At 58.2% G+C, this 57,671-nt stretch carries 50 protein-coding genes (1 of these 50 running past the window's edge); 19 read left to right on the forward strand and 31 right to left on the reverse strand.

The features are described from left to right. Positions 1-326: 326 nt before the first annotated feature. The 5 genes from LAP85_05420 to LAP85_05440 are packed head-to-tail and all read right to left on the reverse strand — an operon-like array spanning position 327 to position 5,423. Complete coding sequence (locus LAP85_05420) at positions 327-1,340, reverse strand: MoxR family ATPase (protein MBZ5495821.1); 1,014 nt, start codon at positions 1,338-1,340, stop codon at positions 327-329. A 2-nt stretch (positions 1,341-1,342) separates the two neighbouring features. Continuing rightward, a complete protein-coding gene (locus LAP85_05425; protein ID MBZ5495822.1) occupies positions 1,343-2,074 on the reverse strand; it encodes an ATP-binding protein in 732 nt (243 codons plus the stop codon). Further along, entirely contained in the window at positions 2,071-3,156 is a 1,086-nt protein-coding gene (locus tag LAP85_05430; protein ID MBZ5495823.1) for an MBL fold metallo-hydrolase, read from the reverse strand. The genes LAP85_05425 and LAP85_05430 overlap by 4 nt, the downstream gene beginning before the upstream one ends. Further along, positions 3,156-4,325 carry a trypsin-like peptidase domain-containing protein gene (locus tag LAP85_05435; protein MBZ5495824.1) on the reverse strand — a complete coding sequence of 390 codons (1,170 nt, stop codon included), beginning with the start codon at positions 4,323-4,325 and terminating at the stop codon, positions 3,156-3,158. Before LAP85_05435 ends, LAP85_05430 begins: the two co-directional genes overlap by 1 nt. Positions 4,326-4,370: 45 nt before the next feature. Continuing rightward, the gene (locus tag LAP85_05440; protein MBZ5495825.1) at positions 4,371-5,423 is read right to left on the reverse strand and encodes a transporter substrate-binding domain-containing protein; all 1,053 of its coding nucleotides are present in this window, start codon (positions 5,421-5,423) and stop codon (positions 4,371-4,373) included. Between the two features lie 389 nt (positions 5,424-5,812). On the opposite strand from LAP85_05440, the gene LAP85_05445 reads away from it, so the two are divergent. Beyond that, a complete protein-coding gene (locus tag LAP85_05445) occupies positions 5,813-6,427 on the forward strand; it encodes an SDR family oxidoreductase (GenBank protein MBZ5495826.1) in 615 nt (204 codons plus the stop codon). Here LAP85_05445 and rimI read toward each other — a convergent pair. Both rimI and tsaB read right to left on the reverse strand, forming a co-directional pair. Further along, positions 6,379-6,846, reverse strand: a complete 468-nt coding sequence (gene rimI / locus LAP85_05450) for a ribosomal protein S18-alanine N-acetyltransferase (protein MBZ5495827.1) — start codon at positions 6,844-6,846, stop codon at positions 6,379-6,381. The genes LAP85_05445 and rimI overlap by 49 nt on opposite strands. Continuing rightward, on the reverse strand, positions 6,843-7,529 hold the full coding sequence (gene tsaB, locus LAP85_05455) for a tRNA (adenosine(37)-N6)-threonylcarbamoyltransferase complex dimerization subunit type 1 TsaB (GenBank protein MBZ5495828.1): 687 nt from the start codon (positions 7,527-7,529) through the stop codon (positions 6,843-6,845). The genes rimI and tsaB overlap by 4 nt, the downstream gene beginning before the upstream one ends. A gap of 294 nt (positions 7,530-7,823) precedes the next feature. Between tsaB and mutS the strand changes: the two genes are divergently transcribed. The 7 genes from mutS to LAP85_05490 all read left to right on the forward strand — a co-directional run bounded on the left by mutS (position 7,824) and on the right by LAP85_05490 (position 17,290). Next, positions 7,824-10,349 (forward strand): DNA mismatch repair protein MutS, encoded by a 2,526-nt coding sequence (gene mutS, locus LAP85_05460; protein ID MBZ5495829.1) that lies wholly within the window; start codon positions 7,824-7,826, stop codon positions 10,347-10,349. A 185-nt stretch (positions 10,350-10,534) separates the two neighbouring features. After that, complete coding sequence (locus LAP85_05465) at positions 10,535-12,259, forward strand: glycosyltransferase family 39 protein (GenBank protein MBZ5495830.1); 1,725 nt, start codon at positions 10,535-10,537, stop codon at positions 12,257-12,259. Then, on the forward strand, positions 12,256-13,236 hold the full coding sequence (locus LAP85_05470; protein ID MBZ5495831.1) for a flippase-like domain-containing protein: 981 nt from the start codon (positions 12,256-12,258) through the stop codon (positions 13,234-13,236). The genes LAP85_05465 and LAP85_05470 overlap by 4 nt, the downstream gene beginning before the upstream one ends. Further along, positions 13,233-14,228 (forward strand): glycosyltransferase family 2 protein, encoded by a 996-nt coding sequence (locus LAP85_05475; protein ID MBZ5495832.1) that lies wholly within the window; start codon positions 13,233-13,235, stop codon positions 14,226-14,228. Before LAP85_05470 ends, LAP85_05475 begins: the two co-directional genes overlap by 4 nt. A 12-nt stretch (positions 14,229-14,240) precedes the next feature. Next, positions 14,241-15,023, forward strand: coding sequence for a putative selenium-dependent hydroxylase accessory protein YqeC (gene yqeC / locus LAP85_05480; protein ID MBZ5495833.1), 783 nt, complete (start codon positions 14,241-14,243; stop codon positions 15,021-15,023). Between the two features lie 94 nt (positions 15,024-15,117). After that, positions 15,118-15,954, forward strand: a complete 837-nt coding sequence (locus LAP85_05485; GenBank protein ID MBZ5495834.1) for an RNA methyltransferase — start codon at positions 15,118-15,120, stop codon at positions 15,952-15,954. Further along, on the forward strand, positions 15,947-17,290 hold the full coding sequence (locus LAP85_05490) for a replication-associated recombination protein A (protein MBZ5495835.1): 1,344 nt from the start codon (positions 15,947-15,949) through the stop codon (positions 17,288-17,290). Before LAP85_05485 ends, LAP85_05490 begins: the two co-directional genes overlap by 8 nt. Positions 17,291-17,346: 56 nt before the next feature. Here LAP85_05490 and uppP read toward each other — a convergent pair whose 3' ends face one another. From uppP to LAP85_05510, 4 genes are all read right to left on the reverse strand, one after another. Further along, a complete protein-coding gene (gene uppP / locus LAP85_05495) occupies positions 17,347-18,201 on the reverse strand; it encodes an undecaprenyl-diphosphatase UppP (GenBank protein MBZ5495836.1) in 855 nt (284 codons plus the stop codon). A gap of 100 nt (positions 18,202-18,301) precedes the next feature. Further along, the gene (locus LAP85_05500; protein MBZ5495837.1) at positions 18,302-19,627 is read right to left on the reverse strand and encodes a hypothetical protein; all 1,326 of its coding nucleotides are present in this window, start codon (positions 19,625-19,627) and stop codon (positions 18,302-18,304) included. A 1-nt stretch (position 19,628) separates the two neighbouring features. After that, positions 19,629-20,492, reverse strand: coding sequence for a hypothetical protein (locus LAP85_05505; protein ID MBZ5495838.1), 864 nt, complete (start codon positions 20,490-20,492; stop codon positions 19,629-19,631). Between the two features lie 71 nt (positions 20,493-20,563). After that, on the reverse strand, positions 20,564-21,565 hold the full coding sequence (locus LAP85_05510; protein MBZ5495839.1) for a VWA domain-containing protein: 1,002 nt from the start codon (positions 21,563-21,565) through the stop codon (positions 20,564-20,566). A gap of 160 nt (positions 21,566-21,725) precedes the next feature. Here LAP85_05510 and guaA point away from each other — a divergent pair, with 160 nt between their 5' ends. Genes guaA through LAP85_05525 form a run of 3 tightly spaced genes read left to right on the forward strand, consistent with a single transcriptional unit; the run spans position 21,726 to position 27,626 of the window. Next, positions 21,726-23,261: a glutamine-hydrolyzing GMP synthase gene (guaA, locus tag LAP85_05515; GenBank protein ID MBZ5495840.1), complete on the forward strand. Its 1,536-nt coding sequence runs from the start codon at positions 21,726-21,728 to the stop codon at positions 23,259-23,261. Between the two features lie 3 nt (positions 23,262-23,264). Then, complete coding sequence (locus tag LAP85_05520) at positions 23,265-26,723, forward strand: DNA polymerase III subunit alpha (protein MBZ5495841.1); 3,459 nt, start codon at positions 23,265-23,267, stop codon at positions 26,721-26,723. A 21-nt stretch (positions 26,724-26,744) separates the two neighbouring features. Further along, on the forward strand, positions 26,745-27,626 hold the full coding sequence (locus LAP85_05525; GenBank protein ID MBZ5495842.1) for an acetyl-CoA carboxylase carboxyltransferase subunit alpha: 882 nt from the start codon (positions 26,745-26,747) through the stop codon (positions 27,624-27,626). A gap of 90 nt (positions 27,627-27,716) precedes the next feature. Here LAP85_05525 and mutL read toward each other — a convergent pair whose 3' ends face one another. Both mutL and hisS read right to left on the reverse strand, forming a co-directional pair. Continuing rightward, entirely contained in the window at positions 27,717-29,576 is a 1,860-nt protein-coding gene (gene mutL / locus LAP85_05530) for a DNA mismatch repair endonuclease MutL (GenBank protein MBZ5495843.1), read from the reverse strand. A gap of 42 nt (positions 29,577-29,618) precedes the next feature. Next, entirely contained in the window at positions 29,619-30,893 is a 1,275-nt protein-coding gene (gene hisS / locus LAP85_05535; GenBank protein ID MBZ5495844.1) for a histidine--tRNA ligase, read from the reverse strand. A gap of 248 nt (positions 30,894-31,141) precedes the next feature. Between hisS and LAP85_05540 the strand changes: the two genes are divergently transcribed. Beyond that, a complete protein-coding gene (locus tag LAP85_05540; protein MBZ5495845.1) occupies positions 31,142-32,137 on the forward strand; it encodes an AAA family ATPase in 996 nt (331 codons plus the stop codon). Here LAP85_05540 and LAP85_05545 read toward each other — a convergent pair. The 4 genes from LAP85_05545 to LAP85_05560 form a co-directional block, all read right to left on the reverse strand. Next, on the reverse strand, positions 32,098-32,730 hold the full coding sequence (locus LAP85_05545) for a hypothetical protein (GenBank protein MBZ5495846.1): 633 nt from the start codon (positions 32,728-32,730) through the stop codon (positions 32,098-32,100). The genes LAP85_05540 and LAP85_05545 overlap by 40 nt on opposite strands. 143 nt (positions 32,731-32,873) lie before the next feature. Next, positions 32,874-34,304: a hypothetical protein gene (locus tag LAP85_05550; GenBank protein MBZ5495847.1), complete on the reverse strand. Its 1,431-nt coding sequence runs from the start codon at positions 34,302-34,304 to the stop codon at positions 32,874-32,876. A gap of 24 nt (positions 34,305-34,328) precedes the next feature. After that, entirely contained in the window at positions 34,329-34,691 is a 363-nt protein-coding gene (locus tag LAP85_05555; protein ID MBZ5495848.1) for a hypothetical protein, read from the reverse strand. After that, positions 34,688-35,356 carry a hypothetical protein gene (locus tag LAP85_05560; protein ID MBZ5495849.1) on the reverse strand — a complete coding sequence of 223 codons (669 nt, stop codon included), beginning with the start codon at positions 35,354-35,356 and terminating at the stop codon, positions 34,688-34,690. Before LAP85_05560 ends, LAP85_05555 begins: the two co-directional genes overlap by 4 nt. A 95-nt stretch (positions 35,357-35,451) precedes the next feature. On the opposite strand from LAP85_05560, the gene LAP85_05565 reads away from it, so the two are divergent. Beyond that, the gene (locus tag LAP85_05565; protein MBZ5495850.1) at positions 35,452-36,414 is read left to right on the forward strand and encodes a lysophospholipid acyltransferase family protein; all 963 of its coding nucleotides are present in this window, start codon (positions 35,452-35,454) and stop codon (positions 36,412-36,414) included. A 52-nt stretch (positions 36,415-36,466) separates the two neighbouring features. On the opposite strand, the gene LAP85_05570 is transcribed toward LAP85_05565, so the two are convergent. The 14 genes from LAP85_05570 to LAP85_05635 all read right to left on the reverse strand — a co-directional run bounded on the left by LAP85_05570 (position 36,467) and on the right by LAP85_05635 (position 48,874). Beyond that, positions 36,467-37,981, reverse strand: a complete 1,515-nt coding sequence (locus LAP85_05570; protein MBZ5495851.1) for a tetratricopeptide repeat protein — start codon at positions 37,979-37,981, stop codon at positions 36,467-36,469. Further along, the gene (locus LAP85_05575) at positions 37,978-38,886 is read right to left on the reverse strand and encodes a sugar kinase (GenBank protein ID MBZ5495852.1); all 909 of its coding nucleotides are present in this window, start codon (positions 38,884-38,886) and stop codon (positions 37,978-37,980) included. The genes LAP85_05570 and LAP85_05575 overlap by 4 nt, the downstream gene beginning before the upstream one ends. Before the next feature lie 71 nt (positions 38,887-38,957). After that, positions 38,958-39,821: an S-methyl-5'-thioadenosine phosphorylase gene (gene mtnP, locus LAP85_05580; protein MBZ5495853.1), complete on the reverse strand. Its 864-nt coding sequence runs from the start codon at positions 39,819-39,821 to the stop codon at positions 38,958-38,960. A 6-nt stretch (positions 39,822-39,827) separates the two neighbouring features. Beyond that, positions 39,828-40,259 carry a methylmalonyl-CoA epimerase gene (gene mce / locus LAP85_05585; protein MBZ5495854.1) on the reverse strand — a complete coding sequence of 144 codons (432 nt, stop codon included), beginning with the start codon at positions 40,257-40,259 and terminating at the stop codon, positions 39,828-39,830. Positions 40,260-40,333: 74 nt separating this feature from the next. Beyond that, positions 40,334-41,296 (reverse strand): methylmalonyl Co-A mutase-associated GTPase MeaB, encoded by a 963-nt coding sequence (gene meaB / locus LAP85_05590; protein MBZ5495855.1) that lies wholly within the window; start codon positions 41,294-41,296, stop codon positions 40,334-40,336. A 51-nt stretch (positions 41,297-41,347) separates the two neighbouring features. Continuing rightward, positions 41,348-42,487: an acyl-CoA dehydrogenase gene (locus tag LAP85_05595; GenBank protein ID MBZ5495856.1), complete on the reverse strand. Its 1,140-nt coding sequence runs from the start codon at positions 42,485-42,487 to the stop codon at positions 41,348-41,350. Between the two features lie 5 nt (positions 42,488-42,492). Then, positions 42,493-43,533, reverse strand: a complete 1,041-nt coding sequence (locus LAP85_05600) for an aminotransferase class I/II-fold pyridoxal phosphate-dependent enzyme (protein MBZ5495857.1) — start codon at positions 43,531-43,533, stop codon at positions 42,493-42,495. A gap of 15 nt (positions 43,534-43,548) precedes the next feature. Further along, positions 43,549-44,706, reverse strand: coding sequence for a radical SAM family heme chaperone HemW (hemW, locus tag LAP85_05605; GenBank protein ID MBZ5495858.1), 1,158 nt, complete (start codon positions 44,704-44,706; stop codon positions 43,549-43,551). A 36-nt stretch (positions 44,707-44,742) separates the two neighbouring features. Then, complete coding sequence (locus tag LAP85_05610) at positions 44,743-45,351, reverse strand: isochorismatase family protein (protein ID MBZ5495859.1); 609 nt, start codon at positions 45,349-45,351, stop codon at positions 44,743-44,745. A gap of 117 nt (positions 45,352-45,468) precedes the next feature. Next, positions 45,469-46,158, reverse strand: coding sequence for a DNA repair protein RadC (gene radC, locus LAP85_05615; protein MBZ5495860.1), 690 nt, complete (start codon positions 46,156-46,158; stop codon positions 45,469-45,471). Between the two features lie 76 nt (positions 46,159-46,234). Further along, on the reverse strand, positions 46,235-46,978 hold the full coding sequence (fabG, locus tag LAP85_05620; GenBank protein ID MBZ5495861.1) for a 3-oxoacyl-[acyl-carrier-protein] reductase: 744 nt from the start codon (positions 46,976-46,978) through the stop codon (positions 46,235-46,237). Positions 46,979-47,104: 126 nt separating this feature from the next. Continuing rightward, positions 47,105-48,163, reverse strand: a complete 1,059-nt coding sequence (locus LAP85_05625) for a 3-isopropylmalate dehydrogenase (GenBank protein MBZ5495862.1) — start codon at positions 48,161-48,163, stop codon at positions 47,105-47,107. Between the two features lie 127 nt (positions 48,164-48,290). Further along, on the reverse strand, positions 48,291-48,464 hold the full coding sequence (locus LAP85_05630; GenBank protein ID MBZ5495863.1) for a hypothetical protein: 174 nt from the start codon (positions 48,462-48,464) through the stop codon (positions 48,291-48,293). Next, positions 48,461-48,874: a hypothetical protein gene (locus tag LAP85_05635; GenBank protein ID MBZ5495864.1), complete on the reverse strand. Its 414-nt coding sequence runs from the start codon at positions 48,872-48,874 to the stop codon at positions 48,461-48,463. The genes LAP85_05630 and LAP85_05635 overlap by 4 nt, the downstream gene beginning before the upstream one ends. A gap of 146 nt (positions 48,875-49,020) precedes the next feature. Here LAP85_05635 and LAP85_05640 point away from each other — a divergent pair, with 146 nt between their 5' ends. From LAP85_05640 to LAP85_05665, 6 genes are all read left to right on the forward strand, one after another. Beyond that, the gene (locus LAP85_05640) at positions 49,021-50,148 is read left to right on the forward strand and encodes a PilT/PilU family type 4a pilus ATPase (GenBank protein MBZ5495865.1); all 1,128 of its coding nucleotides are present in this window, start codon (positions 49,021-49,023) and stop codon (positions 50,146-50,148) included. A gap of 26 nt (positions 50,149-50,174) precedes the next feature. Next, the gene (locus tag LAP85_05645) at positions 50,175-50,645 is read left to right on the forward strand and encodes a recombination regulator RecX (GenBank protein ID MBZ5495866.1); all 471 of its coding nucleotides are present in this window, start codon (positions 50,175-50,177) and stop codon (positions 50,643-50,645) included. Position 50,646: 1 nt separating this feature from the next. Next, positions 50,647-53,289: an alanine--tRNA ligase gene (alaS, locus tag LAP85_05650; GenBank protein ID MBZ5495867.1), complete on the forward strand. Its 2,643-nt coding sequence runs from the start codon at positions 50,647-50,649 to the stop codon at positions 53,287-53,289. Positions 53,290-53,418: 129 nt separating this feature from the next. Then, positions 53,419-54,321, forward strand: a complete 903-nt coding sequence (locus LAP85_05655; GenBank protein MBZ5495868.1) for a lytic transglycosylase domain-containing protein — start codon at positions 53,419-53,421, stop codon at positions 54,319-54,321. A gap of 95 nt (positions 54,322-54,416) precedes the next feature. Continuing rightward, positions 54,417-56,651, forward strand: a complete 2,235-nt coding sequence (locus LAP85_05660) for an N-acetylmuramoyl-L-alanine amidase (GenBank protein ID MBZ5495869.1) — start codon at positions 54,417-54,419, stop codon at positions 56,649-56,651. A gap of 15 nt (positions 56,652-56,666) precedes the next feature. Beyond that, a protein-coding gene (locus tag LAP85_05665; protein MBZ5495870.1) for a hypothetical protein crosses the window boundary here: on the forward strand, positions 56,667-57,671 show its 5' portion. Its footprint extends 78 nt past the window's final position; 1,005 of the gene's 1,083 nt are visible here — the first part of the coding sequence; it begins with the start codon at positions 56,667-56,669; the stop codon falls past the right edge of the window.

A 57,671-nucleotide genomic window follows, 5' to 3' on the forward strand; every position in this document is an offset into this window, starting at 1 on the left:
GTGTCGAGTCGATCGCGGCGTAATCCGCGCGGCATCAAGCGAAAGATGAGTAATTACAAACTCAGGCCACGGAAGCGGTCTGGCACGGAAAGGCTGAGGATCGAGGATCATATCCAAATCATTAAGTGAACAGTATTGCCCATAGCCCGGATTATTCATGAATGTGCGACCCAAATGCATTTTTTGGATGCGGAAAAATGCCGACCGCCGCCGACCAATCGGTCTCGGTCGGCAAGCAGGGCGGCAAAGGCTCCTGCCAGCGTTTATCCGCGTCCAATTTTGTTGCCTTTCACCGGCGTTTGGTTCTGCTTCACGAAGAATTCGAATTAGGGAGCCGGAACCTTTTGCAGAATGCGCTCTACCAGGTCTTCCGCCCGGATGCCCTCGGCTTCGGCTTCGTAGGTGAGCAGGATCCGGTGACGCAAGACGTCCGGAGCGATCTTCTTGACATCGTCGGGAATGACGAAGCCGCGCCCCTTCAGGAACGCCTGAGCGCGCGCAGCACACAGGATGCCGATGCTGGCGCGAGGCGACGCGCCAAAACGGATCAGCCGGCTGAGATCAAGGTGATACTCTTCAGGACTACGGGTCGCAAATACGATGTCGAGGATGTAGGTCTTTATGCGCTCATCGACATAAATCTGCGACGCAATCTGGCGCATCCGGAGGATCCGCTCGGGCACCAGCACCTTTTTCAAGGGAATGCTCTCGCCCGCCGCCAGATGCGAACCGCCGTCGGTTGACCCGACCCGGTTCATGATCTCACGTTCATCTTTGCGGTTCGGATAGCTGAGGATGATCTTCATCAGAAAGCGATCCATCTGGGCTTCCGGCAGCGGATAGGTCCCTTCCTGTTCGATGGGATTCTGAGTCGCCAGCACCATGAAGGGCTCCGTGAGCTGGAAGCTCTGCTTTCCCAGCGTCACCTGCTTTTCCTGCATGCACTCGAGCAGGGCGCTCTGGACTTTGGCCGGAGCCCGATTCACCTCGTCGGCGAGCAGCAGGTTGCTGAAGATAGGGCCCTGGCGCGCGACGAAATCACCGCTGCGTTGATCGAAGACCATCGTTCCGATCAGATCCGCCGGCAGCAGGTCAGGAGTAAACTGGATGCGCCGGAAAGTGACGTCGATCGCTTCCGCGAGACTCTTGACGGCGAGGGTCTTGGCAAGGCCCGGCACCCCTTCCAGGAGCAGATGGCCTCCCGTAAGCAACGCGATCATGAGCGAGTCCAGCAGGTGCGTCTGCCCTACGATTCTTTTTTGAATTTCCTGCTGCACCCGCTCCAGATAAAAGGTTTCTTCCTTGACCAGCGGTGTCAGATTGTCGGCCGGGGATGTCATATTCAGAACCGATAGTTGGCTTGTTTGATTACGCGCCGGAAGTCCTCGCCTCTGATCTCAACCACCTTGCACATCTCATACAGCCGGGAGCGAAGGCGGGCGCCGATGCGGTCGGTGAGCGTCTCCTCACCTGGACGCTCCGCAGTGTCCGGATAATTCGAGGTGAAGATCGTCAGTTTTTTATCGTTGTAGCGGCAGTTAATGATGTGTGCGATGGTATCGCGTACCCACTCGGTCGGTTTGTTGGCGCCCAACTCGTCCAGGACCAGTACATCGGCCGAGAGCACCGGGCGCAGGACTTCGAGCTCCGAGGCCTGGGATACGGAATTCCAACTTCCCTGGATTTCCCGCAACAGATCGCGGAAGTCATAAAACAGGCCGCAGTCCCGCTTTTCCAGGATGATCTGTTTCAGCAGAGAGACCGCCAGGTGGGTCTTCCCTACCCCGCAGTTTCCGATAAACAGCAACCCGATGTCGATCGAAGGATACTTTTCCAGAAACTTGCTGACGTCGTTCTTGGCGCGGAGCTGGGTGAGATTGTTCGGTTGCGGTTTGTACGAGTCGAGATCGCAGTGCTCATACCGCTTGGGGATGCGTGCCTCTACGAGCATCCGCTCGACGCGCACGGAGTCGAAGCAGCCGCAGCGGCGGACGCTCCCGGTGCCTTCGATCGGCTCCCAGCCCGATCCCCCGCAGCGGGGACAGACATCTTGAGTGGGCCCCGTTGGAATCATGGGTGCAGTCCTTGCTTTTTCACGCCTTCCTGCGGTTGTGTCGAGGATTGGACGGCCTTCAGCTCAGCGTACATCTTCTGCAGGTTGGCGGGAAAGAAATCTTGAAAGCTGTATGAGGCATACTTAGATGGGAGGCGCAGATCGCGGATTACCCGCTCCAGCGTATCGCCTCTTGTGACAGCGGGTTCGACCAGCGCCTTCAGGTCTTCCAGATAGCTCAGGAATTCTTCCACATCGGACTTGGTGCCGACCTGGCCATGCCCGGGAACGAACGTTTTCGCGTCGAGTTTCAATGCTTCCCGCAGCGATTTCATCCATTCGAGCATGTTTGCGTCCTCTGCATTGGGAAGCGCGTCGTTGAAAAACAGGTCCCCGAGAAAAGCGATTTTTTCCTGGGGCAGAAAAAGTACGACGTCCCCGTCCGTATGCCCGGCTCCCAGGCAGAGCAAGTCGACTTCACGCCCGCCATCAATAATGATCAGGCTGTCATCGAGGGTCACCACGGGAGCGAGGATTTTCAAAGTGGACATGCGCCGCATGAAAGCCAGCCGCTGGTTCAGCTGGACACGGAGCGCCTCCTGTTTCCTGGCATCCTGCTCCTGGCCGACTTCCTTGCTCAGTTGCTCGACCTGGCTTTGTGCGATGGCCTGCGCCTGGTTCAAGGCGGGGAGGTCTTTCTGCAGCATATCGCGCCGCGCGTTAGTGCTGCCGATGATCTGGCGCACCGCCGGAAAGGCCTGATTGCCATGGGTGTGATCCGGGTGGAAGTGGCTGTTCACTAGGTAGCGCACCGGGCGCGGACTTGCCGCCTTGATCTTCTCCAGCAGCGCTTCACCCGCCTCCGGAGTAAAGTGCGTGTCGAAAACCAGGACGCCGCTGTCAAGAACTACCACGCCGGAGTTGCTGACTGCGTCACTATCGGGGCTTACCACCTGTGCGAACACACCGTCGGCAAGTCTGCTCAGTTCACCCTGCGCTGCAGCTGCGGGAGTCCCTGGGCTCGCCGGCCGTTGGACCGATCCAGCGGTTCCTGCAAGAGCGAGAGCCAGCAAGCTCAGTACGGCATTCCTTAAACACGGCATTAGCGGTATCTTTTCGGCTGCTCCATCAAGACGATTGACTTCTGATTCCTTGTCTGTCCCCGGTAGTAGGTAATGCGGACCGTCTCGCCCGGTCTCTTGCTTTCGAGCGCAAGATCGATCTCAGCCTGGCTGGTAACAGGCTTGCCATCGATCTCGGTGATGATGTCTCCGCCCACGGGGATCTTGGTATAGCGGAGCATCGCATATTCCCTGGAGCCCTGAATCCCCGCGGCTTCGGCCGTGGTTCCGCGGTAAACCCGCACCACGAGCACTCCCTGATCGACCGGCAGCCGCAGTGCCTTTGCCAGGGTGGGACTCAGTTCCATCCCTTCTACTCCCATCCAGGGCCGCACCACCCTTCCTTCTTTGATCAAGTCGGCCGCAACGCGCCGGGCAGTATTTACGGGGACAGCGAACCCGATCCCGACATTGCCGCCGTTGGCACCGCTGGGTGAAATGATCATGGTATTGATTCCGATCATCTCGCCGGCGGAATTGAGAAGAGGGCCGCCGGAGTTACCGGGATTAATGGCCGCATCCGTCTGGATGACGTTGTCGATGATGCTGGTATCAGTCTCGATTTTCCGCCCCAGCGAGCTGATGATCCCGACCGTGAGGGTATTCTGCATGCGGAAGGGATTGCCGATAGCGAGGACTTTCTGCCCCACTTTCAATGTTGCTGAGTCTCCCAGAGGCACCGGGCGCAGCCGCTCCTTGGGAGCACCAACCAGGCGAATCACCGCGAGATCGTTCTGTGGATCGGTTCCCACGACGTTTGCCTGATAGGTGGTGTGGTCCGGCAGGGCGACCTCGAGATTCTGCGCAGATTCGATCACGTGGTTGTTGGTAAGGATATTGCCGTTGAGATCCAACACCACACCACTCCCCGTCGCTTCGTTCGCGTAAGGAGCGAAAAAGAAACTGTACTCAACAACGGTTGAAGTGATGTTGACCACGCCCGGGCTGACCTTGCTGTAAACCTCGACATTGACCTGTTCATCGGGGCTCAACGGGGGCTGCTTTGCCTCCGCCGCCTTCGCAGATTCGAAACGAGGTGCGGCCCCGGGTTGCCCGTACTCCGGCAGGATTCCCCAGCGCAGCAGCATGATGGTTGCTGCGCCGGTGATGAGTGCGGTGATCAGGATGGTTCGGACCAAAGGATGTTTCATAAGCCTCATGCCGGGCGGGCAGATCCTCCTCGGAAGCCCGACGAGCTATTTGATTGCCATATCGAGTTTGTTGTCGCTAACAGTCACGGTGAGGGTCAACGATGTGGCGGTCGTCTTCGCGATCGCAACCTGCGCACTTGCGTTGAGACGCTCCAGAATCAGCTTGTAGTCCCCCGGGGGAATCGGCTTTGGAAACGTAGTTTTGCCTGTAGCATTAGCATCATCCGTGAGAATCGGCGCCGACTTGAAGGTGCCGTTGGGACCAGTCAGCGTCACGCTGAAGCCATCGAGCCGCTCCAGCTTGACAGTACTGCCGGGAGCTTTGACGAATCTGACCGCGAGGTTCTTGGGCGCCGCTTCGAGCTCCCGTTTTTTCTGGATATCGGCGATCGTCTTGGACGTTTCCGCCAGGACTTTCCCCATCCATTTCTGGTCCCAGGCCACCAGCTCGTTGCTGCGTTTGAGGCGCGCGATCGTCTCATTGATCTTTGCCAGCAGCTTGATCTCGTTAAGGCGTACGACGACAGCAAATTGATTGCGCGTAAGTTCGACATCCGTGGGGAGCAGGTTGGTTGAGTAGTTCTTGGCAATGCTGTACGTCATGATCGGCTTGTCGCCGATAACGGCATCGATCTCGCCACGGTTGAGTGCGCCCAGCGCATCGTCGAGCGTCTTATACCTGGTCAGGATGACGTTAGCCGCCGTCTTTTGGCTGGTCATGAACCGGTCGCCGGTACGGCCGGTCTGTACGCCCACACGCTTTCCGGCCAGCGAGGGCAGGTCCTTGATTTCATTGTTGTCGAGCCGGCGGGCAATCGTATTGCTGCTGACGAAGTACGGATCCGAGAAGGCAAACTCCTTCTTGCGCTCTTCCGTGATCGCGACGGTCGAAATAATCATCTCCACCTGGCCGGTCTTTAGATATTCGAAAACTTTTTCGAACTCTGTAGGCTGGATCCATTTGGTCGGGTATCCAAGATCCTTAGCGATCGCCTCGCCGAGGTCGACATCGAAGCCCTCAACGTTGACGCCGATAGAGGTCTCAAACGGCACATTGAAAGGATTCGTGGCTATGCGTACCACCTTATTCTTCACCATTGAAGCCCATGCATCGGGGGTCGGCTTCGAATTGCCGCAGTGGACAAAGAAAAGAGCGAGACTCGCGATTAAGAGGCTAAACTTAACGGTCCGCAAGAGAGTCCTCCTTTTGGGGGTATCGGAGTTTGCTGTCTTCATATTTGCATGCCGGGCTATTCTAGCCAAATCCCGAGTACTTCCAAAGCAATTTCCGGTGCACGACCACTTCCGACGCACGCCCCAGGGGCAATCGTTGTCCGACCCATCCGATGTTTTTCATCATCAAGCACTTGAGTGCCGGGCGCGGTCCGCTTGGATGGACGCCGGGCGGGAGGCGGTTACATATAAAACCTGCTGAATCTGTCCGGAACTGGAGCCACAATCTTCGAGGCTCGCTGGAATGAGCAAACATCAGCAAAGCCAAGACTTATAGTACCGCAAAGCGTGGCGCACCTCAAGCAGAGGCGTGTTTAGCACAGCACGGCGGAGGCCCTCCCAGCGGTCCATTCGAGGCTCATGATGCAGAGGGATGGCAGCGGGCGGTCGATCTTAACTTCCTGAGCGCCGTGCGCTTGTGCCGGCGGGTCGTACCCATTATGAAACAGCAGCGCTGGGGCAGAATCATTCACATCACCTCGATTACGGTCAAGCAGCCTGTGGACGGCCTCATTCTGTCCAACGCCGTTCGGAGCGCCGTCGCCGGCCTGGCCAAATTACTGGCGAACGAACTTGCCCCCTTTAATATCCTCGTCAATACTGTCTGTCCGGGTGATACGCGCACCGACCGTGTTGTTGAACTCGCCGGAATACAGGCGGCAAGATCCGGCAAGGCTCCGGATGAAATCCTCCAGAAGTGGACCAGCGCCATTCCCCTTGGGCGCCTGGGGGAACCTGCAGAATTCGCCGCGGTGGTGACTTTCCTTGCCTCCGAGCGCGCCGGCTATGTGACGGGCACAACCATTCAAATCGGATGGGTTCAAAGCCAACGCTCCATGATCCAGGCATCTTCCACGGGTTCGGTGTAGTAGTTGATGCGCTCGCCTGCAATTTTGAACAGGTGGTTGTGATAGAAATGAATGGCGCTCTCGTTTGACTTTCTCACCTCGAGGAAGCAGCGCAGGCAGCCGCGCTTTGCGCCTTCGGCAAACGCAGCATTCAGAAGACGAGTGCCGATCCCTCCGTTCTGAAATTCGGGATAGACGCCGATCTTCAGCAACTCCAGGTTCTCGAGGATAGAACGGGCCAGAAAAAAGCCCACCAACCTGGTCAGGCCGGGCTCGACGGTTATGACCGCTTTGCGGGCAAAATACTCCTGCTGCTCCAGAAACCTCGTGTAATGCTCGGTTCCCCAATAGCAAAGATGAGTCACTTCCTCCAACGGCTCCAGAGCTGGAATATCGAGTGCCGTAAGAACCGCTACCTGGATAGCGCAGGCTTGCTTCACCGTCTGCTCACCTTTCGTTTCATGGCATCAGGCGGCCTTATATAGAGCGGCTCGGAACAGAGGTACTCTCCCGACCGCCAGGTTCGTTTGCGAACCAAGGCCAGGCGTCCCAAGGCCGTCGCCAAGAAGAGATCCACCTCCACAAGGCGGGGCCAGCCCGTCCTGGTCAGCTGCAACTCTTGGGCATAACGCACGGCCCCGTCTCCAAGCAGATATCGATGCGCGCCCTGCAGCCGCGGTTTGAGCTCAGCAGGATTCAGAAGCAGGGATTTGCCAACCTTTGCCACCTTCCCATGATAGCTGCGATATTCGGCGTAGTACACCTGTGAACGCTGGGCGTCCATGACGACATCGATGCGGCCGTCGATTCCCGGAAGTTGGTGGGCCAGGGCGTCGAGTCCGGAGACTCCCGCGAAAGGGATCGCGCCGGTTTGGGCCAGACCAAGGGCGGTCGCGACACCGATGCGTATACCGGTAAAGGATCCCGGGCCGATGCCGGCTACGATGAGACCCAAGTCGCGGAGATTCCAGCCCGTCATCTTGAGCAAGAACTCGATGCTTCCAAGCAGGCGGGCGGAATGCGTTTCCACGGAGAGCAGCCGCAGCTCCGCCGCCAATTTACGCCCTTCCAGGAGCGCTACACTGCCCTTGGGTGTCGAGGTATCGAGTGAAAGTATCTTCAACGGTTTTTGTGTCTTCCGCGTATTTCGTGGTCGCTGCTATGGCTGCGGCCGCCAGGCGGCGCTGCTGTCTATGCGGTAGTGTTGCGACAATCGCCGAAACGCAAAGGCATTGCGATTGACAACCACAGCCTCAGGATTATATACTGCCGATTCTTTAACTACAAGGATTAGAGATATTTCCAGGCAGTTGCAGCAATCCTTCATGGTCGGCGCGCTGACCCTCCAATATCGGTTCAATACCGGCGGGTACCATCGCCTGGCAGCGCAGTTGAAAGCTGAGCAGCCTGGTCATTCATGTCGGCAAATACGGCGGTGATTGTGGAAGACCTCACACCTATGATGAAGCAGTACCACGAAGTGAAGCGCCGCTTTCCGGGCAAGTTGGTCTTCTACCGATTGGGTGACTTTTACGAGATGTTTTACGAAGACGCTGTGGTCGCATCCCGGGAACTCGAAATCACGCTGACGGCACGCAACAAGGACAAGAGCGGCGCGCCGATTCCGATGTGCGGTGTTCCCTATCACTCTGTCGACGGCTACATTGCCCGGCTGCTCAAGAAGGGCTACAAGCTCGCAATCTGCGAGCAGGTGGAAGATCCTCGGACAGCCAAAAAACTGGTCCATCGAGAAGTTACCCGGGTCATGACCCCGGGTACGGTTGTCGAGGAGATGCTGCTTGAGTCAAAGGAGCATAACTTTCTGGCCAGTCTGATCCTTACCCCCGAAGGGGCGGGCCTGGCCTTTATTGATCTTTCCACGGCAGATTTCCTGGCCACCGATTTCACCGGGGAACTGGCGTGGCAAAAGGCGGTCGATGAACTGAGCCTGTTCCGCCCACGCGAGTTGGTTTTGCCCGAGGAGAATGCTGACGAGCTTTGCCGGCGTCTGGGGCGGGATTGGTCCAGCGATTGGGTGGCCAGTCCGCAGCAGGATTGGGCGTTCAATTTCGACTACGCCCACCGCCTGCTCCTGGAGCATTTCGGCGTGGCCAGCCTCGATGGCTTCGGCTGCGAAGCGAGACCGCTTTCCGTATCCGCCGCGGGTGCGCTTATCCACTACCTTCGTTCCACGCAGATCGACTCACTCGCAAAAGTTGCCCGTCTTCGTTTCCTTGACGCTGCGGAGTTTTTGCGGCTGGACTCATCGACCGTTATGAATCTGGAGCTGGTTGAGTCCCTGGATGGCACCAGAAAAGGATGCCTGCTGTCGCTTTTAGACCACACGAAAACCGGGATGGGCGGCCGCATGCTGAAATCATGGCTTTTGACGCCGCTCCTTGACCGCAGTTTGATCGAGAGCCGTCTGGATGCGGTCGAAGCCCTCACAAAGGATGTAGCCGCCCAGGACCGGCTTATGCGCCGGTTGGGGGAGATCCATGACATGGAACGGCTGACAAGCCGGATCTCGGTCGGCGTTGCCCATCCGAGGGAACTGCTTGCCTTGCGTGATTCCCTTGAGACGATCCCCTTGGTTCGCACCCTGCTGGAAAGCTTCGCCGCGGCGCGTCTGGCCGAAGTGCGGGGTTTGCTTGACGACCTCACGGAGGTGGTTCAGCTCGTGCAATCGGCGATCGCCGATGACCCGCCCACTTCCGTCAATGAGCCCGGCATCATCAGGCCCGGCTATTCGGCCGAGCTCGACGAGTTGCGCGCCGTCCGTTCCAGCGGTAAAGAATATATCGCTTCTCTGGAAGCCCGCGAACGGCGCCGCTCGGGCATCAACTCCCTCAAAGTGAAATACAATCAGGTCTTCGGCTATTTCATTGAAGTGACCAAGCCGAATCTGCCTCAGGTTCCCGCCGATTATGTTCGAAAACAGACTCTGGTAAGCTGCGAACGGTTCGTGACCGAAGAGCTGCAGACTTACGAAGAAAAGGTCCTGCACGCGGAAGAGCGCATTGCAGTGCTGGAGAAAGAACTTTTTGTGCAGGTTCGAACAGCGATTGCTGCGCAAGCCACTCGAATCCAGACGACCGCCCGGCTCCTTGCCGAGGTGGACGTTTATGCCTCGCTTGCAGAAGTGGCTCTGAAGAATGACTACTCCAGGCCGGAACTCGTCGACAGCGACGAGGTTTACATTCAGCAGGGCCGGCACCCAATGGTCGAGTATCAGAGTAGACCGTTTATTCCCAATGACCTGTACATGAATACGACGACCGACCAGTTGCTGATACTGACCGGCCCCAATATGGGGGGCAAATCGACCTATCTGCGCCAGACAGCCCTGATCGTGATCCTCGCCCAGATTGGCTCGTTCGTACCGGCGCATCATGCCAGGCTTGGGCTTATCGATCGAATCTACACGCGGGTAGGCGCTTCTGACAATCTGGCGCGCGGGCGTTCGACCTTCATGGTCGAGATGATCGAAACCGCCAATATCCTGAACACGGCGACCAATCGCAGCCTGATCCTTCTCGACGAGGTCGGGCGCGGGACGGCCACATTCGACGGCCTTTCAATCGCCTGGGCGGTGGCAGAGTATCTGGTTCAGAATCCGCAACACAGGGCCAAGACCCTCTTTGCCACGCATTACCACGAGCTCACACGCATGGCTGACGTGCATAAGGGGGTAAAGAACTACTGCATGGCCATCAAGGAAGCCGGCAAAGAGATCGTATTTTTGCGCAAGGTCACGCCGGGAACTGCGGACAAGAGTTACGGAGTGGAGGTTGCCCGCCTGGCAGGGCTTCCCCGCGAGGTGGTACGCCGCGCCGGCGAGATCCTCGAGCGGTTGGAAAAAAAGGACATCGACCTGACGGGGCGGCCGCGCACCCGTTCTACCCAGGAAGTGATTGAGGAAATACAGAAAAAACTGTTTTAATGTGAGCTTGCGAACAAAGCCTTGAGGCGCAGGACGCGTTCGGCAGGGATTCCCGGGAGAAGAACCTGGGCATTCCGTAAATTCCGCCCCGCGCACCCCTGCTGCTGCGGTTCATCGGTTTTTTGCGGTTCGCCGGACGAGGCAAGGACGTCGAGTACCACAATTTGCCCGAAGGTTCATTTTCAGTGCGAATGCTGCCAGCCGCCCATCTTCGCCCGACTTCCCTGTTGCTCCAATCCCTCGTCTTGCTGGCAGTGGCCCTGCCCTACTTCATCAACCTCGACCGATCTGCACTGTGGGATGGGAATGAGACATTCTACGCAGAAACCCCGCGGGAAATGATGGAAACGGGCAATTACCTGGCCCCTATGTTCAATTACGTGCCGCGCCCGCAGAAGCCCCCCCTGACTTACTGGCTGGTCCTCGTCGGCTACAAGGCTGTGGGCGTCCGGGAACTTGGAGTGCGTTTGCCGATTGCCGTTGCCGTGGTCGGGATGCTCCTGTTTACATATGGCATCGCACGCCGGTTGTTTTCCACCAGAGCGGCGCTGCTTTCCGTGGTCATTCTTGGCACAACCCTGCGGTTGTTCATTCTTGCCCGCAAGCTGCCGATCGATGTCCTACTGATCTTCTGTCTGACGGGCACAGCCTATTTTTTCGTGCGCGCTGTACAGAATGAAACGCGCCGGGACTGGCTGTTTGCGTATCTCTGCGCCGGCCTGGGCTTTATGGCCAAGGGTCCCGTGGCGTGGGCCATCCCAGGGCTGAGTTGCTTCGTCTGGAGCCTCTGGGCGCGACGTTTCAAGCCCGGTGCAGCCCATCCTCTGGTCGGCGCGCTGATCCTGGCTGCGGTGGCGGCACCCTGGTATCTGTGGACATACCTTCACTACGGCTGGATCTACATCACGGATTTTTTCGTCCAGGACAACCTCGCGCGCTTTGCCACGGAAATCAGAGGACCCGTGCGCGGCCCCTTTTATTATCTCGCCGTGTATCTGGGAGATTTTTTCCCTTGGTCACTCTTGAGCCTGGTTGCCGGCGTCCATCTGTATTGGGAGAGAAAGGTGCTGCGCGCCCAGAATGACATCGCTTACGGCTTTCCCGTCATCTGGAGCGCCGTGACCTTCCTTCTCTTCTCTATCTCCAAAAACAAACAGGAATACTACATCGCGCCGCTTTATCCGCTGATGGCCGTGCTGCTGGCAGGGGTGCTCGATAAGACGCTTTTTAGTGGCGCCGGGCTGCTCGCCAACCGCGTGCGTCCTTACTGGATAGGTGTATTTATTTCTGTGGCACTGGTGTTCCTGGCACTGGCGGTTCTTTCTCCCTTTATTTTGCCTGCTCTCATCCCGGACGGCCCAACCGTGCTACACTATGCGCCGGTCGTTTTCCTGCTTGTTGTAGCCGGCATGCTGGTATGGCACGCAAGCCGGGGCAAGTTCGTGAGATGCGTGTTTTCAATTGCAGGCTTCATGTGGCTTGGTTTCATCATGGCAGGCGCAGCCTACCTTCCTGCCATCGAGCGGCTCAGGCCGGTGAAGGAAATCTGCAGGGCCATTCAAGCGCAGGCGCAAACCGGAGATGAAGTGGGCTATTACCGCGCGGCCGTACCGAGCATGCTTTTTTACCTGCGACAGCCGATATTTGCGACATCTGACCCGCCGACGATGCAGCGCAAGTTCCAGGGTGCGACCAGGGTTTTCTGTGTCCTGGGGGATCGGGATTATCGCTATTTCAAAGAAGATCGCGGCGTGGACTTATATGTCCTGAATCGATGTCGCCAACTGCCCACGCAGTTGAGGATCATGCTGGGTAATGAGAGTCCGACAGGAGAAGGAGAAGAGCTGCTTCTGGTCTCCAACCGGCCTGCGCGCGAAACCGTGAATCCGAGCGATCACAGAATTCCATGAATGCAAAAATATCAGCACTCGTAAAGGCGGCCGTTTCCGCACTGCTGTTTTACCTGCTTTTCCGGAAGATGGATTTCCATCAATTCGGCGCTACCTTGAGCCATGCGCGTTTGGGGATACTGTTCGGCTCCTTCGCCCTCCTATGGATTGGGCATTACATCTGTATATTCCGCTGGCGCATGCTCATGCGGCCGCTGATGCCGGTGTTTTCCCTCACCCGCCTCTTTGAGATTTACTGCATTGGGCTCTTTTTCAACCTGGCCTTTCCCACTGCAGTCGGCGGAGATGTAGTCAAGATGTACTATGCCGGCAAGCCATCCCGGCAATATGCGCAGAGCTTCGCGGCTACATTTCTGGACCGTGATTCCGGAATGCTGGCAATGATGATCATAGCCTGCATAGGCACGATATTACTCCCGATGAGGGTTCCCGGCATTCCGGTCTCACTCATCATCTGGCTTTCCTTTGTCGCCTTCGTGGTCTTGAATTTCGTCATTTTCACGCCCCGGCTGCACCGGCTGCTGACGCGAGTGCTGCACAAAGTCCGCCTTTCCCGGATCGCCACAAAGGTGGATGCCATATCCAATGCCTTTCAGATCATGGGGAGGAATCCTCGGGTCCTTCTGGACTCTCTCATGATCTCGACACTCAACCAACTGCTGGTTTTCTCAGTCGCCTGGGTGACGGCCATTGGCCTGCACATTGAGGTATCGTTTCTCTATTTTCTTGTGCTCGTGCCCGTGATCACGCTGGTCACCATGCTGCCCATCACCTTGAGCGGCACAGGATTGAGGGAGTATGCCTTCGTGAGCCTCTTCGGCGCCATCGGTGTTGCCCCGGCATCGGGTCTCGCCCTCGGGCTTCTAGGTTCCATCATGGTGATGCTGTCGGCAGTGCCGGGGGGCATTGTGTACATCTTTTTCCGGAACCGGAGCGATTTGCGGCAAATGGCCGCGATGGAGACCGACTTTTCATGAGCTGCGAGCTTTCCGTGATCGTTCCCGTTTATAACGAACGCGAAAACCTCGAGCCTTTTGTATCTTCGCTCTCACGCCTCCTGCTTTCTTCGGGCGAGGACTACGAGATCCTCTTTGTCGACGACGGCAGCTCGGATGGGAGCAGCGCCTTGCTGGAGAAACTGGCCTCATCCGATCCCAGAGCCAGATTGGTGCAGTTTCGCCGCAACTTCGGCCAGACGGCTGCACTGGCCGCGGGATTCGATTTTGCCTCCGGCACACTTCTCATCACCCTCGATGCCGACATGCAGAATGACCCCGCGGACATACCAGCCGTGCTGGCGAAATTGAGGGAGGGCTACGATGTCGTCAGTTGCTGGCGTCGTGACCGCAAGGATCCCTGGCTGACGCGCAGACTGCCGTCGAAACTCGCAAACAGTCTCATCTCACGAATCAGTGGTGTCCGCCTGCACGATTACGGTTGCACGTTAAAGGGGTACCGTGCCGAGGTGCTCGCTCACATGCGCCTCTATGGCGAGATGCATCGCTTTATTCCAATCTATGCCGCCTGGGCTGGAGCAAAGGTGACTGAGCTGCCGGTGCGGCATCACGCGCGCCTCCATGGCATCAGCAAATACGGATTGAGCCGGACACACAAGGTGGTCCTGGACCTGATCACGGTGAAACTGCTGAGCAGTTACGCCACCAAGCCGATGTACGTCTTTGGCGGGGCAGGCCTAGCGGCGTGCGCGGCAGGAGTGGGGTTCGCCGCGTGGACTCTTTTTGACAAATTCTTCAACGGGGTAAAAGCACACAACAATCCCCTGCTGCTGTTGGCGGTGTTTCTGTTCCTGGTCGGCGTTCAGTTCATCCTGATGGGATTGGTCGCGGAACTTGTTATCCGAATCTACTTCGAATCCCAAGACAAGGCCTCATATCTCATCCGCAGGACGTATAACCTTGCGGAAAAACCATTCACGACCGCAAGCCGGGCAAGGGACGCAGTCCGATAAAGGAATCACGACTTGTTCGCTCAAAACTTTGCATTTTCGCTGCCGGCGCGGGTGAACTTGGTGGGAGGCGGAGGCAAGACAAGCTTAATCCTCAAGCTCCTGGACGAGTTTTCCGAGTCAGTTCCGGTCATCTATACCACCACGACGCGTATTCACCCGCCGCACCCGTTGGAAGGTCTGGTCGTCATTTCCAGCGACAACGAGGCGTACCTCGAAATGCTGCTTGAACGTGCGGTGCTCAGCTGGTGCAGTGGACGGAAGTTTGTGGTTACACGGCTGTCCAGCGCGCCGGACTTGCTGCGTGGTGTGGAACGCAGCTTTGCCGATCGCCTGGACAGGGTACTTTTTCCTCTCATTCTCAATGAGGCCGACGGCGCGCGCAGCATGTCGCTCAAGATGCCACGCGAAGGGGAGCCCGTGCTGATGGCAAGCGCCAACTATCTGGTGCCGGTGATCGGGCTTGACTGTCTGAACCAGCCGCTGGGCCCGCAGACTCTATTCCGGTGGGAACTCGCCTCCAAACGCTTCAAACTGCAGGCCGGAGAAAGACTGGTTCCAGAACTGGCGGCCTCGATTCTCTTACATCCGCACGGGGTGTGCAAAGGCTGGAAGCCCGGCATGCACATCATTCCGTTCATCAACAAGGCGGACTCAGATTCTGATGAGCCGGCGGCCCGTTCCCTGGCACAGGCGCTGATGCACAACGGCAACTTTCCGGTGGAACGAGTCGTTTGGGGAAGTGCGCAAAACGCGCGAGCGGCCTTCCTGAAGGGAACCGCCGATACGGGCCGTTAAACCGACAGGAGGCAGATTTGGTCTGCATCCATTTGTGTTTGTCGGCGGTGCGTGTCTGCATTGATCTCCTCCATGTGCGGTGAATGGGCCTCGAATGATTCCCAGACTGACCAGTAAAGACAATCCGCTCGTGCGAACGATTCGCCTGGTGGCGGCCCAGGGGCGCCGGGCTCCTGCAGAACTTGTGATAGCGGAAGGGCTTCGTGTACTCGAAGAAGCCACAAATGCGAGATGCCCGCTGGAGGCTGTTCTCGTCGGCGAAGGCTTCGGAGGTGACTCACGCTCGCGGGCATTGCTCGAAGCCTGGTCGCGCAGAAATGTTCCGGTGCGCTGCGCTGCGGCGGCGCTCATGAAAGGGCTCTCGGACGTGGTTGCGCCCCAGGGCGCACTGGCGCTGGCTCGAGTTCCCGTCGTCCCGTTGGCCGCCTTGAAAATTGAGCCGCATCCATTGATTCTATGCCTTTGCGGAATTCAGGATCCGGGCAACCTCGGAACCCTGCTGCGGACCGCACGCGCCGCAGGAGTTTCGTTTGTGTGCTCCACCGTGGGAACCGTGTCTGCGCGGAATCCAAAGGCAATCCGAGCCAGCGCCGGTGCCTTCTTCCGCATCCCCCTCGTCGAAGGCCTTGATCCGGCGGAGTTTTTCGATTACTGCCGCCTGCAGAAGATCGCCATGTACCAGGCAAATGCCCGAGCCAGGCGCCCTTGCTGGACCACCGAGCTCATAGGGTCGACGGCGATCCTTCTGGGCAATGAGGCGCGCGGCCTGGTGGAGGCGGAGTGGAATGACATTCCGTCACTCAGCGTTCCCATGGTCGCCGGCGTGGAGTCGCTTAACGTGGCGGCCGCGGGAGCTGTCCTTTTGTACGAGGCATTCCGGCAGCGATCCGTCGCATCGGGCGCCATCACCATGGAGGCCCGGGATGAGTGACTGGCTGTTTGCGCGACCTCCGGAACCTCCTGGCTCGCCCGCAGCGCCTCTTGCGGAACGGATGAGGCCGCGCACTCTGGATGAGGTCGTCGGTCAGCCGCACCTGATAGGCCAAGGACGAGTTTTGCGGGAAATGATCGAGCACGATCAGCTTGCTTCCCTCATTCTCTGGGGACCGCCCGGAACAGGAAAGACGACGCTCGCCCGCATCATCGCGAGAGAGAGCAAGTCTGAATTCGTCGCTTACAGCGCGGTCCTTTCCGGCATCAAGGAAATCAAGGCGGTCATGGCGGAGGCGGAAACGCACTTTCGACAGACGCGCCGGAGAACCATCGTTTTCATCGACGAAATCCACCGTTTCAACAAGGCGCAGCAGGACGCCTTCCTGCACTACGTGGAGTCAGGCGTCATAGTCCTGATCGGGGCGACAACCGAGAATCCGTCTTTTGAAGTCATCAGCGCGTTGCTGTCGCGCGCCAAAGTCTACGTCCTCAATCCGCTCACCGTCGAGGATGTGGAGCAGATTCTGCTGCGCGCCCTCGAGGATCGCGAGCGCGGCCTGGGCGAGCGTCCTGTGGAGATCGCGGAAGATGTCTTACACCGGCTCGCCATTTATGCCAACGGGGATGCCCGCATCGCCCTCAACGCCCTGGAAATCGCCGTCGATCTTGCTTACAGCCGCCCTCATGCGCAAGTGCCGCCGCTGACAGCCGCCGATCTTGAATCGGCTCTGCAGCAGAAGATCCTCCGCTATGACAAGGCCGGCGAGGAACATTACAACCTGATCTCCGCGCTGCACAAGTCCATGCGCAACAGCGATCCCGATGCGGCGCTTTATTGGATGGGGAGAATGCTCGAAGGCGGGGAAGATCCAATCTACATTGCGCGCCGCATGGTGCGCTTCGCCTCGGAAGACGTGGGCATGGCTGATGTCCGCGCCCTCCAGGTGGCTTTGAACGCCACCGAGGCCGTGCGCCTGGTCGGCTTGCCCGAGTGCAAACTGGCGCTGGCGCAAGCGGCCGTCTATCTTTCGGTCGCTCCGAAATCCAATGCGCTTTATACTGCCTATTCCGAAATCGAGACCGATGTTCAGAAGACCGTTAACGAGCCGCCGCCGCTGCATATCCGCAATGCGCCTACCCGCCTGATGAAGGAGCTCGGTTACGGAAAGGGCTACCAGTATGCTCACGACTTGGAAGGCAAGGTGGCGGATATGGAATGCCTGCCCGAATCACTCCATGGCCGACAATACTACCACCCTACCGATCAGGGAATGGAACGCCGCATCAAGGAAATCCTCGATATCATCAAAGAAAAGAGAAAGAGCCAAAAATAGCAGGTCTGGAATGGGGTTCTGCGCATGCACATGGGTATCCCGTCACACGACTTCGATCACAAGTACTGAAAGTAAAACAGGAGTACGACCGCGGCGAGAATGAAGCGGTAGACGACGAAAGGGATGAAACTCCCGGACTGCAGGTATCGTAGAAAGTAGCGGATGCATAGAAAGCCGGTGATTGCAGCGCAGGATACTCCCATTGCCAGCACCGACCACTTGACCTCCAGGGGACTCGCCGGAATGCCTGAGACTGTCAGGGCGGAACCACGGACGACCTTGATCAGATGCCATCCTTCGAGCATTCCGGCACCGACGATTATGGGGGTCGCCAAGAGAAATGAAAACCGCGCCGCAGATGTACGATCTGCGTCCCGCAACATCGCGGTGCTGATGGTGATGCCACTGCGGGACACTCCCGGAATCAGCGCGAGAGCCTGGCTCGAACCGATCCAGATCGCATCTCCCCAGGTAAACGTCTCCAGTGAACGCTGCCGCCGGCTCCGGCGATCGGCGATGAAGAGCACTATGCCGAGTACAACCAGAGTAGCGACCGTCACCAGAGGCGACCGCAATGTCTCTTCAACAGACTTCTCGAAAAGGAGCCCGACCAGCGCGGCAGGCAGGGTCCCGACGATCAGAAACCATGCCAATCTTCTCTGCGCATTGCCGAACGGCGCGCGCGCATGAATGCCGCAAATGGTCTCCCTGGCGAGTGTCACCCAGTCTTTCCAGAAGTAACCGAGGATCGCGACGGCCGTCCCCAGATGCAGCGAGACATCGAACATGAGCCCTTCAGGCTTCCATCCGAGTATCCAGGGAACGAGAATCAGGTGTGCCGAACTGCTGATAGGCAGGAACTCGGTCAAGCCCTGAATAATCCCCAGAACCGCAGCCGCAAACAGCTCCATTGAACCTCCCGTGGCGATGCCGTCATGAAGGAGACAAAGCATACCTCAACGGCGCAAAGACGTGGGGCTAAAAACAGCTGGATTCCGGCGCCTGCCGGTTTCAGCGATGCGGGTGCATTTCTGTACCCTGCGACGTTTGAAGGATCTGTCTGATCGCTTGCAGGATCTCATCGCGGACCTCGGCGGGCAGCGGTTCCAGGTTAAAACGGTAGCGCTGCACGGAGGCCCAGCAGCGGTCCAGAGGCGTTTCTTGCAAACCGAGATCGTGGCTGCGTTGCCTCTCCGCCGCCCATTTCTCCAATATCTTGTGGGCACTGTCGAGAAATGCGCGGGGTGAGGTCCGGAGTTTCCTCTCGAGCGCAGCCAGGTTTTCGCCCCCTCCTTGCTCGCGCTGCAGGCGCTTTCTGCGTTGCCAGAGCACCAGCGCCAGGATAGCGGCAAACCCGGCAATGCCCATCACCCAACGAGCGCCTGCGGACTGAATAAACCGCGACCGCATGCCAGGTTCAGCGGAACCTGAGACTCCGGGGCCAGTTGCCGCGAGCGCCGGGGAGTCCGAATTCCGGAGTTTAATGCCCTCGATGCGCTGCGTCTTCCAGATCCTATCGTGGGGCTCAAACACGGGCAGGTACAGGTCTTCGATGCTCCTCCCCGGTTCGCCGCCGGATAAACTGATCTCCCAGCGTTGCCGCTGCAAAAGCAGGAGCTGGCGCTTCCCTTCTCGATCAACAATCTGGGCCAGATTCTCCGCGGCTGCAAGCCGTGCGTGAAGGCTCACACCTGCAGGCCGTGGCAGCCAGTCGAGCGGGCGGAACAGCGCCAGATTGGCAGTCCCCTGCATTTCGAGCACAATTGCAGATTGCCCTTCGCCCTCGCGACTCAGGCTCCCCTCGACACTTCCTACAAAGGCGGCACCTGGGCCGGGTCGCGGGCCGGGCGGAAGCGGAATCGCCTGGACATCGACCGGGACGGATGCGCCGACCACATCCCAATCATCGCGTTGCGCGGAAAGGCGTCCCGACCTCTTTACTTTCACCGACAGCGGCGGCAATTTGAGTGTACCTTCCAGGAGCGGGTAGACAGTGACCTGCCGCAGCAGGAAGTCGACGGCCTCTTGCCCCTTAAGTGCACGCGCGGCGGAAGCTGAGTCCTGAGTGAGAGGGACAACTTCCGTCCAGAACCCCGGATACTGCTGAGGATCGATGTCAACAGCCGCAGGCGGATGCTGTGCCCGGAGCTTATAGATGACACTGAATTGCTGGCCCACATATGGCTTATCCAGACTTACCTCTGTGACAATCGCCAGGTCCGGCGCGATTTGCGACACAAAGGTCTGGGACGAATCGGCGGCAGGTCCCTGCACGCCGATACGCTGCGGCAGCATCGTCCAGATTCCTCCAAGCAAAAGCAGGCTCAGCTTGAACAAATCAACTCCTCACCGTGCTGGAGCGGGCCGCGCGGCTGCAGACATACTCCGCGCCCAAGAGGACTACCGCCAGCAATGCAATGCATTGGGCCAGGCTCAGGCGCCCTAATGGTAATTGTCGGGAATCCGCCTTAAGGCGGCTGCGGATTTCTATCGCGCGCGTGCTCCAGGTCCAGTCTCCAGCCGCGGCCCGGTACCCATACTGCGTGGGCGCATCACCGCGGGACAGGCGCACGAAGAGAACCTGGGGCGCCCCGGCCCGCCGCATCGGCGGCAGGCGCTCGACATCTTCGGCCGGCGATGCGGTAACGACCACAAAATGCGAATTGTGCGGTTCGGCCTGCTGGCGGCTGTCATATCTGGCGAGGATCTCGGACAAGCCGAGCCTGGATCCGCGCTGAGACTCGAACCGGAGCCGTGAGACAATGATCTGAAGTCCGGTCGCATCTATCGTCGGATAAACCAGTGGTTCCGGCGGCCATCCCACCGATTGCACCGTGTATCGGCAGCCGGGGGCTTGTTCGAGGATCGTCTGAATCGCACGGTCGAGAGCTTCCCAAAGCTGATCTCCGGGAGGATCCATCGATTGCGCATCCAGCAGAATTACGATCTCGGGAACTTCTGAGACGGATTTTTCCCGGTTTGCGGCGGGCAGCGGTATCAAGGAGGCAGCGGATCCAAGTCCCAGCGCCAGCAAAAGGAGTGCCGAAATCCGCGGCACCCATCGGATCGAGATACCCAGGACACGAGGGTCCCCGAATTCCTTCAAATGCCGGTGACGGATCCACTCTGCAAGCGCCCAGGCGATGATCACGATCACGGGCACGATTTCCACCCAAAGGTAATTTGGGTACCTCCAGTACATGGCTTCCTTATCACTACGCTGCCTCGGCGCGGCGCTCCGAAGGCTCTACCGCAAATCCGCTGAAATCATAATCAACCCGGCAGCTCCGGGTACGCGAATCGCGTCAAAACGAATTCGACCACAATGAACACAACCGACACCGCCGCGAGGAGTCGCACCGGGGAGAGATCACGTCGCGCCGAAACATCGGCCGGAATCTGCCGGCCGCCTGGTTCCAGCGATTTCAGCGCACCGCGCAGCTCGTCGGAGTTCGTCACACGCTTGTAGTTGCCGCCTGTGATCCGGGATACTTCCTCAAGGGCTTTGTCGTCGATTTGAATGCGGGCATTCACTTCGACGGGCGGCCCCTGCTGGGAGGGGACCCAGTAACGCAAGACGGAATCCGTTCCGATTCCAACCGTGTCAATCCTGACCCCCATGCTGGCGGCGATGCGCGCGGCATCCGCGGGTGCCAGCGCGCCACGATTGTTGACGCCGTCGGTGATCAGAAGGATCCGGCGCCGGCGCCACGGCAGATCACGCAGGCGATTAATGGCGCTGGCAATGCCGCTGCCTATTGCGGTGCCGTCCTCTCCATAGCCTGCAGGGCTCACTTTTTTCAGAGCCTGTGGCAGGGCGCCTTCTTCCGGGGTGACTGGAAACATTAGGCGCGGTGAAGCTGCCAGCAGGATCAATCCGAGCTCCGCATTTGCATGAGAGGGTGCAAACTCGGTCAGCAGCTCCTTTGCCGCCTCCAGTCGATTCCCCGGAGAAAAATCCTCAGCAGTCATGGAGCTGGAAACGTCCAGCAGGATGACCAGAGCTTCCGGCTGCCCCGCCTCGACAGTCACAGCTCTGCCGGAACGAATCCCGGCTGCAATGAAAACCAGGCAAATCAAGGCCGCGATGCGCAAAGAGTCCGCCAACCAAAGCGGGTAAGCGGAGCTTCGGGCGAAAGCCGGCATCCACTCGTAGGTCGCCAACGAGACCAGGCCGCGCCGGCGGAGGACGGGTAGCAGGCGAAGCAACGGCAGAATGAGCGCAATCAGCACCAGCAAAAGAAGCCAAGGGTGAGAAAATCCAACTTCCGCCATCCAACCTCCGACCTCCGACCTCCGACTCTGGGTCCGGGATATCACCCTCACCACCCAGCTTGGGGTTGGAGGCGGGCTCTTCCTCCATTGCAAATTCGCAGTCGCTGCGATATTGTATGGCGGCCGCAAGAGAGTAGCAAACAAAACCCGGGAGATAATCATTAATCGCCAAAGCATCCTCATTTTGGATTTCGGTTCTCAGTATACCCAGCTGATCGCCCGCCGCATCCGCGAGCTCAGCGTGTACTGTGAGATCGTTTCTTTCTCCCGCGCTCTGGATAAAGCCAGGGAGATGAAGCCGGTGGGCATTGTTTTGTCCGGCGGGCCCGACTCTGTATGCCGAGCCGAGAGTCCGCGGGTGCCCTCGGAGTTATTCGAGTTGGGCATACCTGTGCTGGGCATCTGTTACGGGCTGCAGCTGATGGCCGACAGCATGGGCGGCAGAGTTGTCCCGGGAAATCAGCGCGAGTTCGGCAAGGCCATAGTCGAGGTGACCGAACAAAATGATGTCCTCTCCGGGCTGCCGCCGCGCTTTCAAGTCTGGATGAGTCACGGCGATCGGGTCGAGGTGCTTCCGCCACGGTTCCGGCCGCTGGCTCGCTCAGGGAGCATCCTTGCCGCTGCCGCCGACGAAAAACATCGCCTCTGGGGCCTTCAGTTCCACCCCGAAGTCGTGCACACGCACCACGGCGCCAGGATTCTCGAGAATTTCCTTACCCGCGCATGCGGTTGCCGACAGGATTGGACCATGTCGGCATTTGTCGATTCGACCATAAACGATATAAGGGCTGGAATTGGGACCGACAGCGCAATCTGCGGGCTCAGCGGAGGAGTAGACTCCGCCGTTGCTGCTCTCCTGGTTCACCGCGCGATCGGCGACCGGCTCACCTGCCTCTTCGTCGACAACGGATTGCTGCGCAAGAACGAGTTCGAATCTGTGCTGGCGAGCTTTCGCGAGGGCCTTCATTTGAAGGTGATCGGAGTGCCCGCAGCCGAGCGCTTCCTGTCGCGCCTGGCAGGGATCGCCGATCCGGAGCGGAAGCGCAAGATCATTGGGGAGGAGTTCATCCGCGTGTTCGAGGCCGAAGCGCGCAAACTCGACGATGCGAAGTTTCTGGTCCAGGGAACACTTTATCCGGATGTCATCGAATCGACCTCTGTGCGCGGTCCCTCTGCCGTAATCAAATCGCACCACAACGTCGGCGGCCTGCCGCTTACCATGGAACTCAAGCTGATCGAGCCCCTGCGTGAGTTGTTCAAGGACGAGGTCCGCAAAGTCGGAGCTGAGCTCGGAATGGATCCGCAGTTCGTGCATCGACAGCCCTTCCCCGGACCCGGTCTCGCCGTCCGCATCATCGGCCCGGTGACCCCCGAACGTCTCGCCGTCCTGCGCGATGCCGATGCCATAGTTCAGGAGGAGGTGGAGCGCCAGGGGCTGACGCGTGACGTGTGGCAGGCGTTCGCGGTCCTGTTGCCGATTCAGAGCGTCGGCGTCATGGGGGACGACCGCACCTACGAGAATGTTGCAGCTCTGCGCGTGGTGACCAGTCAGGACGGCATGACGGCAGACTGGGCCAAGCTGCCGTATGAATTGCTGGAACGTATTGCCAACCGTGTCGTCAACGAGGTGCGAGGGATCAACCGGGTAGTTTACGACATCACCTCAAAACCACCGGGTACCATTGAATGGGAGTGAGTCGTGTCGGAACCGGCGCCTTTCGTGCATCTGCACAATCATTCTGATTACAGCCTGCTTGATGGTGCTTCCAAGCTGGGGCAACTTGTCGAGACTGCCGCCTCCATGCAGATGCCCGCTTTGGCCCTTACGGATCACGGAAACCTCTTCGGCGCGATCCAGTTTTATACTGCGGCGCGCAAAAAAGGGCTGAAGCCGATCATCGGCTGCGAAATCTACGTCGCCAAGGAGAGCCGGCACAAGAAGACGGGCGGCAGTGATCAATCCAACCACCTGATTCTGCTCGCCGAAGACGAGACCGGATACCGCAACCTAAGCAAGCTGGTATCTTTCGGCTATCTGGAAGGCTTCTACTACAGGCCGAGAGTCGACAAGGAACTCCTGGCGCGTTACAGCAAGGGGCTGATCGCCCTGTCTGCGTGCCTGAAGGGCGCCGTGTCGCAGCTTCTGCTCATGGAGCAGCAGGAAGGCGCAGTCGAGGAAGCGGCCGCCTTGCGCGACATATTCGGGCACGGCAACTTTTATCTCGAACTCCAGGATCACGGACTTGCGGCTCAGCAGCGCGTCAATCCCGCCATCATCGGGATGTCAAAGAACACCGGAATCCCCCTGGTCTGTACCAACGACACGCACTACCTGCTCAAGGAAGACAACGTCGCTCATGATGTGCTCCTGTGCATCGGTACCGGCAAGACCGTCCAGGACACCGATCGCATGCGCTATACCAGCGATCAGTACTACTTCAAATCGGGCGCTGAGATGCATCGGCTGTGGAAGGACGTGCCCGAGGCGCTCACAAACACGCTGCGGATCGCGGAACGGTGCAATCTCGAACTCAACATGTCGGCTTTCCACCTGCCTCCTTATGACGTGCCCGCGGGTGAGACGTTCGACTCCTATTTTGAAAAAGCGGTGCGCGACGGCTTTACATGGCGTCGCCATCATCTTGAGCAGCTGGCCCGGCAAGGGGCGCTCAAGAATCCTTTGCAGACATATGAAGAGCGCCTGGCCTTCGAGATCGCGATGATCGAGAAGATGAAGTTTTCGAGCTACTTTCTGATTGTCTGGGATTTGATCAAATACGCGCGGGATCAAGGCATTCCCGTCGGACCCGGCCGCGGTTCCGTCGTGGGCAGCCTTGTTGCCTACTGCCTGCGTATCACCGACATCGACCCGCTCCAGTACGATCTGTTTTTCGAACGGTTCCTGAACCCAGAACGGATCGCCCCTCCGGACATCGACATGGACTTTTGCATGAACCGGCGCGCCCAGGTGATCGAATACGTTGCGGACAAATACGGCCGCGACAGCGTCTGTCAGATTATCACCTTCGGCACCATGGCTGCGAAAGGCGTCATTCGCGACGTAGGGAGAAGCCTTGATATTCCCTACGCCGAGGTCGACCGGATCGCCAAGCTCATTCCGAACGAGCTCAACGCCACGATCGACAAAGCTCTGGAGCAGGAGCCGCGCCTGCGCGAGGAGATGAAGAAACCCCAGATCGCAAACCTGATCGAGATCGCCAAGCGCCTGGAGGGGCTGTCACGCCATGCTTCCACGCATGCTGCCGGCATCGTGATCGCACCGAAGCCGCTGACGGAACTGATCCCTCTGGCAAAGTCCAACAAGGAGGAACTCACCACCCAGTACAGCATGAAGGACCTGGAGGCCATCGGCCTGCTCAAGATGGATTTCCTCGCCCTCACGACCCTGACCGTCCTCGATCATGCCGTAACTCGGATTCGGGAGGAAGCCGGCACGGAGGTCGACCTCTCGGCGATTCCCCTGAATGACCCGGAAGTGTATGCCCTTTTTTCGGACGGAAGGACCAACGGCATCTTCCAGTTTGAGAGCGGCGGCATGAAGGCAGAGCTGCGGCGCCTGAAGCCGGAGCGTTTCGAAGACTTGATCGCCCTGAACGCCCTCTATCGGCCGGGGCCCATGGAAATGATCCCCGATTTCATCAGGCGGAAGCACGGCCTGGTTCACGTTCAGTACCTGCACCCGGTCCTTGAGGAGATTCTCAAAGAGACCTATGGCGTCATCGTCTACCAGGAACAGGTGATGCAGATCGCGAGCAAGATGGGAGGACTGTCCCTGGGAGAGGCCGACCTTCTGCGTAAAGCGATGGGGAAGAAGCTGGCGTCGGTCATGATTTCCATGCGCGACAAATTCCTGCTCGGGGCCCGGGCGAAAAAGATACCGGAGAAGGTCGCGATCCAGGTTTTCGACCTCATGGAGCAGTTTGCCAAATATGGATTCAATAAGTCGCACGCCACGGCATATGCCCTGCTGGCATACCAGACCGCTTTTCTCAAGGTTCACTTCCCCGTCCAATTCATGGCCGCTCTGCTCTCGAGCGAAGTCGGCAACACCGACAAAATCGTGATGTACATCGCCGAATGCAAGGATATGGGAATCCCGGTCCTGCCGCCGGATGTCAACGAGAGCGAGCTCCCGTTCCATTCGTCGGGGGGCAAAATCCGTTTCGGCATGCTCGCCATCCGCAACGTCGGCGAAGGTGCCATCCAGTCCATACTGGAGCATCGCAAGGCGAATGGGCGCTTTCGCAGCCTGTTCCAGTTCTGCGAGGCCGTGGACTCCCGCGCCGTCAACAAGCGCGTGCTTGAGAGCCTGATCAAGAGCGGAGCTCTCGACTCACTGGGGTGGAAACGGTCGCAAATGATGGCCCTTGCCGATGCCGCCATCGAGCAGGGTCAGAAGGCGCAGCGTGATCGCATCAGCGGCCAGAAGGGCTTGTTCAGCGAGCTGATGGGTCCCGCAGGGCTCCCGGAACCAGAGCCTCCAGACATCTCCGAATGGCTGCCTGAGCAGCTGCTGGCATTCGAGAAAGAAACGCTCGGGTATTACGTTTCGGGTCATCCCCTGGAGCGTTTTCCCCAGGAACTCGCCTGCTTCTCAAAAAAGGGCCTTGCCGAGCTGATCAGCGAAGGTGCGAGCGTCGAGTGCAGGGTCGCGGGCATCGTGACCGAATGCCGTCCCCGGCGCACCAAAAAAGGCGAACTGATGGCCGTTTTCAAACTGGAGGATCTCACGGGCGCTGTGGAAGCGCTCGCTTTCCCCAGTGCGTATGCCAAGTACGCGCCGTACCTGGAAATAGACACGCCGGTGTTCATCCTCGGCAGGTTTGAAGTCGACGAGAACGCGTCCAAGATTATCTGTTCTGAAATACAGCCTCTGACCGGTATCGCCGAACGCAACGCCAGGATGCTCTGCATCCGTGCTTCGATTCCTCACTTGCGACCGGAAACCGCGAGTGAACTGTACCGGCTATTGGAGGAGAACCGGGGTGAGACCGGAGTCGAAGTCGAGCTGTACCATCCCGACGAATTCCGTGTTACCATCCATTCCTCTGATTTTGTGAAGGTGAAATCGAGTCCTGAGTTGATTCGGCGCATCGAGGATATCTGCGGCGTCGGTTCTGTGCTGGTCTTGAGCTAGCTTGCGACGGGGAAGGGTCGGATGGACGAAGAGAAGTCGTATCAGGTGGAAATTGACGAACTGCGCGCTGAGGTCGAGCGCCTGCGCAAGGAGAAGTCCGAGATCGGTGCCGCGTGGCAGCGCACCCAGCTGGCGCGCCACGAGCTGCGTCCTTACACTCTGGACTATGTGGAACGTCTGTTCGAAGGATTCTCCGAGATTCACGGCGACCGGCGTTTCGGCGACGATGCGACCATGGTTACCGGAATGGCCCGCTACCACGGCATTCCGGTGATGCTGGTGGGACAGCAGAAGGGGCGCGATCTCAAGCAAAGGCAGTATCGAAATTTCGGTTGTGCGCAGCCGGAGGGATATCGCAAGGCGTTGCGGGCCATGAAGCTCGCCGAGAAGTTCGCGCGCCCGATTATCAGCTTTGTGGATACCCCGGGAGCCTATCCCAGCATCGGCGCAGAGGAACGCGGCCAAGCTGAAGCCATCGCTTTCAATCTGCGCGAAATGGCCCGGCTGCAGGTGCCGGTCCTGGTGTGCATCATCGGCGAAGGCGGCAGCGGTGGAGCCCTGGGGATTGCGGTCGGAAACTACATCGTGATGATGGAAAACGCCATCTACACGGTCATCTCGCCCGAGGGGTGCTCCGCGATCCTCTGGAAGGACCAGGATCATGTCGCGGCAGCGGCTGAAGCCCTCAAGCTCACCGCCCAGAATCTGCTGTCCTTCGGATTCATCGACGAGATAATCCCCGAGCCCGCCGGCGGGGCTCATACCAACTATGACCAGTCCGCCGAGGCCCTTGATTCAAGTCTGAAACCGGCCCTCGAATCCCTCCTCAGAATGTGCGGCTCCGAGCTCTGCGAGCAACGCTACCAGAAGTTCCGCCGCATGGGCGCCGTTGAGTCGTGCTGAAATACAGGCGCAAACCACAAAGAGCTTGAAAAGCTCCTGGGTCTTGACAGATTGTATTTTGGCGGCCTCTTGGGTCGTGGCCGGGTGTTTTCAGGCGCGGCCAAAGTTGCGTTCGATCTCATACAGACTGAAGCGCAGGATGATGGGTCTTCCGTGCGGACAATTGGTCGGAATTTGCGTCTGCCCCAGCTCATCCAACAGCCACTGCATCTTCTCGATCGTCAGCGGCATGTGCACTTTGATTGCCGCCCGGCAAGCCATGCTCACGGCGATCCGGTCTTTGATCCGCTCCACGTCCAGGGTCCGCTCCTCCATCTCCAGCCCTTCGACGATTTCAGACAGCAGCTTCTGACAATCGAGTTCACGGGCGACCGCGGGCACCGAGCGCACCAGTACTGTGTTGCTCCCGAATCCTTCGACCTGAAAGCCGTTCCTGTTCAACTCCGGCAGTGCGCGGTCCAGCAACGCAGCCTGGTGCGGCGCCAGTTCGATGGTCACGGGAACGAGTAGCCCCTGGGTCTCCACGGCATTTCGACTCATGGCCAGGGCGATCTTCTCGTAGAGCACGCGTTCATGCGCCACGTGTTGATCGATGATCAGCAGGCCGTCGCGATCGCATGCAATGATGTAGCTTTCCTGAATCTGTCCCAGAATGCGCACTCCCACCGGGTGGAAGATCTCGCGGGCAGAGTCCGGCGGCGCGCCCAGCAGCAGCTCGGGACGCATTCTCAGTGTGTGGTGGTCAGCGAGCGGAATCGGAGGAATCTGCGGGACCTCGCGCAAGGGATAGTTGAATGCCCGCTGAAAGGGATCGGGCGCAAACGCAGGGGGACTGAAATCGAACGGCCCCGCATGGCCACCGTCCGGATCGCCGGCCATAGCGGCGCCGCCCGGGACGATCCCGGCGTGGGGCCAGTTCGCCGAGCCGTGATGCTCGTAGACGGGAATGGATCTGGTTCCCACCAGGGCGCGCAGGATGCTTTCGCGGATCAGGTCGTGTACAAGGCTCTGATCCCTGAAGCGGACTTCGGTCTTGGCCGGATGCACGTTGACGTCAATCTGGTCGTAGGGCAACTCGACGAAGAGAAGCACAACAGGATAGGCGGAAGACGGGATGCTGTTGAGGTATGCTTGACGCACCGCGCTCGTCATCACTTTGTCCCGTACCATGCGCCGGTTTACATAGAAGAACTGCGAGTACGGATTTGTCTTCTGTTCATGCGGCTGTGACGCAAAACCGTGGATCGCCACATCCCCGGCCCGCCCGGAAATCTCGACCAGATTCTTCAGGAAACTGTCGCCGAAAAGCTGATAAGCCCTCTCGCGTACGGAAGGCACGGGAACCACATCAATCAGTTTGCGTCCTTCGCTTTCCAGCGTGAAACGAAGCTCCGGCCGGGCAAGGGCGTAATGGGTGACCAGCCGTGTGATGTGCCCGAGCTCCGTGTCGTGGGCACGCAGAAACTTGCGCCGGGCCGGCAGGTTGAAAAACAAGTCGCGGACCGCGACCTCCGTGCCTCTGTCCCACGGGATCGCCTTGACTGACCGCATTGTGCCGCCGTGAACTTCCACTTCAGTCCCCGGCGCCGAATCAGGCTCGGCCTCGTGTCGGGTCCGCAGTGTAAGCCGTGAAATCGATGCGATCGATGGGAGCGCCTCACCCCGGAAACCCAGCGTGGCGATCGCCGCCAGGTCATCGGCGCTCTGCAGTTTGCTGGTGGCATGGTGTTCGAATGCGAGAATGGCGTCGTCCTGAGTCATGCCTTCTCCGTCGTCCCGCACAACAATGCGCTTCTTGCCGCCGGCTTCCACGGAAAGGTGGAGCGCACGGGCGCCGGCATCCAGTGAGTTTTCCAGAAGCTCCTTGACGACCGACGCCGGGCGCTCAACAATCTCGCCCGCTGCGATCTTGTTGGCCAGGATTTCGGGCAGGACCCGGATTCTGCTCATGTCTCCCTCTGTGATTGAGGCGAAGGGCTAAGTCGCAAACGCTCAGTTGCCGGGCGCACGCTGCGCTCGAAGGTATCCCTCGAGCTCGTCCAGCGAGACCTCCTGCTGAGTCGAGTCTTGCATCCGCCTGATCACATAGCGGTCACGTGCCAGCTCGTCCTCTCCGATGATGAGCACAGCGCGCGCGCCGGCACGATCCGCTTGCCGCAACTGACTTTTCAGGCTGCCTCCCGTGAACTCCAGGTGACAGGCGAATCCCTGGTGCCGAAGCGTTCGTGCCGTCAAAATCGCCCTCCTGAAGGCCGCCTCCCCCAGGTGAGCCAGGAAGAGTTCGGGCGGGTGTTTTCCGCCGGCACTCACATGCTCGGGCAGAATCATCACCAGTCGGTCGAGCCCCATCGCAAATCCGAAGCCGGGGACTCGCGGCCCGCCCAGCACCTCGGCAAGCCCGTCATAGCGGCCGCCGCCAACGAGCGCATTCTGCGCCCCCAACTCGCCGCTCACGATTTCGAATGCAGTCTTTACATAATAGTCGAGGCCGCGTACCAGCCGGGGAACGATCTCGTAGGAGATTCCTGCCTCCTGCAGATGGCTCTTGACCAGCTCGAAATGCCGGGAGCAATCCTCGCAAAGGTGGTCAGCGATCATGGGCAGAGTGTTGATGACGGGCTGGCAGGCAGCCACCTTGCAGTCCAGCACCCTGAGAGGATTGACTTCAGTACGGCGGCGGCAATCCTCGCAGAGGTCAGCCTGATGGCGGTGCAGCTCTCGGCGCAGCGTCTCGATATATTGCGGCCGGCAATTGGCGTCGCCGACCGAGTTGATGAGCAGTCGCGATTGAACTTCAAGCGAGTCCAGAAATAACAGCATCATTTCGATGACTTCCGCCTCGATCGCGGGGTGCTCTGAACCGAGGGCCTCGGCGCCGATCTGATAGAACTGCCGCCACCGTCCCTTCTGTTTCTTCTCGTGCCGGAACATCGGGCCCAGGTAGTAGAGCTTGGTCACTCCGACGCCCCGGTGCATGGAGTGCTGGAGGTAAGCACGCACGGTGGAAGCAGTGGCCTCCGGGCGCAGGCTCACGGATTTGCCGCTCTGATCTTCAAAGGTGTACATTTCCTTCCCGACAATGTCGGTCTCCCCGCCGATGCTGCGCGCAAAGAGTTCGGTCGCCTCAAGCAGCGGAGTGCGGATTTCCTGGAAGCCATAGCGAGAAAAGATGTTTCTGGCCTTCTGCTCGACCAGGTGCCATGAGGAGATTTCCGCCGGGAGAACATCCCGGGTCCCTGGAAGATTCGTCAAGAGCGTTTCAGCCATTCGATCATCCTCCGTCGATCGGTGCCGCTACGAGATAGCTCGTAAGGTTAACACAATTCATGAGCAGTGCGTAAGACGCCCGCTTCTTAGCATGATCGCCTCGGGGCAACTAGGTGAAATCCTAGGAAGTTGCCGGATTTTCCCGGTGAGCCATACGGTATTGTTTTCAGGCAGCACATAAGAAACTTCGCGTGGCTAAACTTATCTATAACGGGTAGGGGCGTGTAGGGGATCCGAAAGGAGGATTCATGCTCAAGGCCAAGGAGCTGAGGGAGCAGTTGCAAAGAGAAATCATTGGCCAGGACGAGGCTGTTGACGCCGTCGTGCGAACTGTCGTGGTGGCCGACCTTGGGATCTGTGATCCACGCCGACCGCTAGGAACATTCCTGTTTTTGGGGCCCACAGGAACCGGGAAGAGCCAGATTGGCCGTTCGCTGGCGAAGATCCTACACGGCGAGGAAGGTGACGTCGTTTCCGTCAATTGCACGGAGTTTAAGAACCCGCATGACGTGGCCAAACTTGTCGGCGCACCTCCGGGGTATGTCGGGCATGATCAGGCGCCATTTCTGACCCAGGACAAGCTGGAAAAACGTCTCACGATCGTGATCTTTGAGGAGCTTGAAAAGGCGGATCGCGCCCTGTTTGACCTCTTGCTGCAGATCCTCGAGCGGGGCGAGCTAACGACCGGCCGAGGCGTTGATCTGAGTTTCAAGAACTGCTTCGTCATGATGACCAGCAACGTCTGTGCCAAGGAGATTGACAACATCACGAAGAACGAGGTCATGGGTTTTGGACCTCCCCCGAGAAGGCTTCAGGAGATGGATGCCGACGCCGCGGACGCAAGAATCCGGTCTGCATGTCTGGGAGCGGTGGAGAACTTCTTCAGCCCGGAGTTCATCAACCGCATCGATGAGATTGTCACCTTCAACCCGCTCAAGTACGAAGACCTGATGGCAATCCTGGAGAAGTTTCTGGCTGAGACCCGAGCGAGAGTCGCAATGGCGGGCATTCACATGTCGCTATCGGAATCGGCCAAGCGATTCCTGATTGAAAAGGGGACCAACCTGCGCTACGGGGCACGTCCGCTGCGCCGGGCCGTCAGGGAGTATCTGGAGTTTCCGCTGGCCAATCTGATCGCCGAGAATGACATGTCAGGCCGCAACCAGGCAGTGCAAGTCGAAGCAGGTAACGGCGAGTTGAATTTCTATTTTGCCCGGCTGGCAAAGGGAGCGGTCGTGCCCTGAGAGGTATCCCGAGGAGGAATTTCGACCGGAGCAATTTCGATACGGTAGTTGAGAATCCGGCCGAGCGAATGATGAATTTCGCCGGATTCCACCCCATTGCAGGTGCCGCCTACGTAGCATTTCCTGATTGCGATCGTGCCTCCCCGCGCGATGGAGTTTGTGCCGCAGGACCTTCCCGCCGCGTCGATTACCGTAATGATGCCGTAAAAGCGGTCCAACAAATGCGCTTCCTCTTGAGCTTCGTTCTCATCGCCCTTTTCCAGCAACCTCAGGTGAGCCACGTGGTAAATAGCAGCGCCTTCGGAGTCAGATCTCCCCGGTGCGCCTTGAAAGCTCAGATCCAGAACACTCCAGACTTTGAAATGAGTGGGTTGCAGATAATATCGATCACGCGCAAAACACCGCCTGCCTCCCTCGTCGACCTCGAACCGCTCCGTCCATAAATGAATCCCGTCACACACCCGGGGAATCTTCCTGCAGGCAAGCGGCGGGCCTGCGACTCGCCTATGCCGGCGCGCAAGCGTGACGGCGGCACCCACGGCGATGCTTCCGAGAGAGGACCAGAGAAACAGTCTTTTGTAGCTCGCTTTCATACACGTTAAGTCCGGGATTTAAGGGATCCTAGATAGCGGGCGATGCGCAGATTCCTGCTTCGCCCAATGCTACTAAAACACCAATCCTGATTCAAACACTTCCCTCAAACGGAGACTTCCGCTGATATCACCAGACTACGGATTCAACTCACGCCAGGTCCCGGTGCCTTCGTCAAATCGGCGGCTGCCACCGAATCCCGCAGGATGCTGCGCTTGGAAACTTCCTGCATCAGGACTTCCAGAAAGCCCACGAACTTGCGCAGCAAAACCCTGACTTCCGCCTCGTTTCCGGATGTGATCAGCGCTTCCGAAAAATGCTCGAACTCGCCCCAGTCCTGGTACATCAGGTAACGCAGCGATGACTCTCGAAATTGCCCGATCCGGTCCAGCATCCGGCTGAGGTCCAGGCCCGACGTTTTTTCCAGCTCCGCCTTGAGGTCGCGCCTCAGATCCCACAGATCTTTCCTCAGTTTCTGGCCCTGTTGAAGACCTTCGAGCATCGACGGAAACAACGCCTTGCCGTCTACGTTCTCGTCGAAGGCCTGGACCAGTGTGACGATGCAGCTCTGGTAGCAATTGCGCAGCAACCCATGGCTGTTTTCGACCTTTGTGAAGATTATTGCGGCATCCTTCTCCGATGAAAACCAAATGAGCTCCCGATCGAATGCGCGCTGTGTCTCCATCCGCAGTGAATGTAGAATCAGGTCGGCAGCGTTGCGCTGCTTCGGATTACCACGCCGTTCCTTAAGGAATCGCGACTTAAGGAAATCGCACAGCGAGTCCGCTTGCTCGTGCAGCAGCGAGAAGACAACAAGAAACCTGCGCAGCGGCCGGTCTTCGTTCAGTGCCGCGGAGACCAGCTTCAGATACCGCAAGAACCGGTGTAGGTAGAGGAGAGCCAGCGATACATTACGGCGCAGGTGTTCCTCGGGAATTGAGTGTAGGACACCGCTCAAAATGGTATTGTCGATCCGGTCATACTGCAGGCGAAAGCGTTGGCCGAGCAGCATGTCGATGTAACGACAGTTGCGCAGATCCCGCTGGAATGCCCTGCCAATGCTCAGAAACAAGGGAAAATCCTGGTGCAAGGGGTCGTTGAGGGCATCCACCATAGCCTTCAGATCATTGAGGGACTCAAGCAGGCAGGCCAAGCTCTCCATCGGGGTAGACTGTTCGAGCAACTTGCCGACCTGGGAAACCAGGGCGCCCGTCCTGTAAGCCGGAGTTTCAACCGATGCATCCAACTCCACAGTGGCGTCCTGCCCCAACGCGCACAGCTGGAGCGCGCAGCGTTCGCATTCCTGCAGGGCCAGGCGGACGATGTGGATTTCTGGTGCAAAGTTACGCGTGACGAGAGCAGATTTCTCCGTTTCACTCAGCGGCAGGTGCCTGCAATTGAAGAACGCGCACAACCCTCTGAGCCATGTCTCAAACTCGAAAAGGACTTCAATGCCTTCCTTCTCCTGCAGGTGGGAGATCCAAGAGGAGAGGATTCCTGTCCCACCCACGAGCTCGGAACGAAGAGCGTCCAGAACCGAATCCTGTCCTATGCGTCCCTTCGCATCCACAACCATATGCAACTCATTCCCGAGCAACTGTTACCGCGTGAACCTGAGGAAGTCCTCCGTCTTCTTTCGCAGGGCGAGCCAATCCCCGAACAGCTCCGGGGTTTCCAGCCAAATCCGGAACCAGAGGGCCGCCTCCGCCTTCTCGGCCCGCTTCTCCGGTTTGACGCGCCGGTTGCGAGCGATCATCTCCGCGCGCTGGCGTCCAAGAGCTCCCAGACGCCGGCAACACCCCACACCCTTCTTATCGCTTGCTGCTAGAAAACGTTGACGCAAATTCTCAAGGCGGGCGAGCGTTTCTTCGGTCTCGGCAAGGGTGCCAAAGGAAAGGATTCCGCTCAGAATCTTGTCATAGGGTGGATCGAAAAGGAGTTCCCGGGAACGGGATCGGGTCATTTTCGCGGTGCGGCGTCGATGGCTGCTTTGAGGTCGATTTCAAAAAACATCATACTGGCGCCGTTGTCCCCCCGATAAATGTTCGGAATGTACACTTTGGCATCTGCCAGGCTCTTCCTCAGGTTTGCTGGATTGCTGATGGGCAGATAGAGGAAGCCACCGCGGGTATCGTGCGCTTCAATTCTTTTGACCCCCAGGAATTTGTACCTGAAATCGAGAACGGCATCCTCGTTGCTGTTGCTGATCTTGATTGGGGGGATTCCCGGTATCGGAGGGCGAATAGCCTTGGGTTTGGTTGCAAAAAGCCGATGCACGGCCTCGGCGGGTGAAAGGGTTCGAATGTGATCCTCGTCCTGGAGCAACTCGATGGCATTGCCTTCCACTTCCACGGGGAAGTTGTTGCTATTGAAAATAATGACAGCCAACGGCATAATCCCGCGTGCCACCATGTCGTTCTTGTCGAAAAACTGCGCCGCGAGCGCATCGGAAAAGAACGGATCCACCGCGATCGTGATTCCTTCGCTGGTAAGCTTCGACGGGTATGATTCGATCGCGCGCGGTTTCCACGGATGCACTTTGTACCCCGCCGGCATGGGGAGCGCCGTCAGCAGCAATACGGGAAACAGAAGCCTGCAGCAGCGCCAAAACGGAAAACTTGAGATCATGACATCGGCTCCGGCCGTAAACCGGCATTCCGTGCAATTTTGAGCCTTTTCGGTGGTAGCGTCGAGAGTATAGCATCGCTCAGGGAAACCACAAATTGGAATCCTATCTGGTATACCTGATGTCCCGCTTCGCGCTCAGCGCGGTCCGGATCCTGCCCCGTTCAGCCGCGATCTCTCTTTTGGATGCACTCGCTTCTTTGACCTATGGCCTCGATGCCGTGCACCGGCGCGTAGCACGTGTTAACTTGACGATTGCATTCCCCGAGTTGTCTGCGCGCGAGCATGACAGGATAGCCCGCCGAAGCTTCCAGCACACGGCGCGGAATCTTCTCGAAGTCAGCCGCATGCCTGGGCTTACCCACGAGAAAATCTTCAACCTCGTCCAGTATGATCCTCACTTCGGCCTGAACAATTTTGAGAAGGCGCGTGCCCTGGGAAAAGGAATACTCTACCTGACAGGGCACTTCAGCGCATGGGAATTGCTTCCCACCGCCCACGCCCTGCACGGGTACCCTCTGAGCTTCGTGACCCGGCCGCTCGACAACCTACCCCTGGAGGCATACCTATTCAAGATCAGGCAGTTGGCCGGCAATCACGTGATTTACAAGAGGAACTCAGCACGACAGATTCTGGAAAAGCTTAAAGCGGGAGGGGCCGTGGGCATCCTGATGGATCAGAATACAAGCCTGAATGAGGGGGTTCTGGCGGACATTTTCGGTCTTCCTGCCGCCACCTCGACCAGTATCGCACTGCTGGCGCTGCGGACGGAGGCCGCAGTCTTGCCGGGCTATCTCTCCCCGAAGCCTTCCGGAGGCTATATCATCAAGTTTCTTCCGCCCGTCGAGCTGATTCGTACCGGAGATACCAACCGCGACATATTAGCCAATACCCGGGTGTTCAACCGGATCATCGAAGGCATTATCCGCGAACAGCCCGAAACCTGGCTCTGGGGACATAGGCGCTGGAGAAACCAGCTGGAGGGAACCCCCGATTTGTACAGCCTATCACCTGCCGATCTGCGCGCATTTTTGAGCAGAAATGCCAAAAGAACCCAATAAATGATTTTGGATTTGGCAAGCTCTGGTTTCCCTGATTCGAAAAATCAAATATCTAGCGTCCAGAATCTTTGATGAGCCCAATGAAGGCATCCTTATAGCGCACGCAGTCGAGCACGGAGTGCACGTTCTTCAGCTCCTCACGCAGAATCTGTCGGTACTTGTCCGGCTCGAGCTGGATTGCCTTGGCTAAATTGGCGATGGCCGGGTCCGGCGAGTTGGCTTTCGCGTAGAGTATGCCTAAGCGAAAATAGGTTGCCGCCTGCGCCTTGCCGAGGGTAATGACCTTTTCGTTTGCGTCAATCGCTTCCTTGTCGAGTTCGAGTTTCTCGCAGACGACGGCGAGGTTGGACCATGCCGCCGCATAATCGGGATCGAGGTCTATCGCAGCCTGCAGTTCCGCGCGCGCTTCCTTGTAGTGCTTGCTTTCTGCGTAGAGTGTTCCCAGGTTGTAGTGTACGTCCTTCTGCTTGGGATCGAGTTTGAGCGAGCGGTTGTAAGCGAGAACGCTGTCTTCATATTTCTGCAGCTCCGAGTATAGATCCCCCAGCAAATAGAAAGCCTCAGGGCTGCGAGGGTCCAGACGGACCGATTTTTCCAATACGGCGACGGCCTCAGGCACCCGTTTCAGCTTCGCCAGCGTGAAGGCGAGCTTGGAAAGCAGCACCGCCCGGTCCGGCACCTTGGCGACCGCCGCCTGATACGCTTCCGCCGCCTTGGCGAGCTGGTCCTCGGAAGAGAGAGCATCTCCCAGCCGCTCCAACAGCTCGCCATTCCCTGGTGAGAGCCTGTCAGCTGCCTGCAGTTCCTCTGCAGCCTCCGCGTACTTGTTTTGGCGCAACAAGGCCAGGGCGAGGTTGTAGTGGGAATTGAAATCTGCAGGGTTCAGCGCCAATGAGGAACGGTAACTCCGGGCAGCGTCGTCCAGCCGGTTTTGCTTCTGGTACAGGATCCCGAGATTCAGGCGCGCATCCGCGTCTTTAGGATCGACCTCAACGATGGCCTCCAGGGCCGGAATGGCGGTGGTATCATCGGTCCCGTGTATCTGGAGATATGCCAGGGCCTTAAGCATGCGCAGGTCTTTGGGCTGCTTTTGCACTCCTGCCTTTAAAACCGCAATGGCATCGTCGTTTTGCCCGGCTTCGCGATAAACCATGGCCAGAAGCTGGTAGATATTCTCGCCGTTTGCTTCAAAGTCTGGAGTGATTTTGCGGATCACTTCAAATTCCGCGGCGGCTTCCTTTGGCTTTTTTTGGGTTATATAAATAAGGCCGAGATCGAAACGAGCCTCGACGAGGTCCGGCTTTATCGAAATTGCTTTGCGGAAAAGGTCGGCCTGCTCGTCGCTGTTTTCCTTGGGAGTTCCGATCATGGCCTCGGCTTTTTTAAACCAGCCCATCGCCTCCTGGTAAGCCTTTATGTCCTTTGTGGTAGGCACCTGCTGGTTCTGGCCGAGGGCTGCGGCCGAAACGAGGCCAGACAAAAGTAGCGCCGTGACCAGGCGCCGGGCGAGTGAAGCCGCCGGATACGGCACAGCTTTTTCCATAGCAAACCAGCAGGCAGCGGTCATATGTCCTCAAAATGAGTGAGCTCGCGGAATTCGCGGAAGCGGGCTTCGATCTCCGCATAAGTAAGAGCCGCCAGCCGACGCGGGCCGAATTCGCTGACATTAAAGGATGCCATAACGGATCCGAAAACGACAGCCTGCCGCAGCGCTGCCTGATCGCGCGACCGCGTCGCAGCCAGGTAACCGAAGAATCCTCCGGCGAAGGAATCCCCGGCGCCCGTCGGGTCGATCACCTCTTCGAGCGGAAATGCCGGTGCTCCGAACGCTGACTTGCTGTCGATCATCAAGGCGCCAAATTCTCCGCGCTTGATGACCAGCGTCTTAGGTCCCCACCCGAGGATGATCCTGGCGGCCCGCACCAGGTTGGCCTCTCGAGCCAGTTGCCGGGTTTCGGCATCGTTGATGAGCAGTATGTCGACCTGAGCCAGGATCTTGCGCAAGGAATCGGGTTTGTTCTCGATCCAGTAATTCATGGTGTCGCAGGCGATCAGCCTGGGCTGCTCCATCTGCCCGAGCACGTTGCGCTGGAGGTCCGGATCAATGTTACCGAGAAAGAGGAACTCGAGCTTTCGCTGTTCTCCGAGAAGATTGGGCGAGAAGTCTGCGAAGACATTGAGCTGGGTGTCCAACGTCTTGGCCGTGTTAAGATCGAAGCCGTACTCCCCCTTCCAGCGAAATGTCTTGCCTGGCTTTCTCTCGAGCCCCGAGGTGTCGATCCCCAGTTTCTGCAGGGAGGAAATGTGATGCGGGGGAAAATCTTCGCCTACGACCGCTACAACACTTACATCCGCAAAATAGCTTGCGGCGATGCTGAAATAAGTGGCAGAACCTCCCAGGACCTCCTGCTCCTGTCCAAAGGGCGTCCGCACAGAATCGAGCGCTACCGAACCCACTGCGAGAATACCCATTCAATGCCTCCGAAAGAGCTCCGATAATTAAAAACGAAGTGATGAGTGCTGGATCCGATCTCTGGAACTCATCACTTCATATATTTCCCGACGATGGGCTCCAGCTTCTTCCTCGTTTCTACGGGGATCAGCGACTTGTCGGTAATGATTGCGTTCTTCAGCGCCTCTCCGCAACCGCAGTTGCGAACATCAGTCAGGTCTCGAACCGTCTGCACAATGATGGCTTGAGCGTTGCGGCTGTTCTGAACGAGGTTGGCTACAATCATATCGACGGTGACCGACTCGTGCGACTCGTGCCAGCAATCGTAGTCGGTGATGAGCGCCAGGGTGACGTAGCAGATCTCAGCCTCCCGGGCCAGCTTTGCCTCCTGGAGATTGGTCATGCCGATGACATCGCACCCCCAACTGCGGTAAAGATGCGATTCCGCTCTGGTCGAAAATGCCGGACCTTCCATGCAGACGTACGTTCCACCCTTGACGGCGCGGATTCCTGCCTTGCCTGCCGCACGATGCACCTGTTCGAACAAGTCGGGACAGATGGGATTGGCAAAGGTCACATGGGCCGCGATCCCGTTGCCGAAAAACGTGGAAATCCTCCCGCGCGTGCGGTCGATGAACTGGTCGGGCAGCAGGATGTCGAGCGGTGCCAGGTTTTCCTTGAGAGATCCGACTGCGCTGGCAGAGAGAATGCGCTCGATGCCGAGTAGTTTCATCGCGTAAAGGTTGGCTCGGAAATTGAGCTCCGACGGGAGCAACCGATGCCCTCGGCCGTGGCGGGCGAGAAAAGCCACTTTCCTGCCTGCGAGCCGGCCGACGATGAAATTGTCCGAAGGAGGGCCGAACGGTGTCGGGACCCCGACTTCCCTGCGGTCCGTCAGCTCGACCATATCGTACAGGCCGCTTCCTCCGATAATACCAATCTTGACTTGTTCCATAGCACCCTATTCTGAAGGTGAGTGTACAGTGGTCGACATGCCGGGTTGAGACAGTTCGATCAGTACGCCCGTGGCACTCGACGGATGAATGAAAGCGATCAAACGCCCCCCGGCACCGAACCTGGGATTCGAGTCGATAAGGCGCACACCTGAAGCCTTGAGTTTCCGCAACTCCTCGGCCAGGTTTTCCACCTGGAAGCAGATGTGGTGCAGGCCCTCTCCCCTTCTGGCGATGAAAACCGCTACGGGCGAATCCGGCGCCGTGGCTTCGAGCAACTCGATACGGCATTCCCCAATCGGAAGCAGGGCCACCCGGGTTTTCTGGTCCGGAATTTCCTCGATGCTCCAGTCGCCAAATCCAAGCTCCTCAGTGTAGACTTGCAGCGCAGACTCCAGGGAGCGCACCGCGATCGCGACATGATCGACTTTTTGAAACAATCATCACTCCCGAACACTGAAAATCAAAAATACCTCAATGACCGCGGTGCAATTTGCACGAGTCCCCGGTGTTCTCAGAGGTCTTTGCGGCCTGACATTGAACCGGGCAATTGCGCCAGCAGTTGCTCCGCAGCAGAATAGGGATCGATCTTGCGCTCGTCCAGCAGGCGCGCGAGTTGATCGAGCCTTTCGGCGGTACGGCGATCACGCAGCAGGCTGCGCTGAATCTCGGATCGCACTATATCCATGAGGCGCTCTTTCTGGAGCTGGAGCGCTCTCTCGTGCTGCAAGTGCGAGCCCTTCTGACGTTGGTCCCATGACTCGATTGCCCGGATGCACTCCTCAATCCCCATCCCTTCCGATGCCACCGTTTTCACCACCGCGGGTTTCCAGCCATCCGGCCTGTTCGAGATGGCAAGCAATGCATTCAGTTCCGTTTCGGTACGCTCGACGCCGGCGTGATCCGACTTATTGATGATGAAAATGTCGCCGATCTCCATAATGCCCGCCTTCATGGTCTGGACGTCGTCTCCCATGCCCGGCACAAGCAGGACCAGCGTCATCTGAGCCGTACGGGCGACTTCGACCTCATCCTGGCCGACGCCGACGGTCTCAATCATCACGACCTCAAAACCGGCCGCGTCCAGGATCAGCAGCGCGTCCGCCGTTGCGCGTGACAAGCCGCCCAGGCTTCCGCGTGTTGCCATGCTGCGGATGAAGGTTCCCGTGTCGAGGGACCGCGATTGCATGCGGATTCGGTCGCCCAGAATCGCCCCTCCGGTGAACGGGCTGGTTGGGTCCACGGCGATGATGCCGACCTTCTTTTCCTGGTGACGGTAAAAGCCTGCGAGCCTGTCGACAAGCGTGCTCTTGCCCACGCCCGGAGCTCCGGTAACGCCGATCGAGAGACACCGGCCCGTGTGCGGGAAAAGGGCGCGCAGATACGGCACAGCTTCCGCCGCACCATTCTCCACGAGCGTAATCAGACGGGCAATGGAGCGAAAATCGCCGGCAAGGACGTTCTCAACCATTTTCATGTTCACAGGGGAAACTCAAAGCTGGAATTGTAGCATGGCAAAGGCAGCCGCTTATTCGAGTATTTGGCGGGAAATTACCAGTCGCTGAATCTCGCTCGTGCCCTCGCCGATGGTACAGAGCTTCACGTCGCGATAGTACTTTTCGACTGGAAAATCCTTGATGAATCCATATCCTCCGTGGATTTGTACCGCCTCGTTGGCTACCCGCACCGCGACCTCAGAGGAATAAAGCTTGGCCATCGACGATTCCTTGGTGGTGCGCCTGCCACGCTGTTTGAGTTCGGCCGCGTACAACGTCAATTGCCGTGCGGCCTCGATCTCCGTCGCCATGTCGGCAAGCTTGAATTGGATGGCCTCGAAATCGGCAATGGGCTTGCCGAATTGCTTCCTCTGCTTTGCGTACTTCAGAGCATGCTCGTAAGCCCCCTGAGCCATTCCCAGCCCCAGGGCCGCGATGGAAATACGGCCACCATCCAGGACTTTCAGGGCATCGGGGAATCCGCTTCCTTCCCTTCCCAAGAGGTTCTTCGCCGGCACCCGGCAGTCCTCGAGGATGAGGCCCGACGTGTCGCTGGCGCGCATGCCGAGCTTGTTTTCTTTCCTGCCGATCGAAAATCCGGGCGTACCGCGCTCGATGATAAAGGCGGAGAGACCGTGATGGCCTGCCCCTGAAGCCGTCATTGCCATCAGGACGTGAGTCTCGGCCAAGGACGCGTTGGTAATAAAATTCTTCGTACCATTCAAGACATAGAAGTCGCCATCCCGGACCGCGGCTGTACGCGCACTGCCGGCGTCGCTGCCGGACCCCGGCTCGGTCAGAGCCCACGCCCCGATCTTTTTGCCCGTGCACAGGTCGGGAAGGTAGCGTTTTTTCTGCTCCTCGGTGCCGCATAGGTAGATGTGGTTGACGCACAGCGAGTTATGTGCCGCCAGGAACAGCCCGATCGAACCGTCCACGCGCGAGATTTCCTCGATCAGCACAACGTACTCGGGATAGGAAAGCCCGCTGCCGCCGAATTCGGTTGGAAAAACCGCGCCCAGCGTGCCGAGTTCCGCCAGCTTGGGCACCAGCTCAGTCGGGAAGCGCTGCGCTTCATCCCATTCCATGACATGCGGGGCGATCTCGCTTTCTGCAAAGTCGCGGATCGATTGGCGCAGGATCTCAGTTTCTTCCTTCAAGTCCGTAGTCATGGCCTTCACCTCGCCAGAACATCTTTGAAAACACCGGCCGCCTGATACATCTGATCCCGGTTTACATCCAGATGCGTGAGCAGCCGCAAGGCAGTCTCATCGACCGTTCCCACCAGAACTCCTTTGCGCTTGAGCAGGTCCGAGACACCGCTGCTGTCAAGCCCGGTGCGTGTAATGCCGACCACCACTATGTTGGTGCGCACCTGCTCGGGATGAACATCGAGGTTCGGGATTTCGCAGAGAAGTTCCGCCAGCAGTTTTGCGTTAGCGTGATCTTCGGGAAGCCGGGCCGGCATTTTTTCCAGGGCAATCAATCCGGCCGCTGCCAGCACCCCCACCTGCCGCATGCCGCCACCCAACATCTTGCGAATGCGCCGTGCCTTCTCGATGAAGTCCCACGAACCGACGAGCATGGAACCGACCGGGGCGGCGAGTCCCTTGGACAGGCAGAACATGACCGAGTCGCACGAGCGGGTGATGGTAGCCACATCCGTCTTGAGCGCGGCGGCGGCGTTAAATACGCGCGCGCCGTCCAGGTGCACCGGCAGCCCCATTTCATGGGACTTCCGGCAAATATCGTCGATCTGCTCTGTATCGTAGACGGTTCCACCGGCCATGTTGTGCGTGTTTTCAAGGGTGATGAGTCCTGTGGGCGCGCGGTAGTAGATTTTCGGCGCGATCGCGCCCCGGATCAGATCCCAGCTGAGAATTCCGCAAGGGGCCGACACCGGGCGCGCCAGCACGCCGCTGACGGCTGCCATGGCCGCCAGCTCGTAATTAAAAATGTGACCCTGCTTTTCCGTGATCACTTCCTGCCCCGGGCTTGTATGCAGCCGGACCGCGATTTGATTCCCCATGGTTCCGCTGGGAACGAACAAGGCTGCTTCCTTGCCCAGGATCGCCGCGGCGTGCTCCTGCAAGCGATTGACGGTGGGATCTTCCAGATAGACGTCGTCCCCCACTTCGGCGGCGGCCATCGCGGCGCGCATTTCCGGCGTCGGCCTGGTTACAGTGTCACTCCGCATATCGATGATCGAGTCTGGCATCATTTTCCCCCGCAGCTAGCCTTCATGCGGACTCCGTTCCCCCACAAACTTCTGGAAGACTTCGTTGGACAAGAGCATGCCGCGGCGTGTCAGCCGCACAACCGTGTCGTGCCACTCCAGCAATCCTGCACCCGCCATATCCCTCAAAGTGGCTTCGCACATTGCCAGCTGTTCCGTCCTGAAGTTGCGGCGCACTCGAGCCCAATCCAATCCACGTCTCAGACGCAAGCCCAGAAAGATCGTTTCCTCCAGATCTCGGGCCGGGTCTGCCGGCTCACGCCACTGCACGGGTGATTGTCCTCCCTCGACGGCGCTCAGATAGTCGCTCAGGTCGGCCACATTGGCATATCGTGCCACCCCGTCATGTGAGTGCGCCGCCACCCCAAAAGCCAGAACCGGTTCGCGGCGCCAGTATTTCAGATTGTGCCGGCATTCGCAACCCGGGAGGGCAAAATTGCTGATCTCGTATTGAGGGTATCCCCGGCTCTCGAGGAAATCGATGGCCCACAGATACCGGTCGGCGACCGTGTCCTCGTCCGGCATCCAGGTGCGGCCCGCGGCCACGGAGTCATAGAGAGGCACCTTCGGATCCAGTTCCAGCATGTAAAGGGAGAGATGGGACGGCGCCAGCGCGACCGCACGCTCCAGGCTGGCCCGCCATTGGATCTCCGTTTGCCCAGGCAAGCCGATGATAAGATCGAGATTCAGATTATGAAATCCGCAGGCTTTCAGAAGCGCGCAGGACTTGCCGATCTGTCCGGCCTTGTGAATGCGACCGATGGCGGCGAGTTCCTGATCGGAGAAACTCTGGGCTCCTATGGAGATGCGATTTATGCCCAGCGAACGGTAGCAGCCCAGCTTTTCTGCGGTCAGCGTGCCGGGGTTCGCCTCCAGCGAGAATTCGCATTCCGGCGAGACATCGAAAATACTGCGGCAGGTCCCCAGGATGCCGGCAACGTATCCCGCAGGCAGAAGGCTTGGCGTGCCACCGCCGAAGTAGACGGTGTCGACCGCACAATTTGACGCACAGCTTTTGCCGAAAGCCTCCAACTCACGCACCACCGCGCGCCAGTACCTCTGGGCAAGCAGCTCATCCCATGGCCTGGAAACGAAGCAGCAATAGCTGCATTTTGACACGCAGAACGGGATATGGATGTAGATGCCGGTGCTCATAGGAAACGCGTTGCCGCAGCGCCTGTCCTGCTCACTTCATCCCTCGGTCAGCGCACTCAGCAGAATCTCCAGCGCGATGAACTCAACGCCGGCACTGCGCATCGCGGCCTCCGATCCGGCAGCCTGTCGTGGTTCGAGCGCCAGGGTGGCATTCTGAATCAGGGCCGTTTTGATGCCCAGGCGACGCAACCCGAGCGCCGCCAGTTTGACCGCAGACTCGGTGGGTACACCAAAAAGGATCGCGTGCGGCGGCAGCACCCGCAGCAGTTTCTCGACTGCAGGGTTGCTGAAAACATCAAACTCCTGCTTCTCGACAATGATCTGTTGATGTTTGCGCACCAGGTCCGCAAAGCTGCGATCCACGGGCTTATTTTCAAGGACGAGCGGATGGCGCAGAAGCGTGTCGTCAATCTTGCGCTGGCCGTCGGTCCCGCGAACACAATAGGGCGGGGATGTGGCAAATTCTGGATCATGAGGATCACGGACAGTCACTGAGGAAATGATGCTCACGGCGTTGGTCTTTGCAAAATCGAAGAGCCGGCGCAGCTTGGGAATCAGCCGCTCTGCTCCGGGCACATGCATGCAGCCGTCGGAGAGCATCAAATCCCGCTGCGTGTCTACATCCATAAAGAAGATCGCTTTCATTGGCTGCCCGTGGTTCCAGATAAGATTCTATCACAGGCAGAGGGGGCGCGCCGATGGAGCCGCATGGGGCCGGGATCGGTCTCAGGATCGCCATCCCACTCGAAGCAGTTGCCGCTTTTACTCGATGGAATCCTGAAGCTGGCCGGCGTCGGCAAAGCTGAAGTAATCGTCGTGTCCCAGAATGATGTGATCCAGGACGCGAATCCCCAGGATCTTTCCGGCGCGAGATAAACGCTGGGTGCATTCCCGGTCCTCCCGGCTGGGGGCAGGGTCGCCGGAGGGATGGTTGTGCAGGAATATCAGGGCGGCGGTGCTGTCGCGGACCGCGGCCGAAAAGACCTCCCGCGGGTGCACCACGGATGTGCTCAGGCTCCCGACCGAGACCAGGACCTCACGAATCAACTGGTTTTTGGAATTGAGGTGCAACGACACGAAATACTCCCGTGTTGCCGCAAAGAATTGCGCCCGATAACGAAGAAACAGATCCCGGCTGTTTGAGAAACGCTGCCCCGCCTTCAAGGGCGCGGAGCACAACTGCCGCCCCAGCGAAAGCGCAGCCCTGAGAGCCACTGCCTGCCGCGTGGACACCTTCCCGCCGTGGCGGATTTCTTCCATGGAAGCCATTGTCAAGGCGGCGGGGGTGCCGAAGTGCCGCAAAAGCCTTCGCGATGATGCCTCGGCGGCGGCGCTGTTGCGTCCGTGACCCAGGATGGCAGAAAGGAGCGTCAGAGTTTCCTCCCGATCCGCATGCGCAGTCACTTGCTGCTCCAGCACCTGGTCTGCGCAGGACACCGTTGTTTCGTCCAACCTCTTTTCCCTCCCTCCAGTCTAACGGTGCAGCCGGAAGAAGTGCCAACATTTTTTGAGGGACGATTCACGACTGTCAGATTGCGAGGCCGCCGTCGACCTGGATGACCTGCCCGGTGATGTAGCGGGCAGTGTCAGAAAGCAGGAAGGCCGCGATGCGAGCAATCTCCTCCGTCGTGCCGAAACGTCCGAGCGGAATCGCCTGAAGCATTCTGGCCTTGTATTCCTCGGGCAAAGATCCGGTCATGTCGGTCGCAATCAGACCAAGCGCCAGGGCGTTCACGGTGATGTTGCGGCCGGCAACTTCCTTTGCCAGCGCCTTGGTGAAACCGATGATGCCCGCTTTGGACGCCGCATAATTGGTCTGGCCAGGCATCCCGACGATCCCGCTGATTGAGGTGATGTTGAGGATCGCCCCCGAGCGCGCCCGGATCATGCCGCTGACGACAAGTTTGGAGAAGTTGAAGATTCCCTTCAGATTTGTGGCCAAAACCTCATCCCAATCGCGCTCGCTCATCGCCAGAAGCAGCTTATCGCGAATGATGCCGGCGTTGTTGACCAGGCAGTCAATCCGTCCGAACTGCTTCTTTGCGCTCGCGACCATGGTTTCCACAGCAGCATAATCGGTGACATCGACCGGATAAGCCGTTGCCTTGCGCCCCAACGCAGTCAGTTCGTTGAGGAGACTCTCGGCGTGCTCCGCGCTGTGCGCGTAATTGAACGCAACATCACACCCCTGCCGGGCCAGTTCCAGGCAGATGGCGCGGCCGATTCCCCGGCCGCCGCCCGTGACCATAGCCGTCTTGCCGGAAAATGTCATAGTCATTGCAAAATCATCGCCGCCGAAAAAACTCAACGCAGAAGGCGCGGAGAATTGAGATGTTTTAAGAATGTTGTGCTTTGCGGCCTCGGCGCACTCTGCATTGAGATTTATTGCTCCGGAAAGCTAAGCAAGCTGCTTGATCCGACGGCAGACTGCCGCCCCGACTTCCCTGGTTCCCAGCTTGCCGCCCAGATCATCCGTGCATTCGCAGGCCCTGACACACTCCTGAACGGCGGTTTCGATCACGCCCGCTTCAGCATCCCAGCCCAAATGGGCAAGCATCATCTGGGTCGACATGATTGCTCCCATCGGATTGGCGACATTCCTGCCGGCATATCTGGGTGCGGAACCATGGACCGGCTCGAACATGCATACGGTTCCGGGCCGTATGTTGCCTGAGGCGGCCATGCCGATCCCTCCCTGCAACTCGGCACCCAGATCGGTGATGATATCGCCGAACATATTGCTCGTGACGATGACCTGAAATCGCGAAGGATCCTTGATCAGCATCATGGCAAGAGCGTCAATGTACATGTGCTCCGGCTCAATCTCCGGATAACGCTGCGAGACATCATGGAAAGTCCGTTGCCACAGGTCGCCGCCGAAACGCAGAGCATTGCTCTTGTCGGACATCGTCACTCTTTTCAAGCGGTGTTTGACGGCAAAAGAGAATGCTGCTTCCAGAATCCGTTCCACGCCTTTCCGTGTCGAAATACTCTCCTGGATCGCCACCTCATCCGCGGTCCCTCTCTTGAATATGCCTCCAATGCCGACGTAGAGGTCCTCGGTGTTCTCGCGGAAGACCGTGAAGTTTATGTCGGCCTCGGTGGCGTTTTTCAGTGGGGTCAGGTGACGATCCAATAGTTTGACGGGGCGTATGTTGGCGTACAGATCGAGTCCGAACCGGATACCGAATAGAATGTCGATGGCATGCTTGTTATCGGGAACACGCGGATCTCCGAGCGCTCCCATCAAAATGGCATCGAACTCGGAACGGAAGCGATCCAGAGCATCGCCGGGCAGGGACACGCCCTCCTTAAGGTAGCGCTCCGCTCCGTAGTCGAATTCTATGGGTCGGATTTCCTTGCCGCTGCCGGCGGCCACGGTCGACAGAACGTTTAAGGCCTCGCGGATAACCTCGGGCCCGATTCCATCCCCGGGGATTACAGCAATTCTCATCATGGAAATACCGAGATCTTGCTGCCGCCAGTCAAACTTCGCAGCACCCAACCTGCTTCATTGCTGCATTCAACGCGACTCTTATGAAACAACCCCTGAGCGGTCTACCTTCATCGCATGCCAACAGGGCTCAGAAGGGGAACGGGTACATGATCCAGCCAACCAGGATCGAGAGGAGAACGAATGAGCCAAAAAGGTAAAGGAAGTATCTGCCTCGCTCTTTTGCACCGCTCTTGGCAATGAAGGTGAATACCACCGAAACCAGGGCACTGAATGTGACCAAGAGGAGGAAATGGTTGTTCATTGCTTCCTCCCCTGGGCAATATCGAATGCGTCGACTACTACGAGCATGTTCAGCAAGCCGGCGGTGTAGACAAAGACATTAGCAAAATCGAACGTATATACCGCGGGATCACCCACGCCGAGACCACGAAGCCAGCATAGCCAATACAGCAAGCCATTCCCCGCCTCGGCGATAAATTTGAGCGTGGAAAAAAGATCCGAGAAATCGGGATTATAAAGTCTCCCATTCAAGTAAAGTCCCAGGGCAAACATCAGGCTGATGCTGCCCATGAAGACCAGTGCCCGGTCCCACTTGCGCAGTATTGCGTGCCCAAGCCCCGGCACCAGCGCTCCGGCCACGCAGGCCACGAGTGTTTTCAGAATTCCGGCTTCTGCCGGCAGGGCCTCCACCCTCTGAGGAAATGATTCCATGTCTTCCATGTTCATAGGTCACAAATGTTACGGAAAGCTTGTGTTACAGTCAAGGGAAAGGCTTGGCGTCGAAGGGATTCGGCTTGACACCCGTAAGCGCCGCACATAACATGGCCTTGCCGTCGGCCCTTTTCGCGAGGATCCTCATGAATCTTGACACTCTCCTGCGTACAATGGTTTCCAAAGGTGCGTCTGACTTACACTTAAAGGTCGGTGCGTTCCCCCATGTGCGCATCGCCGGCGAACTCTTGCCTCTCGGAGAGTTCGGCAAAGTCACCAAGGAAGACAGCCTCATGATGGCCTTCTCCATCATGACCAACAAGCAGAAACAGCGCTTCCGGGACAACGCTGAGATCGACCTTGGTTATGGACTGAAGGGACATGGGCGCTTTCGTGTCAATGTCTTTCAGCAACGCGGCACAGTTTCGATTGCGATCCGCGCCGTTCCGGTCAGCATCCTGGGCTTCGAGGACCTTTTTCTGCCCAAGGTTCTGGAGAAAATCTCCAAGGAGCCGCGCGGTCTGGTGCTGGTGACCGGCACCACCGGAAGCGGCAAATCGACCAGCATCGCCGCCATGCTCAACTACATCAACGAGCAGATGACGCGTCATATCATCACAATCGAAGATCCCATCGAGTTTCAGCACAACGATCGGCTCAGCATTTTCAGCCAGCGTGAAATATCGGTAGATGCGTCGAGCTTTAGCGATGCGCTGCGCAGCGCCCTGCGGCAGGACCCGGATGTGATCCTGGTCGGCGAGATGCGCGACCTGGAAACGATCGAAACTGCCCTGCTCGCAGCTGAGACCGGCCACCTCGTCTTCAGCACGCTGCACACCGTGGACGCCCTGGAAACGATCAACCGCATCATCGCCGTCTTCCCTTCCCAGCAACAGCGCCAAATCCGGCTGCAGCTCGGCATGGTACTGCGAGCCGTGGTCTCCATGCGCCTGATGCGGCGGTCAGACACGCGCGGCCGCGTTCCCGCCATCGAGGTCATGATCGTCACTGAGTACATACGGAATTGCATCCTCGATCCTGAAAAAACACGGCTGATTCGCCAGGCCATCGCGGCGGGAACCTCCCAGTATGGGATGCAAACCTTTGACCAATCCATCCACGAACACTACAAAGCGGGCCGGATCACCTACGAGGATGCGCTCAACTACGCCACCAACCCGGATGAATTCAAACTCCGCGTCCAGGGGATCTACACCACCAAAGACGCCGCTATCGAAGCAATGGAAAGCGAGCTCTCGGGTCACAGCTCGTAATGGAGCCCCAGTCGAACAAAAGACTGATGCAAAAGGCGGGCTCCCTGCTTGCCCGGCGCTCTTACAGCCGCGGCGAGCTTTGCACCAAACTGGCCTCGTTCGGGGAACCACTGGCAATCGAGACAGTTCTTGACCGCCTGGAGCAGCTCAACCTTCTCAACGATGTGGATTATGCATATAATCTTGCCAGCCGTTGGACCAGGCAGGATGGTTGGGGTCCTATCAAGGTGCGCCACCTGCTGATGCGCCGCAAGGTGCCCGGTCCGGTGATCGAGGCTGCCATAGACCGGGTTCATCATGAGATCAGCGACACCGGTGCGCTGGAAGCCTACCTTGACCGGCGCGGCCGGACCCATCCTCTGCCGGAGGACTGCAAGGGTATCCACAAGCTTATCCTGAGCTTGCGGCGCCGCGGCTTCCCCCAGGAGGCAATCTGGAGCGCTCTTCGGCAGAAGGTCCGGGCGTCCGTATGGCAGGAACTTGATACAGGAGAATAATTTGCCCAGCAGCGACCAGATCCGGGAGACCTTCCTTAAATTCTTCGAGCATAACGGCCACAAGATCGTCCGGAGTGCATCCCTCATCCCTTATAACGATCCTACGCTCTTGTTTACCAACGCCGGCATGAACCAGTTCAAGGACCTCTTCCTCGGTAACGAGAAGCGGCCCTACGGCCGGGCGACCAGCAGCCAGAAATGCATGCGGGTGAGCGGCAAGCACAATGATTTCAAGGATGTCGGGCATTCGACCCGTCACCACACGTTTTTTGAGATGCTCGGTAATTTTTCGTTCGGCGACTACTTCAAAGCCGAGGCGATCCGTTACGCCTGGGATCTGGTTACTCGCGATTATGGCCTGGATCAACGGAGACTGTGGGTCACAGTCTTTCGCGAGGACGATGCGGCCTGGGAGTTCTGGCATAGGGATGTCGGGGTGCCGGCAGAAAAGATCTTCCGGCTGGGGGAAGCCGACAACTTCTGGGCTATGGGCGATACCGGGCCTTGCGGCCCCTGTTCGGAGATTCATTACGATTTCGGTAGGAGTCCACTGCCCAATCATGAGCAATGCGATCTCACCTGCTCGTGCGGGCGCTGGGTGGAAGTTTGGAACTTGGTTTTCATGCAGTACAACCGTAATGCCTCTGGTGCTCTCTCCGGGCTTCCTTCCCCATCCATTGACACCGGCATGGGACTGGAACGGATCACCACCATTATTCAGGGCAAAGCCTCAAACTACGACACCGATCTGTTCCGGCCGTTGCTGGATGAAATCTCCACCATCGCCAATCTAGAATATGGCGAGAATCCCAACGATGACATCTCCATGCGTATCATCGCCGATCACGCCCGTGCCGCAACTTTCGTCGTCGCCGACGGTCAATACCCCGGAAACGATAAGCGTGGTTACGTTTTGCGTAAGATCATGCGGCGCGCAATCGTGCATGGGAAGAAGCTGAAAATTGACGGATCCTTTCTTTACCGCATCGCTGGAACGGTCGTCGGGATCATGAAAGATGCCTATCCCGAACTTGTCGGCGCGCGCGAGACCATCGCCCGCGTGATCAAGCAGGAGGAGGAGTCGTTTGCAGACACGCTTGAACAGGGTCTGAAGGACTTCAACGATCGGGTGAACAAACTTGAGGCGGACGGCGCACGGACTCTTCCCGGCGAGGTAGCCTTCTTCCTGTATGATACGCGCGGGCTGCCGCTTGAAATAATTGAAGATCTCGCTCAGGAGAGAGGCTTGACCGTAGACGAGGCCGGCTTTGTGGCAGCACTCGAAGGGCAACGTGAGCGCTCACGCCAGGACTATCATGCCGGAAAGATCCGCGAACAGGTCGCACGCACCGTTTTCCAGGGCAAGACCGCCTTTGTCGGATATGACTACATTGCTCCAGAAACAGCGAAGGTCGTCGCAATCCTGGTCGACGGCGAACCCACCGATGCGATCAATGCCGGACAGAGCGGAGAGATTGTCCTGGATCATACTCCTTTCTATGCCGAGGCAGGTGGACAAGTGGGAGATACCGGCGCATTGACGCGGAATGGAAACAACGCCCGGGTCACTACCACCCTGTATCGCGGGACAACCATAACCCATGTGGTCGAGATGCTGGAAGGCAGCCTTCAGACCGGGGACACGGTGCAAGCCGAGGTCGATATCGAAAAGCGCAGGCTGACAATGAAGAACCATACCGCAACGCATCTCCTTCAGGCGGCGCTTCGCCAGATCCTGGGCCCCCACGTAAAGCAGGCAGGCTCTCTGGTAGCTCCTGACCGGCTCAGGTTTGACTTCACTCATTTTGCTCCCTTGAGCGCGGCAGAGATCGAAAAAATCGAAGACGAGGTAAATGAACAGATCTGGCGGGACATACCCTTGAAAACCACCATCATGGAACTCGAGCAGGCCATGCAGTCGGGCGCGGTCGCCTTGTTCGGCGAAAAATACCAGGATCGTGTCAGGGTTGTTGAGGTTCCGGGCTACAGCAAGGAACTCTGCGGCGGCACTCACGTCCCTTCCACGGGTGTCATCGGGCTTTTTAAGATCGTTGCCGAGGGCGGCATCGCTGCCGGCATACGCCGCCTCGAAGCGCTCACAGGCCGTTCGGCATTGGATCGCTTCCGCGCCGACGAAACCGTGCTCGAATATGTTCAAGTTCAACATAAGGTATCTTCACGGGATATCGCATCATTCATTGATAAATTGCACGGACAGATCAGGGATCTGCAGCGCCAGGTCGGAGAGTTGAAGCTGCAGATTGTACGTACCAGTCTTGCAGATTTGCTGGCGCAGGCGCGCGAGATCCGAGGCATCAGGGTTCTGGCGCACGTTTTGCCCAAGATCGACCGTCCCAGTATGCGCACGTTCGCAGATGAGCTGAAACACAAGTTGGGCTCGGGGATCATCATCCTCGGCACGCCGCTCGATGGCAAAGCAGCTCTGGTGGTTATGGTTAGCAATGATCTTGCCCAGCGAATTCCCGCCGGCAAAATAATCCGTGAGATTGCTCCTATGGTCGGTGGGTCCGGCGGCGGAAAACCAGAATTGGCCGAAGCTGGAGGTAAAGATTGTTCCAGGCTGGCCGATGCGATAGAGAGAAGCTATGCTGTGGTAGAGGCGCTTCTTGGAAGTAGGGAATAGATGGTACGGAGCTGCCGATGAGGGCAGGCAGGCCCGCCCTCCAGAGATGGCTCATGGCAAAGAAATTAGACTTTTTGCATCCCCTCGACGTCCTTAATCCGTGGTTCAGGTGCATCTAGAGGGGTATCTATGGCTAAAGCAATGCGATTACGGTATTTCTTCGCCCTCACAGCAGCGTTGATCGTCTGCGGATCTCCGATTTGCGCGCAGGTTTATTCGTACCTGGATGCCAATGGAGTTCGCATCCTCACCAATACCCCACCTGCAGGTCCGGTTTTGGATCTGAGAGTAAACGGGGCGCCGCCGCCCGCGCCTGCCCCAGCTAAAACGAGCAGCACGACGGTCTCGAAGGCATCCGGTAACGCTGCCAAGGGGAATAGCAGCCGAGCCGCCACCAATGCCGCGCCGGCGAAGCCGTCCGGCGAGCTTGGTACCGCCCAGGCAGCTTCGTCTTCGCCGTCGGCCGGCCCATCGCAGGAAGACGCGACCGGCTACGATGCGTTCATAGATAAGTACGCGGGTGAATATGAGGTGGACCCGAAGCTGATCCACTCGATGATTGCGACGGAGTCGGGATACAACTCCAGAGCCGTCTCTCCCAAGGGCGCGCAGGGCCTGATGCAGCTGATGCCCGATACCGCGTCCCGCCTGGGAGTGCACAACCCGTTTGATCCGGAAGAGAATATTTCAGGCGGCGTCAAGTACATGCGCATCCTGCTCGACATGTTTTCATACAATCCTGAGGATAAGCTGATACTAAGCCTTGCAGCTTACAATGCTGGAGAGAACCTCGTACAACGTTTGGGTAGAGTCCCTGCGATTCGGGAGACTAACGAATACGTACAGAGCATCCTTCAACGTTATGGCAAGAGGAATATGGATGCGGTAACTCCTTCCGCACCAACCGTTGTCCGGCCTGTGACTTTTCGTTATATCGATGAGAAAGGCGTCCTGGTCTTAACAAACTACCCCCCGGTGCAAAGATCCGGGAATGCCGGCTCAAATGGAGGCTCAAACTCGAACTTTCGCTGACCTCTTCGTTGCGCCTTCTGCAACTACCTTAGTTTTCAATAGGTTCGCCCAAGTTTTGCTTGACACCGGTTTCCGGGGGGCCTAGAATACGGCCTATGATCCTAGCCCAGAACGGGTTGCGACGAAATCGCAACACCCCTCGCCGGCTGGCTATCGGGATCGCTTTCATCCTGAGTTCAGCCGTTGCTGTGCTCTGCTCGGATTGGGACCTTGAGGGTGCCAAGCTCGCTTGGGCAGAGGCAACACGCCTGCACGAAGCTCTTTCCAGCGCATCCAAACCGTCACGTGAAAATTACCTCAAGTGCATTCGGACCTACCAGCAGGTTTACTTCAAAGATCCTCATTACAGTGCCAGCGATGATGCCGTTTTCGAGGCGGCCAGACTCTACCAAGAAATGGGCGAGAAATTCGGCGATTTGAACTACTTCAGGGATGCCGCGAAACTCTACCGTTTCTTGACTACTGATTACGAGGTCAGCCCGTTCTGCCCGGATGCGCTGTTGCGTCTGGGGATGATCAGCGAAGGCCTTCTTGGCGACGATCAGGCCGCTCAGAGCGCCTATGAGAAGCTGCGCAAATACTACAAGTACTCGCCGGCAGCGGCATCACTCGCAGCGAGGGCCAGGAGCAAGGAAGTCAAGCCTCCGCAGTTGTCGATCCCCGCACCGGCCGTGACCACGACGCTTCCGGCAAGACCGACTGCCGCGCCGTCGGCGACCACGACGCCTGCTGCGAAGCAGACCGCTGCCCCGGTCAAGAGTCCAGACGGCCCCACCGCCGTCAGGAACATAAGTTTCTCATCCAACAAAGATTACACGAGGGTGAGCATTGTCTCGGGTGGCGAACTCCATTACAACTGGAGCCAGCTGTCGAATCCTGAGCGCGTCTATTTCGACATCACCAATGCCAGACTGGATTCCAGCCTGACGAACAGGACCTTCACAATCTCTGACAAGTTCGTCAAACAGGTGCGTGTCGCACAGAATCGGGTTGACGTCATCCGCGTGGTTCTTGACTTGGCCACCACCGGCGACTATGCGGTCAGGGACGTAAGCGAGGCATTCGGAATCACCATCGACATTGGTACCAAGGGAGTCGTGACGCCGCCGGTGCCGCTTCAAAAGCCCTCCTCCCACGCGGCAATTGCGGTCCAGCCACAGCCTCCCACGGTATCAGCGGAAGCGAAAGCCCCTCCATTGTCGCCGAAGCCCAAGCAGGAGATTCTGGCGCCCGCCGAGACACGCAATGTCGGCCTCCCGCTAAAGAACGGCTTGGAGCCGAAGCCATCTGCCGAGAAATCCATGGCAGCAGAGAAGCCTGGTAAAGAGGCGCCGCCTGCTCCTGTTGTGGCACCAAGAGGGACCGCGAACGCTCCGCCATCTCCAGTTGCCAAGGAATCAGCTAGGGGGGGCACACCGCCACTTCCGCAGCCGGGGAAAGACGCCCTGCCCCCGGCCGCGCCGGCACCCAAAGAGGCTGCGAACCCTTCCTCAGCCACAACTGCAAAGGAAGTGACCAAGGCCAGCATTCCACCGGTTCCCGTCTCTCTGGAGCCCGTTCCCATGCCGAAAACAGCCCTCCCTACCAGCGCGGGAGATCGCACCATGACGCGCATGCTCGGCCTGAAGATCGGTCGTATTGTTCTGGATCCGGGCCACGGCGGTCATGATACGGGCACAGTCGGCCCCGGCGGCCTCATGGAAAAAGATCTGGTTCTGCAGGTAGCCAAGGAGTTGCAGAAACTCCTGGAGGACAAACTGGGAGCACAGGTGATCCTGACGCGCACCGATGACACCTTCATTTCGCTGGAGGAGCGCACGCTGATTGCAAACCAGCAGCAGGCGGATCTGTTTGTTTCTATTCATGCCAATTCCAGCCCCGCGCGCAATGTCAGCGGCGTGGAGACCTACTTCCTGGACTTTGCGCGCACGGATACAGCTCGGGAAGTAGCGGCCCGGGAAAATGCGACGAGCGACCGCAACATAAGGGATCTGCAGGACTTGGTTCAGAAGATTGCCCTGGCCGACAAGCAGAAGGAATCCAGGGAACTGGCGTCGATCATTCAAAAGAACCTGTTCAGCGGGGCGCGAAAGATAATACCTGCATCTCAAAATCGCGGCGTGCGCAGCGCTCCTTTTGTCGTCCTCATCGGAGCACACATGCCGTCAGTCCTGGCCGAGGTTTCCTTTCTCAGCAATCCTACTGATGAAAGACTGCTCAAAAAAGAGGTCAGCAGGCAGTCTCTTGCTACCGCCTTATTTCATGGCATCGAAGGATACATGAAGTCACTCGGAAGCGCCGTAGCCCAAAATCACTTTCATTCAAATTAGATGAGATTATCCATTTTGTTTCTACCCCTCGCAGTCCTGACCGGCGTCCTAGCCGCTCCATCTCTTTGCGCCCAGACTCAATTGGTAAGCAGCGACCATTTCCCTGCAGCTCTGGAGTTCAAGGAGCTCAAGGCCATCCAGGAGGACAAGGATGTGGCGGATCTTGCTGCGCTGGCGAAACTCGAGCAAGGGCCGGTCTACGTCGAAGCGGGCCTGAATCGTTATGCGAAACGCACTTACGCTCTCGCCGATTCGGGCAATCTGGCTGTCGAAATCATGACGATGGCGGACCCCAGGGGAGCCTTTTCTTTGCTTACCCTTCTGGCCAAACCCCAGGTTCGACCCGGGCCGCCGGGCGACTTTTTCACCTCCGACTCCGGCACGCTGCTCGTTGCGGTGGGCAACTATTGCGTTCGCATCCGCTCCAATTCCCCCGGGGACCTGCCGCGGCGTGTGGCTACGTCGGTAGCGAACCGCATCGGCCGTCATGAACCGAACGCGCCAAACCTGATCCGGCATTTCCCGACCAAGATCTGCGATCTCTCGTCGATCCGCTATTTTCTGGGATCCGAGGCTATGGCTACCTTCGGCACATCGGTGGCCGGCACGCCCCTGAAAATTCCAGCCGATGTGGAGGCCGCGCAGGCGCTTTGCGCCGCACAGGGGCAAACCGGCACGCTCACGCTGCTGAGCTTTCCAACGATTCAAATCGCGGAGGACTATTTCAACTCGAGCGCTATCTCCGACAGGGGAGGCCCGAGGATTGCCAGCCTTTACACCCGGCAGACGGGCCCATTGGTGTGCATACTAGAAGGAAACTTTATTCCTCAGACTGCCGATGAGACCTTGGGGTCCATTAAGTTTTCTTATGCCATCAAATGGATCTTTGACAAGAGCAGACAGCAAGGCCGTACGATCTGGGGTGTGCCGGTCAGGATTTTAGGCACGGTCGTGCGCTCGCTGCTGTTCACTGTGCTCCTCTGCCTGGCGTCGATCATAGCTGGGATTTTGATAGCCGCA

This window comes from Terriglobia bacterium (assembly GCA_020072565.1).
GTDB lineage: Bacteria > Acidobacteriota > UBA6911 > UBA6911 > UBA6911 > JAFNAG01.

Excerpts from the sequence above, each read along its gene's own strand:
- mtnP (MBZ5495853.1), bottom strand. The coding sequence starts at position 39,821 with ATGGAACAAGTCAAGATTGGTATTATCGGAGGAAGCGGCCTGTACGAT.
- LAP85_05600 (MBZ5495857.1), bottom strand. The coding sequence starts at position 43,533 with ATGCCAGACTCGATCATCGATATGCGGAGTGACACTGTAACCAGGCCG.
- LAP85_05435 (MBZ5495824.1), bottom strand. The coding sequence starts at position 4,325 with ATGAAACATCCTTTGGTCCGAACCATCCTGATCACCGCACTCATCACC.
- LAP85_05635 (MBZ5495864.1), bottom strand. The coding sequence starts at position 48,874 with ATGGAATCATTTCCTCAGAGGGTGGAGGCCCTGCCGGCAGAAGCCGGA.
- LAP85_05610 (MBZ5495859.1), bottom strand. The coding sequence starts at position 45,351 with ATGAAAGCGATCTTCTTTATGGATGTAGACACGCAGCGGGATTTGATG.
- LAP85_05575 (MBZ5495852.1), bottom strand. The coding sequence starts at position 38,886 with ATGGGTATTCTCGCAGTGGGTTCGGTAGCGCTCGATTCTGTGCGGACG.
- hisS (MBZ5495844.1), bottom strand. The coding sequence starts at position 30,893 with ATGGCTGAAACGCTCTTGACGAATCTTCCAGGGACCCGGGATGTTCTC.
- LAP85_05420 (MBZ5495821.1), bottom strand. The coding sequence starts at position 1,340 with ATGACATCCCCGGCCGACAATCTGACACCGCTGGTCAAGGAAGAAACC.
- LAP85_05510 (MBZ5495839.1), bottom strand. The coding sequence starts at position 21,565 with ATGGCGGAAGTTGGATTTTCTCACCCTTGGCTTCTTTTGCTGGTGCTG.
- fabG (MBZ5495861.1), bottom strand. The coding sequence starts at position 46,978 with ATGACATTTTCCGGCAAGACGGCTATGGTCACGGGCGGCGGCCGGGGA.
- LAP85_05490 (MBZ5495835.1), top strand. The coding sequence starts at position 15,947 with ATGAGTGACTGGCTGTTTGCGCGACCTCCGGAACCTCCTGGCTCGCCC.
- LAP85_05470 (MBZ5495831.1), top strand. The coding sequence starts at position 12,256 with ATGAATGCAAAAATATCAGCACTCGTAAAGGCGGCCGTTTCCGCACTG.
- LAP85_05560 (MBZ5495849.1), bottom strand. The coding sequence starts at position 35,356 with ATGATCTCAAGTTTTCCGTTTTGGCGCTGCTGCAGGCTTCTGTTTCCC.
- LAP85_05555 (MBZ5495848.1), bottom strand. The coding sequence starts at position 34,691 with ATGACCCGATCCCGTTCCCGGGAACTCCTTTTCGATCCACCCTATGAC.
- LAP85_05425 (MBZ5495822.1), bottom strand. The coding sequence starts at position 2,074 with ATGATTCCAACGGGGCCCACTCAAGATGTCTGTCCCCGCTGCGGGGGA.
- hemW (MBZ5495858.1), bottom strand. The coding sequence starts at position 44,706 with ATGAGCACCGGCATCTACATCCATATCCCGTTCTGCGTGTCAAAATGC.
- LAP85_05625 (MBZ5495862.1), bottom strand. The coding sequence starts at position 48,163 with ATGATGAGAATTGCTGTAATCCCCGGGGATGGAATCGGGCCCGAGGTT.
- LAP85_05660 (MBZ5495869.1), top strand. The coding sequence starts at position 54,417 with ATGATCCTAGCCCAGAACGGGTTGCGACGAAATCGCAACACCCCTCGC.
- LAP85_05505 (MBZ5495838.1), bottom strand. The coding sequence starts at position 20,492 with ATGTACTGGAGGTACCCAAATTACCTTTGGGTGGAAATCGTGCCCGTG.
- LAP85_05655 (MBZ5495868.1), top strand. The coding sequence starts at position 53,419 with ATGGCTAAAGCAATGCGATTACGGTATTTCTTCGCCCTCACAGCAGCG.
- LAP85_05640 (MBZ5495865.1), top strand. The coding sequence starts at position 49,021 with ATGAATCTTGACACTCTCCTGCGTACAATGGTTTCCAAAGGTGCGTCT.
- LAP85_05595 (MBZ5495856.1), bottom strand. The coding sequence starts at position 42,487 with ATGACTACGGACTTGAAGGAAGAAACTGAGATCCTGCGCCAATCGATC.
- LAP85_05645 (MBZ5495866.1), top strand. The coding sequence starts at position 50,175 with ATGCAAAAGGCGGGCTCCCTGCTTGCCCGGCGCTCTTACAGCCGCGGC.
- LAP85_05540 (MBZ5495845.1), top strand. The coding sequence starts at position 31,142 with ATGCTCAAGGCCAAGGAGCTGAGGGAGCAGTTGCAAAGAGAAATCATT.
- LAP85_05475 (MBZ5495832.1), top strand. The coding sequence starts at position 13,233 with ATGAGCTGCGAGCTTTCCGTGATCGTTCCCGTTTATAACGAACGCGAA.
- uppP (MBZ5495836.1), bottom strand. The coding sequence starts at position 18,201 with ATGGAGCTGTTTGCGGCTGCGGTTCTGGGGATTATTCAGGGCTTGACC.
- LAP85_05485 (MBZ5495834.1), top strand. The coding sequence starts at position 15,118 with ATGATTCCCAGACTGACCAGTAAAGACAATCCGCTCGTGCGAACGATT.
- LAP85_05440 (MBZ5495825.1), bottom strand. The coding sequence starts at position 5,423 with ATGGTGAAGAATAAGGTGGTACGCATAGCCACGAATCCTTTCAATGTG.
- LAP85_05630 (MBZ5495863.1), bottom strand. The coding sequence starts at position 48,464 with ATGAACAACCATTTCCTCCTCTTGGTCACATTCAGTGCCCTGGTTTCG.
- LAP85_05430 (MBZ5495823.1), bottom strand. The coding sequence starts at position 3,156 with ATGCCGTGTTTAAGGAATGCCGTACTGAGCTTGCTGGCTCTCGCTCTT.
- LAP85_05545 (MBZ5495846.1), bottom strand. The coding sequence starts at position 32,730 with ATGAAAGCGAGCTACAAAAGACTGTTTCTCTGGTCCTCTCTCGGAAGC.
- LAP85_05570 (MBZ5495851.1), bottom strand. The coding sequence starts at position 37,981 with ATGACCGCTGCCTGCTGGTTTGCTATGGAAAAAGCTGTGCCGTATCCG.
- mutL (MBZ5495843.1), bottom strand. The coding sequence starts at position 29,576 with ATGAGCAGAATCCGGGTCCTGCCCGAAATCCTGGCCAACAAGATCGCA.
- LAP85_05525 (MBZ5495842.1), top strand. The coding sequence starts at position 26,745 with ATGGACGAAGAGAAGTCGTATCAGGTGGAAATTGACGAACTGCGCGCT.
- mutS (MBZ5495829.1), top strand. The coding sequence starts at position 7,824 with ATGTCGGCAAATACGGCGGTGATTGTGGAAGACCTCACACCTATGATG.
- LAP85_05550 (MBZ5495847.1), bottom strand. The coding sequence starts at position 34,304 with ATGGTTGTGGATGCGAAGGGACGCATAGGACAGGATTCGGTTCTGGAC.
- meaB (MBZ5495855.1), bottom strand. The coding sequence starts at position 41,296 with ATGAAAATGGTTGAGAACGTCCTTGCCGGCGATTTTCGCTCCATTGCC.